The organism is Streptomyces sp. NPDC039609 (genome assembly GCF_055596705.1).
In genome coordinates this window covers 1-56,605 of the sequence record NZ_JBVIUJ010000020.1, presented here as the reverse complement: position 1 = coordinate 56,605, position 56,605 = coordinate 1, and the positions used below count along the sequence as shown (strand labels likewise).

Annotated in this window: 48 protein-coding genes and 3 pseudogenes (1 of these 51 cut by a window edge); 29 read left to right on the top strand and 22 right to left on the bottom strand. The window is 70.7% G+C overall.

All coding sequences use genetic code 11. The features are described from left to right. The 3 genes from ACZ561_RS37820 to ACZ561_RS37810 all read right to left on the bottom strand — a co-directional run. A protein-coding gene (locus ACZ561_RS37820) for a MerR family transcriptional regulator (RefSeq protein ID WP_471004291.1) crosses the window boundary here: on the bottom strand, positions 1-365 show its 5' portion. 640 nt of this gene lie to the left of the window's left edge; 365 of the gene's 1,005 nt are visible here — the first part of the coding sequence; it begins with the start codon at positions 363-365; the stop codon falls past the left edge of the window. Between the two features lie 3 nt (positions 366-368). Then, a complete protein-coding gene (locus ACZ561_RS37815; RefSeq protein WP_471004289.1) occupies positions 369-1,040 on the bottom strand; it encodes a HEAT repeat domain-containing protein in 672 nt (223 codons plus the stop codon). A 165-nt stretch (positions 1,041-1,205) separates the two neighbouring features. Continuing rightward, a complete protein-coding gene (locus ACZ561_RS37810; RefSeq protein ID WP_471004287.1) occupies positions 1,206-2,129 on the bottom strand; it encodes an alpha/beta fold hydrolase in 924 nt (307 codons plus the stop codon). 547 nt (positions 2,130-2,676) lie between these two features. On the opposite strand from ACZ561_RS37810, the gene ACZ561_RS37805 reads away from it, so the two are divergent. The 3 genes from ACZ561_RS37805 (at position 2,677) to ACZ561_RS37795 (ending at position 4,192) form a co-directional block, all read left to right on the top strand. Then, positions 2,677-2,799, top strand: a complete 123-nt coding sequence (locus ACZ561_RS37805) for a hypothetical protein (RefSeq protein ID WP_471004285.1) — start codon at positions 2,677-2,679, stop codon at positions 2,797-2,799. A 29-nt stretch (positions 2,800-2,828) separates the two neighbouring features. Further along, entirely contained in the window at positions 2,829-3,725 is an 897-nt protein-coding gene (locus tag ACZ561_RS37800) for an RNA polymerase sigma-70 factor (RefSeq protein WP_471004283.1), read from the top strand. 62 nt (positions 3,726-3,787) lie between these two features. Beyond that, positions 3,788-4,192 carry a hypothetical protein gene (locus ACZ561_RS37795; protein ID WP_471004281.1) on the top strand — a complete coding sequence of 135 codons (405 nt, stop codon included), beginning with the start codon at positions 3,788-3,790 and terminating at the stop codon, positions 4,190-4,192. A gap of 255 nt (positions 4,193-4,447) precedes the next feature. Here the strand turns inward: ACZ561_RS37795 and ACZ561_RS37790 are convergent, their stop codons facing one another. After that, positions 4,448-4,843, bottom strand: coding sequence for a RidA family protein (locus ACZ561_RS37790; RefSeq protein ID WP_471004368.1), 396 nt, complete (start codon positions 4,841-4,843; stop codon positions 4,448-4,450). 137 nt (positions 4,844-4,980) lie between these two features. Between ACZ561_RS37790 and ACZ561_RS37785 the strand changes: the two genes are divergently transcribed. Continuing rightward, positions 4,981-5,952 carry a helix-turn-helix transcriptional regulator gene (locus ACZ561_RS37785; protein ID WP_471004279.1) on the top strand — a complete coding sequence of 324 codons (972 nt, stop codon included), beginning with the start codon at positions 4,981-4,983 and terminating at the stop codon, positions 5,950-5,952. A 170-nt stretch (positions 5,953-6,122) separates the two neighbouring features. On the opposite strand, the gene ACZ561_RS37780 is transcribed toward ACZ561_RS37785, so the two are convergent. Beyond that, complete coding sequence (locus ACZ561_RS37780; protein WP_471004277.1) at positions 6,123-6,641, bottom strand: GNAT family N-acetyltransferase; 519 nt, start codon at positions 6,639-6,641, stop codon at positions 6,123-6,125. Here ACZ561_RS37780 and ACZ561_RS37775 point away from each other — a divergent pair. Genes ACZ561_RS37775 through ACZ561_RS37765 form a run of 3 tightly spaced genes read left to right on the top strand, consistent with a single transcriptional unit; the run spans position 6,640 to position 12,550 of the window. After that, the gene (locus tag ACZ561_RS37775; RefSeq protein ID WP_471004275.1) at positions 6,640-7,230 is read left to right on the top strand and encodes a helix-turn-helix domain-containing protein; all 591 of its coding nucleotides are present in this window, start codon (positions 6,640-6,642) and stop codon (positions 7,228-7,230) included. The genes ACZ561_RS37780 and ACZ561_RS37775 overlap by 2 nt on opposite strands. Next, a complete protein-coding gene (locus ACZ561_RS37770) occupies positions 7,230-8,528 on the top strand; it encodes an MFS transporter (RefSeq protein ID WP_471004273.1) in 1,299 nt (432 codons plus the stop codon). Before ACZ561_RS37775 ends, ACZ561_RS37770 begins: the two co-directional genes overlap by 1 nt. Next, positions 8,486-12,550, top strand: a complete 4,065-nt coding sequence (locus tag ACZ561_RS37765) for a hypothetical protein (RefSeq protein ID WP_471004271.1) — start codon at positions 8,486-8,488, stop codon at positions 12,548-12,550. Before ACZ561_RS37770 ends, ACZ561_RS37765 begins: the two co-directional genes overlap by 43 nt. 84 nt (positions 12,551-12,634) lie before the next feature. On the opposite strand, the gene ACZ561_RS37760 is transcribed toward ACZ561_RS37765, so the two are convergent. The 3 genes from ACZ561_RS37760 to ACZ561_RS37750 form a co-directional block, all read right to left on the bottom strand. Beyond that, complete coding sequence (locus tag ACZ561_RS37760; protein ID WP_471004269.1) at positions 12,635-12,781, bottom strand: hypothetical protein; 147 nt, start codon at positions 12,779-12,781, stop codon at positions 12,635-12,637. A gap of 265 nt (positions 12,782-13,046) precedes the next feature. Further along, positions 13,047-14,615 carry a glycerol-3-phosphate dehydrogenase/oxidase gene (locus tag ACZ561_RS37755; RefSeq protein ID WP_471004267.1) on the bottom strand — a complete coding sequence of 523 codons (1,569 nt, stop codon included), beginning with the start codon at positions 14,613-14,615 and terminating at the stop codon, positions 13,047-13,049. After that, on the bottom strand, positions 14,612-15,256 hold the full coding sequence (locus ACZ561_RS37750; protein WP_471004265.1) for a TetR/AcrR family transcriptional regulator: 645 nt from the start codon (positions 15,254-15,256) through the stop codon (positions 14,612-14,614). The genes ACZ561_RS37755 and ACZ561_RS37750 overlap by 4 nt, the downstream gene beginning before the upstream one ends. Before the next feature lie 74 nt (positions 15,257-15,330). On the opposite strand from ACZ561_RS37750, the gene ACZ561_RS37745 reads away from it, so the two are divergent. The 8 genes and pseudogenes from ACZ561_RS37745 to ACZ561_RS37710 all read left to right on the top strand — a co-directional run. Then, positions 15,331-16,926 carry an FAD-binding oxidoreductase gene (locus tag ACZ561_RS37745; protein ID WP_471004263.1) on the top strand — a complete coding sequence of 532 codons (1,596 nt, stop codon included), beginning with the start codon at positions 15,331-15,333 and terminating at the stop codon, positions 16,924-16,926. A 60-nt stretch (positions 16,927-16,986) separates the two neighbouring features. Further along, positions 16,987-17,868: a diacylglycerol/lipid kinase family protein gene (locus ACZ561_RS37740; protein WP_471004261.1), complete on the top strand. Its 882-nt coding sequence runs from the start codon at positions 16,987-16,989 to the stop codon at positions 17,866-17,868. A 402-nt stretch (positions 17,869-18,270) separates the two neighbouring features. Next, positions 18,271-18,825, top strand: coding sequence for an HPP family protein (locus ACZ561_RS37735; protein ID WP_471004259.1), 555 nt, complete (start codon positions 18,271-18,273; stop codon positions 18,823-18,825). Positions 18,826-19,038: 213 nt separating this feature from the next. After that, positions 19,039-20,016: a hypothetical protein gene (locus ACZ561_RS37730; protein WP_471004258.1), complete on the top strand. Its 978-nt coding sequence runs from the start codon at positions 19,039-19,041 to the stop codon at positions 20,014-20,016. A 287-nt stretch (positions 20,017-20,303) separates the two neighbouring features. After that, positions 20,304-22,166 carry an HSP90 family protein gene (locus ACZ561_RS37725; protein WP_471004256.1) on the top strand — a complete coding sequence of 621 codons (1,863 nt, stop codon included), beginning with the start codon at positions 20,304-20,306 and terminating at the stop codon, positions 22,164-22,166. After that, positions 22,166-25,186 carry a tetratricopeptide repeat protein gene (locus tag ACZ561_RS37720; RefSeq protein ID WP_471004255.1) on the top strand — a complete coding sequence of 1,007 codons (3,021 nt, stop codon included), beginning with the start codon at positions 22,166-22,168 and terminating at the stop codon, positions 25,184-25,186. Before ACZ561_RS37725 ends, ACZ561_RS37720 begins: the two co-directional genes overlap by 1 nt. 483 nt (positions 25,187-25,669) lie before the next feature. Next, complete coding sequence (locus ACZ561_RS37715) at positions 25,670-27,385, top strand: ABC transporter ATP-binding protein (RefSeq protein ID WP_471004366.1); 1,716 nt, start codon at positions 25,670-25,672, stop codon at positions 27,383-27,385. Positions 27,386-27,489: 104 nt separating this feature from the next. After that, positions 27,490-28,248 (top strand): annotated as a pseudogene (locus ACZ561_RS37710) (DUF817 domain-containing protein); the annotation flags it as partial. Between the two features lie 140 nt (positions 28,249-28,388). On the opposite strand, the gene ACZ561_RS37705 reads toward ACZ561_RS37710, so the two are convergent. Both ACZ561_RS37705 and ACZ561_RS37700 read right to left on the bottom strand, forming a co-directional pair. Further along, positions 28,389-28,874, bottom strand: coding sequence for a hypothetical protein (locus tag ACZ561_RS37705; protein WP_471004253.1), 486 nt, complete (start codon positions 28,872-28,874; stop codon positions 28,389-28,391). Positions 28,875-28,988: 114 nt separating this feature from the next. Beyond that, positions 28,989-29,579, bottom strand: a complete 591-nt coding sequence (locus ACZ561_RS37700) for a hypothetical protein (protein ID WP_471004251.1) — start codon at positions 29,577-29,579, stop codon at positions 28,989-28,991. A 288-nt stretch (positions 29,580-29,867) separates the two neighbouring features. Between ACZ561_RS37700 and ACZ561_RS37695 the strand changes: the two are divergent. Further along, positions 29,868-30,029, top strand: a pseudogene (locus ACZ561_RS37695) (MerR family transcriptional regulator); the annotation flags it as partial. 18 nt (positions 30,030-30,047) lie between these two features. On the opposite strand, the gene ACZ561_RS37690 reads toward ACZ561_RS37695, so the two are convergent. Continuing rightward, positions 30,048-30,875 (bottom strand): MOSC domain-containing protein, encoded by an 828-nt coding sequence (locus ACZ561_RS37690; RefSeq protein WP_471004250.1) that lies wholly within the window; start codon positions 30,873-30,875, stop codon positions 30,048-30,050. Positions 30,876-31,302: 427 nt separating this feature from the next. Here ACZ561_RS37690 and ACZ561_RS37685 point away from each other — a divergent pair, with 427 nt between their 5' ends. Further along, entirely contained in the window at positions 31,303-32,526 is a 1,224-nt protein-coding gene (locus tag ACZ561_RS37685) for a PP2C family protein-serine/threonine phosphatase (protein WP_471004248.1), read from the top strand. Between the two features lie 60 nt (positions 32,527-32,586). Here the strand turns inward: ACZ561_RS37685 and ACZ561_RS37680 are convergent, their stop codons facing one another. Then, positions 32,587-33,096: a hypothetical protein gene (locus ACZ561_RS37680; protein WP_471004246.1), complete on the bottom strand. Its 510-nt coding sequence runs from the start codon at positions 33,094-33,096 to the stop codon at positions 32,587-32,589. A 292-nt stretch (positions 33,097-33,388) separates the two neighbouring features. Here ACZ561_RS37680 and ACZ561_RS37675 point away from each other — a divergent pair, with 292 nt between their 5' ends. Then, on the top strand, positions 33,389-33,691 hold the full coding sequence (locus tag ACZ561_RS37675; RefSeq protein WP_471004244.1) for a hypothetical protein: 303 nt from the start codon (positions 33,389-33,391) through the stop codon (positions 33,689-33,691). 38 nt (positions 33,692-33,729) lie between these two features. On the opposite strand, the gene lysA is transcribed toward ACZ561_RS37675, so the two are convergent. Beyond that, a complete protein-coding gene (gene lysA, locus ACZ561_RS37670; RefSeq protein WP_471004242.1) occupies positions 33,730-35,037 on the bottom strand; it encodes a diaminopimelate decarboxylase in 1,308 nt (435 codons plus the stop codon). A 141-nt stretch (positions 35,038-35,178) separates the two neighbouring features. Between lysA and ACZ561_RS37665 the strand changes: the two genes are divergently transcribed. Beyond that, positions 35,179-36,831: a PucR family transcriptional regulator gene (locus ACZ561_RS37665; RefSeq protein WP_471004240.1), complete on the top strand. Its 1,653-nt coding sequence runs from the start codon at positions 35,179-35,181 to the stop codon at positions 36,829-36,831. Here the strand turns inward: ACZ561_RS37665 and ACZ561_RS37660 are convergent. Then, positions 36,770-38,314 (bottom strand): APC family permease, encoded by a 1,545-nt coding sequence (locus ACZ561_RS37660; RefSeq protein WP_471004238.1) that lies wholly within the window; start codon positions 38,312-38,314, stop codon positions 36,770-36,772. The two genes, ACZ561_RS37665 and ACZ561_RS37660, sit on opposite strands and share 62 nt — an antisense overlap. Positions 38,315-38,640: 326 nt before the next feature. On the opposite strand from ACZ561_RS37660, the gene ACZ561_RS37655 reads away from it, so the two are divergent. Continuing rightward, positions 38,641-39,207, top strand: coding sequence for a GNAT family N-acetyltransferase (locus ACZ561_RS37655; protein ID WP_471004364.1), 567 nt, complete (start codon positions 38,641-38,643; stop codon positions 39,205-39,207). 131 nt (positions 39,208-39,338) lie between these two features. Here ACZ561_RS37655 and ACZ561_RS37650 read toward each other — a convergent pair whose 3' ends face one another. After that, a complete protein-coding gene (locus ACZ561_RS37650; RefSeq protein WP_471004236.1) occupies positions 39,339-40,970 on the bottom strand; it encodes an FAD-binding oxidoreductase in 1,632 nt (543 codons plus the stop codon). A 67-nt stretch (positions 40,971-41,037) separates the two neighbouring features. On the opposite strand from ACZ561_RS37650, the gene ACZ561_RS37645 reads away from it, so the two are divergent. Both ACZ561_RS37645 and ACZ561_RS37640 read left to right on the top strand, forming a co-directional pair. Further along, entirely contained in the window at positions 41,038-41,700 is a 663-nt protein-coding gene (locus tag ACZ561_RS37645) for a TetR/AcrR family transcriptional regulator (RefSeq protein ID WP_471004234.1), read from the top strand. A 131-nt stretch (positions 41,701-41,831) separates the two neighbouring features. Further along, complete coding sequence (locus ACZ561_RS37640) at positions 41,832-42,557, top strand: SMI1/KNR4 family protein (protein WP_471004232.1); 726 nt, start codon at positions 41,832-41,834, stop codon at positions 42,555-42,557. Between the two features lie 598 nt (positions 42,558-43,155). Here ACZ561_RS37640 and ACZ561_RS37635 read toward each other — a convergent pair. Both ACZ561_RS37635 and ACZ561_RS37630 read right to left on the bottom strand, forming a co-directional pair. Continuing rightward, positions 43,156-43,692, bottom strand: a complete 537-nt coding sequence (locus tag ACZ561_RS37635; RefSeq protein WP_471004230.1) for an NUDIX hydrolase family protein — start codon at positions 43,690-43,692, stop codon at positions 43,156-43,158. A gap of 257 nt (positions 43,693-43,949) precedes the next feature. Then, positions 43,950-44,285: a hypothetical protein gene (locus ACZ561_RS37630; protein WP_471004229.1), complete on the bottom strand. Its 336-nt coding sequence runs from the start codon at positions 44,283-44,285 to the stop codon at positions 43,950-43,952. 444 nt (positions 44,286-44,729) lie between these two features. Here ACZ561_RS37630 and ACZ561_RS37625 point away from each other — a divergent pair, with 444 nt between their 5' ends. The 3 genes from ACZ561_RS37625 (at position 44,730) to ACZ561_RS37615 (ending at position 48,080) form a co-directional block, all read left to right on the top strand. Further along, the gene (locus ACZ561_RS37625; RefSeq protein WP_471004227.1) at positions 44,730-45,983 is read left to right on the top strand and encodes a PucR family transcriptional regulator; all 1,254 of its coding nucleotides are present in this window, start codon (positions 44,730-44,732) and stop codon (positions 45,981-45,983) included. A gap of 226 nt (positions 45,984-46,209) precedes the next feature. After that, positions 46,210-46,437, top strand: a complete 228-nt coding sequence (locus ACZ561_RS37620) for a hypothetical protein (protein WP_471004225.1) — start codon at positions 46,210-46,212, stop codon at positions 46,435-46,437. Next, positions 46,437-48,080: a sodium/solute symporter gene (locus ACZ561_RS37615; RefSeq protein ID WP_471004223.1), complete on the top strand. Its 1,644-nt coding sequence runs from the start codon at positions 46,437-46,439 to the stop codon at positions 48,078-48,080. Before ACZ561_RS37620 ends, ACZ561_RS37615 begins: the two co-directional genes overlap by 1 nt. A gap of 49 nt (positions 48,081-48,129) precedes the next feature. Here ACZ561_RS37615 and ACZ561_RS37610 read toward each other — a convergent pair whose 3' ends face one another. Then, a complete protein-coding gene (locus tag ACZ561_RS37610) occupies positions 48,130-48,771 on the bottom strand; it encodes a lysophospholipid acyltransferase family protein (RefSeq protein WP_471004221.1) in 642 nt (213 codons plus the stop codon). Between the two features lie 286 nt (positions 48,772-49,057). Between ACZ561_RS37610 and ACZ561_RS37605 the strand changes: the two genes are divergently transcribed. Further along, complete coding sequence (locus ACZ561_RS37605; RefSeq protein WP_471004219.1) at positions 49,058-50,581, top strand: hypothetical protein; 1,524 nt, start codon at positions 49,058-49,060, stop codon at positions 50,579-50,581. Here ACZ561_RS37605 and ACZ561_RS37600 read toward each other — a convergent pair. The 4 genes from ACZ561_RS37600 to ACZ561_RS37585 all read right to left on the bottom strand — a co-directional run bounded on the left by ACZ561_RS37600 (position 50,572) and on the right by ACZ561_RS37585 (position 53,231). Continuing rightward, positions 50,572-51,069 carry a hypothetical protein gene (locus ACZ561_RS37600; protein ID WP_471004217.1) on the bottom strand — a complete coding sequence of 166 codons (498 nt, stop codon included), beginning with the start codon at positions 51,067-51,069 and terminating at the stop codon, positions 50,572-50,574. The genes ACZ561_RS37605 and ACZ561_RS37600 overlap by 10 nt on opposite strands. Positions 51,070-51,176: 107 nt before the next feature. Next, entirely contained in the window at positions 51,177-51,623 is a 447-nt protein-coding gene (locus tag ACZ561_RS37595; protein ID WP_471004215.1) for a hypothetical protein, read from the bottom strand. 205 nt (positions 51,624-51,828) lie between these two features. After that, a complete protein-coding gene (locus ACZ561_RS37590; protein ID WP_471004213.1) occupies positions 51,829-52,365 on the bottom strand; it encodes a hypothetical protein in 537 nt (178 codons plus the stop codon). Positions 52,366-52,583: 218 nt separating this feature from the next. After that, on the bottom strand, positions 52,584-53,231 hold the full coding sequence (locus ACZ561_RS37585) for a class I SAM-dependent methyltransferase (protein WP_471004211.1): 648 nt from the start codon (positions 53,229-53,231) through the stop codon (positions 52,584-52,586). Positions 53,232-53,591: 360 nt separating this feature from the next. Here ACZ561_RS37585 and ACZ561_RS37580 point away from each other — a divergent pair, with 360 nt between their 5' ends. From ACZ561_RS37580 to ACZ561_RS37570, 3 genes and pseudogenes are all read left to right on the top strand, one after another. After that, the gene (locus ACZ561_RS37580; protein WP_471004209.1) at positions 53,592-54,779 is read left to right on the top strand and encodes an FAD-dependent monooxygenase; all 1,188 of its coding nucleotides are present in this window, start codon (positions 53,592-53,594) and stop codon (positions 54,777-54,779) included. Continuing rightward, on the top strand, positions 54,779-56,353 hold the full coding sequence (locus tag ACZ561_RS37575) for a hypothetical protein (protein WP_471004207.1): 1,575 nt from the start codon (positions 54,779-54,781) through the stop codon (positions 56,351-56,353). Before ACZ561_RS37580 ends, ACZ561_RS37575 begins: the two co-directional genes overlap by 1 nt. A 155-nt stretch (positions 56,354-56,508) precedes the next feature. Then, a pseudogene (locus ACZ561_RS37570) lies at positions 56,509-56,605 on the top strand (DUF4097 family beta strand repeat-containing protein); the annotation flags it as partial.

The following is a 56,605-nucleotide window of genomic DNA, read 5'->3' as shown; positions in this document are numbered from 1 at the left end:
GCATGGAGGAGTGCGACGATCTGGAGCACGTCCTCCCAGCCGGCGGGTTCCGCGGCACCGATCCGACGGAGACGCGTGAGCAGCGCCGTCTCAGCGGCGATGCGTTCGCGCGTCTGGCGGATGAGGTCGTCGACGAGCGCCGAGGGCTTGAAGCCGGGATCATCCAGCGCACTGCCGACCTCACGCAGCGACAGCCCCAAGGAGCGCAGGCTCTCGATGTGGAAGATGCGCCGGATGTCCTCGGTCGAGTACTCGCGATAGCCCGCCTCGGTACGGCCCGTCGGCCGCACGAGGCCGAGCGACTCGTAGTGCCTGAGCATCCGGGCGCTGACCCCGGACCGTCGTGCCACATCACCGATCAACACGTCCTACCGCCCCTCCTGGCCCTTCCCGCCGAGCGCCACGACGCGCTTCGCCTCCTCGATCGCGAACTCGAACCCGGCATCCGGGTCGCGCAGAAGCCGCTCCGTGGCGATCGCGTGCTCACGTACGCGAGGGTCCGGATCCGTGCTCGCAGCCCGCAGAGCCGGCAGGATCACCTCGCCGAGCGCGATCAGCGCCCGGCTCAGGCTCAACCGTGTCTCTCGATCGCCGCGCCCGAACTGAGTCGCCAGCACGCCGGCCAACTCGGGCTCTTCCTCCTCGGGTACGAGCACGACAGCTGCCCGCCAAGCGCTCCGCGCCACCTCGTCGTCGGCGTCGGACAGAAGCGCCCCTGTGATCGCCGGCCACGCCTGCCGATCCCCGATCTTGGACAGCGTGTGCAACGCCTGGCTCCGTGCCTGTGCTCGCTCCGAGCGGACTTCGTGGAGAAGCCCTGGAACCGTCACCGATGACGAGTGGCGGGTGAGTGCCCACGTCAGCATCTCGCGTACATAGAACTCGGGCTCGATCGCGCATCGCTCGATGAGTTTGTCGACGAACCGCGCGTCGGGGGTCGTGCCGACCGCCAGCGCTGCCCGCAGTCGCACCGACGAGCGGCCGTCCTCCAGCCCCTGGAGGGCTCGCGTCGTATCCGTGTCCTGTTGCGCCATGGTCATCGGGACCACCTCCTCGGCCACAGTGAAGACCTTGTCACCGTGTCAAGGTCAAGCCGGCGCGGCGGGGTGCTGTTCAGCCGGGCGGATGTGGCACGGCGGGGCGTTTTGCAGCCGGCGGATGTGCGCGGCACGGCGCCCATACCCACCGGCGGGCCTCCCCATGGATCACACGGCGACCACGGGCGAGATGCGCTCGACGGCGCGGAGATAGTCACGGCCCTCCAGCGGTTCATCCATGAGGAACCGCATGCCGAGGTCCACGAGCTCCACCGGTCGTTCCACGGGCAGCATGTGGTCGGCGTCGGACACGACGGCGAGCCGGCTGTCGGCGCAGGTGGCGGCGAGGTCGCGGCACCGGTCGGGCGTCGTGAAGCTGTCGTGCTCGCCGGACGCGACCAGAACGGGCATCGGCGGTGGCTGGTGCAGGTCGAGCCCCTCGTGCCGGAGCAGGCGCTGCGTGTTCGCGATGAACTGCTCCCTGTCGTGGGGAGTCAGGTTCTGCAGCCGGCGGCGGAGGAACCGCCGTACCCGCGTCCCCGCCACCACGGAATCGACCGTGTCGAGGTTCATGAGCATGCCGAGTGTCACATCGGTGAACTCCTCGATCCGCTCGGCCTTCAGCAGCTCGACACTCCGTCGAATCGGGCCTTGTGCCTGCTCCGGGATGTGCGTCATGGTGCCGATGAGCACCAACTTCGCGACGAGACCGGGACGCTTCTGCGCGAGCCGGTAGGCGACCGCGCTGCCGTAGGACCCGCCGAGGAGATTCACCGAGTTCAGTCCGAGGTCATCGAGCATGTGACCCAAGGCGTCCGCGAGGAAGTCGGATCCATAGTGCTCGGGCAGGACGGGGCTGGCTCCCCAGCCGGGCAGGTCGACGGTCAGTACGTCGGCGAACTCCAACAGCTCGCGCTCCAGGCGGCCCCAACTCTCCTTCGTCTGGAACGCGCCGCCGACCAGGACCAGCGTCCCGATGCGCGCCGAACGGCCGCGGACGAACCGCGACTCACATCGGAAGCCGCCCCATCGATGGCGCGTAACGGTCACCTCGCCGTGCCCCTCGGCCCGGCAGGCTTCCCGAACCCCCATCGTGGAACCTTTTCCCAAAGTCATGAAACCCGCCCAAACTCAATGAACTTTACGAGGTCATGTGAATCCAGCATGAGAACTGCCAATGAGCGTCGCGAGTTGTGTCCTGTGGCGACGCGAGCGACGCCTATTGGCATATGAAATGACGAATAATCGAATAAGGCGCACGCTCGTCACTCATCCGCTTATTACGGATAGATTGCCGATCTTACCGCCCGAGCTACGGCCGAACTCGCCGCCGCCACGGCGGCACGGCGTCCCGTCCGGTCGGTCCCGCCCGGGCGGCCACGCGCACTGCGCAGACCGCACGTACGCTCTTACGCCGTCCGCGTCAGACCTACCCGCTGCTTCGGCGGGTAGCTGGGGCGAGGGCTTCGTCCGGGCGCCGGGATCGTTTCCAGGCCCGGCTCGAACTGCGCGGACGGCCCGGGTTCTGTGCTCCTCCGACGGCGGAGCCGGCCCTAGGGAGTGATCCGCCTCACACGCTGTCACAGCCGTTGATCGCGCGGTGTCTTGATGTCGCAGCCGATGAGACGGAGGAGATGCCATGACCGAGACCACCGATCGTGTCGTGCGCGGCAGTGGAAATGCCAGGGTCAGGTGGGCCGAGCGCCCGGCGCAGCGCGACGACGTGGCCGTGACGTCGGGCACCGCGGAACTGGCAGCCTGACCAGTCATTCGACAGGAAGAGAACGAGACATGACCGACCACGCCACCGACCCCGCGACCGACACGTTCGTGGCCCACCGCAACCTGCTCTTCACCGTCGCCTACGAGATGCTCGGGTCGGCGGCCGACGCCGAGGACGTCCTCCAGGAGACCTGGCTTCGGTGGGTCAAGGCCGACCTGAGGCCGGTGCGCGACCAGCGGGCGTACCTGGTCCGGATCACGACGCGGCAGGCGCTCAACCGCCTGCGCACCATGCAGCGTCGCAGGGAGGCATACGTCGGCCAGTGGCTGCCCGAGCCGCTGCTGACCGCGCCGGACGTGGCCGAGGACGTCGAGCTCGCCGAGAGCATGTCGATGGCGATGCTGCTCGTCCTCGAGACGCTCTCGCCGACCGAGCGGGCGGTGTTCGTGCTGCGCGAGGTCTTCGACGTCGGCTACGACGAGATAGCCGAGGCCGTCGACAAGACCCCCGCCGCCGTCCGTCAGATCGCCCACCGTGCCCGCAGGCACGTCGACGCCCGCCGCCCCCGCAAGGCGGCGTCCGCAAGCCTGACCAGGGCCGCCGTGGAGTCGTTCCAGCGAGCCATCGAAACCGGGAACCCGCAGGAACTCCTCGACGTGCTCGCGCCCGAGATCGTCCTGCTCAGCGACGGTGGCGGCGTCAAGCGGGCCGCGCTCAGGCCCATCATCGGCGCCGAGACGGTGGTCCGCTTCTACTTCGGCGGCACCGCCAAGCCCCGAGGCGCCATCACCTGCGAACGCACCGTGCTCAACGGCAGCCCCGCACTCGTCGTACGCCTCGACGGCGAACTCGACGGCGTCATGGCCCTCCACGTGGAGGACACCCGCATCACCGGCCTCTACTACGTCCGGAACCCCGAGAAGCTCACCCGCGTCGGGACCGAGACCCCGCTGACGCTGCGATGAACACACCGGATTGCCGAGACGCCACCCATCCCTGCCACATGCCGAACGAGAGGGACCACACCATGGCCAGACAGGCGACGACCAAGCCGCGCGGCGTCACCTTCCTCAATGTCGCGATCGCCCTGCAGACCTTGACGCTCTTCTTTCAAGCAGCCACCGCCGGCATGCTGCTGACCTCGTCCCACGGCGCGCTGCTGCACGACGTCGGATCGCGCGTGATGTACGGCGCGTCCATGCTCTACGTGCTTGCCGCGGTCCTCGCCTGGCGGCCGGGCGGCGGCCCGCCCCGCCCCATCCTGTACGCGACCGGCTTCCTCGTCCTCGCCTCGGTGCAGGTCGTCCTGGGCATCGCGCACATGCCCTCGCTCCATGTCCCCCTGGGTGTCCTGATGTTCGGCCTCAGCACCCTGGCGCTCGGCCAGATGCTGACCACCCATGTGTGGGGCCGCTCGCGCTACGCCTCGTAGCCGCTGCCGACCCCAGGTTTTCCCGCACCAGCCCGGCGCCCGCGGTGGCTGCCGTCGCCGCCACCTGGCTGCTCGCGCACACGTACTCGGCTCCGCGGATTCCGAGGGCGCTGGTGTACGTCGAGCAGCAGGCGGACGTCTGCGTGTCACAGCCGTTGCGGGAACGGCTCGCCGTCGATGGCACGGACGACGGTCGTCACCACCCTGAGCGGCGGATATCACTCACCCGCCTGCTGCGAAGGGGGTGCCGTCACATCATGCGACGGCGGTCCCCTCGAGCTCGACCATCTGGCCGGGGATCGCCAGTCGGGTCACCCCGAGCATCGTGGTGGCCGGCGCCACCCCGGCGGCGCCCAACCGCGCAGCCAGCCCGCCGTAGTGCTGGAAGAGCAGATCGACGTCGGTCGTGTAGACGTTGAGCCGGACGAGGCTCGCGAGAGACATGCCGGCCTCGCCGAGCACGGCCTCCAGGTTGTCGATGCTCAACGCCAGCTGCGCCTCCATGTCACCGTCATGCTGAGGCTTGCCGTCGCCGCTCATCGCCGTCTGGCCCGAGATGTACAGGGTCCGTGTGTGGCCGGAGACGACCTCACCCTGGTTGAACCCCATCTCCACCGACCACGCCACCGGGTTGATCGCCGTTCGCTCCATCGCCACATCAGCTCCATTCGGTTCATTGGGGAGTACGGACGTCCATCGGCTCGGCAACCGCCGGCTTCGACGTCGTGTGAGCGAGCCTCCCAACAAATCACGACACCCTTGGTCATGTATTTCGTTAGAGTCCTCGCATGCGCGCCGACCGCCTGGTTTCACTGGTGCTACTGCTGCGCCGGCACGGTCGGATGACCGCGGACACATTGGCCCGCGAGCTGGAGGTGTCCACCCGCACCGTGCTGCGCGACATCGAGGCGCTGTCCGCGGCCGGCGTTCCGGTCTACGCCGAACGCGGGCGGCACGGCGGCTTCGGCTTGTTGCCCGGATTCAGGACCGAGCTCACCGGACTGAACCACGACGAGGCCCTTGCCTTGCTGACCGCAGGTGCGGCGCGCGGCGAGCAGGTGTTCGGCCTCAGCTCGGCGCTCGCTTCGGCGATGCGGAAGGTGGTCGACGCGCTGCCCGAAAGTCACCGGGCCGTCGCGAGCGACGGGGTCCAGCGATTTCTCGTCGAGCCGGAGACCGACCTGCTCTCACGCCGGCTGGTTGCCGACGAGGTGCCCGACACGACGATGATCGAGGTCCGGCGCGCGGTGCTCGCGGGACACAAACTGCGCATCCACTACGCGGCCACGGGCCAGACGCCACAGTGGCGCACGGTCGACCCGATCGGCCTGGTCACCGTACGAGACCGGGGCTACCTGCTGGCCACGAGATCCGGCGCGGACCGCACCTACCGGCTGTCACGGGTATTGGCCGCCGAGGAACTCCCCGAAGCGGCACAGCGACCGAACCGGGTCGATCTGGACCGGATCTGGCGGGAACGTTCCGCGCGGTTTCTCTCCGATGGCCACCTCACCGTGCTGGTACGGGTGAACCCGGCGTGCCGGGAGGACCTGCTGGACACCGCGCTGGCCGTCCGCGCCGAAGAACCCGAAGAGGGCGGATGGCTGCGGCTGGAGGTGACCTTCCAGGATTCACGACACGCCGAATGGGCGCTGTGGCAGCTCGGCACGGACGCGGAAGCCCTGGCCCCGACGTCGTTGAGGAGCTCCCTGCACGACCGCGCCTCCGCGATGGCGACTCACTACAGAGAATCGTCCTGAGAGCGGGAAGCCATCTCCTTCGGCCGACCGGATCGACGTCGGTGCCTTCGACATCAGCCATCGGACGGCGGAACAGCAGTTGCTCTGCGCCCTCATGAGCGGAGAGTGGTCGCCGTGTCCTGACCGAAGGGGCCGCGGCCAGTCGATGCGGTCTTTCACGTCGCGGCGGCTCAGGTCAGGGGGAGCCGCATGATGGTGAGGTCGAGCCATCGGCCGAACTTGGTGCCGACCTCCGGAACCGTACAGACGTGGTCGAAGCCGAACCGTTCGTGCAGTCGGATCGACGCGGTGTTCTCGGCCTCGATGTCGGCGATCACCACATGGTGGCCCGCATGGCGCGCCGAGGCGATGAGGGCAGCCAGCAACGCGGAGCCGACGCCGAGCCCGTGCCGGTCCTCGCGGACGTAGACCGAGTCCTCCACCGTGTGGCGGAACCCGTCGAGATCCCGCCACGGTCCGTAGACCGCGAAGCCGGCCACCTCGCCCTCCACCTCGGCGGCGAACGCAGAGCCGCGCTCCATGTGGGTGTGCAGCCAGGCGGCACCCTCGCTGGGGGACTGCGGGGTGTGGGTCCACAGGGCCGTCGAGTGCTCGATCGCGTGGTTACGTATCGCCCGGATGGCCTCCGCGTCGTCGGGGCGTGCCCGGCGCACCGCCACGACCTCGGTTCTCTCGTATATTGGATTCATGTCCAACATAGTAGACCCCCTGGTGGCGCAGATCGCGGACCGCGTCCGTACCGAGCGGGAGCGCCGCCGGTGGACCCTGGCCCAGCTCGCGGAGGCCTCCGGGGTCTCCCAGGCGATGATCAGCAGGATCGAGCGCGGCGAGAGCAGCCCCACCGCCGTCGTGCTGGGCAAGCTGTCCGCCGCCTTCCAGCTCAGCGTCTCCTCCTTGCTCGCCCTCGCCGAGGGAACGCAGGACGACATGGGCGAAGTCGTCGGACTGCGCCGACGGGACGAGGCGGCCGAGTGGCGCGACCCGGCCACCGGATACCGGCGCCGCCAGGTCACCAGCCCCCACTTCCCGGCGGAGATCGCCGAGATCCACCTGCCTCCCGGAGCCCGCGTGCCCTACCCGGCCGCAGCCTTCGCCTTCGTACGACAGGTGGTCTGGGTCCTCGACGGCCACCTGACCTTCCACGACGGCGACTCGGTCCACGAACTCGAAGCGGGCGACACCATCGAACTCGGCGAACCCACCCCGCGCGTCTTCGCCAACACCACCGGCACCGAATGCCGCTACGCCGTCGTCCTCACCCGCGGCCCACAGCCGTGATGCGCCCCCTTCCCCGAGGCGGCACATTCCTCCTGGCCGCCATAGCCGGAACGGCGATCGCCAACAACTACGCCCTCCAGCCCGCGCTCGCCACCGTCGCCGCCGACCTGGACGTCCCCCTCACCGTGATCGGTCTCGTACCGACCGCCGCACTCGCCGGCTGCATGGCCGGCTTCGCCCTCCTCCTCCCACTCACCGATCACCTCGCCCCCAACCGGCTCGTCGCCGCGCAGCTCACCGCCCTGGCCGCCGCCCTCGCCCTCGCCGCAACCGCGCCCGGCGCCACCGTGCTCCTGGCCGCCTACCTGGTCATCGGCGTGGCGGCCGGCGTCGCGGCCCAGGCCGGCAGCATCGCCGGCCGCCACGCCCCGCCCGGGCGCAGCGGAAGGAGCGTCGCCACCGTGGCCGCCGGCATGTCGGCCGGCATCCTGCTCAGCCGCATGGTGGGCGGCACGCTCACCGACCTCCTCGGGTGGCGGCGGATGCTGCTCGTCTTCGCCGCCCTCGCTCTGCTCGGGGCGATCGTTGCCGCCGCACTTCTGCCCGGGCAGCGCCCGCACTCCCGCCTCGGCTACCGCGCCACCCTCGTTTCGCTTCCCCCGCTCCTGCGCCAACACCCGCAGCTGCGCTCCGCGGTGGCCACCGGCGGGCTCTGGTACTTCGCCTTCAACCTCACCTGGGTCGCCCTCGGCCTCGCGCTGGCTCAGCCGCCCCACTCCCTCGCCCCGACCGCCATCGGCCTGTACAGCCTCGCCGGACTCCTCGGCTTCGCCGTACTCCCCGTGACCGGACGCCTCGTCGACCGGTACGGCGCCCACGCCGTGATCACCACCGCGGTGCTCGCTGCCGCGGCCGGTGCCGCCCTGCTGGCCACAGGCCTGAACTCCCCGCCGGTCGTGGCGGCCGGACTCGCACTCTTCGACGCCGGCTGCTTCGCCGCCCAGGCCGCGAACCAGAGCCGCATCATCGCCCTCGACCCCCAACGCTCCGGCAGCCTCAGCAGCGTCTATCTCGTCCTCTACTTCACGATCGGCGCCATCGGCACCGGCCTCGCCGCTCCCGTGCTCGACACCTTCGGCTGGCGGGGCACCACCGGCACCGCCTTGGTCGCGCTGCTCCTCGCCGCCGTTCTCGGCCTGAAGGGGCGGGGGAGCGGAGCGGACGGAGGTCCGGAAGCGCGTGAGGTGCGAGCGGCGATGTCAGTGACGCCCCGTAACGTAGTAGCCATCGATCAGCACCACGGGGAGACCGACGCATGGGCACGCGTGTCGAAAAGAACGGCTACACCGCAGAACTGACGGACGATCTGGAGATCGTCTACCGCAATCCGCAGGGGCGGAGACTGAAGAGCTTCCCCGCCCCCATCGCGGGCGCACCAGGGCTGGATGCGCAGTTCGAGGCACGGAGGCATCTGAGGAAGCAGCGTGAGGTGTGCCGCCGGCAGGCTCGTGAGTGGGCGCTGGCCGGGGCCGCCGTGCCACGTGCACTGGCCGATGCCGATCCGCTGTGGCGGGAGGCGCTGGAGACGGAGGATGTCGACCTCGGCGACGAGCTGGGCGACGGCGGCCTGTGGGCCCGTACGTATGTCGGGTTCGACGGGCTCACACTGACGCAACTGCTTCCCGAGCAACTCATTCCGCACCGCGACCGTTTGATGCGCGAGGAGCACTGGGAGCCGGAAGGATGCTTCTCCACCGGCATTCCGGACCTCTCCGGCGGCGAGCTCCCCTTCCCCGAGCGGATCATCGCCGCCCACCCAGGCCTCGAGGAGCTGGTGACCCACAAGCTCCTCAGCCTGCAGGGACGCACTCACCAGTGGAGTCTCGTCTACAAGTTTGATGTCGACAGTGAACTCCAGGGGCTCGAGGAATCGGCTCCCGCGCTGTTCATCACCCTTCTCGACGAGATGGCCGACCTGGCCCTGCGGCTGCGCGAGAAGCCGGCAGCCGCCGCCTGGTTCGGGCGGGCCCGCACCGCCGAGCGCGTGCAGGCCCGCAAGGTCGACAAGGAATGGCTGCTGGGCCGCTACCTCGCGTACGCCGACGGCCAGACCCTCTCCGCCACGGTCCTGCGTGCCTGGGCCCGCGAGCTGGCCGTCAAGGGAGTGGCGACCGAGGCGGACCTCGCCCGCTTCCGCCTGGTGGCGATCCGCCGCATCCAGGCGTCGTCGGAGGTGTATCCGCAACTGGCCGCCGACGTACGCAAGATCGCCAAGGCCGCCGGCCTCGACCCCGAGCGTGAACTGGCCACACTGCTCGGCGAGATACTCGACGCAGACGGTGTGTCGCTGCGCGACGACAAGTTCTGGACCGACTGCCTCAAGGGCACGGCCATGGACCTCCTGGGCGACCATGCCCCCACAGCGGTCGACCGGGTGCTGAAGCTGCGTCCGCGTCACTTCGGAGAAGACCCCACCCTGTGGCGGGCGCTGCTGGAGCGCACCGGCGCGCTGGCGCAGCTGGCCGGTGAGGCCGAGGGTCTCCCCGCGGGTGCGGCCGCGGTCTGGTTCTCCGAGTGTGTCCGGGGGAACAGCCACCACCACGGCCCCTCGCCCGTCATGTACGAGATCGCCGAGATGATCGCGCCGCGGCTGGCGGCCGATGGTGTTCCCGTGAAGTTCCGTTACCGGCACTTCGGTGACCGAAGCGACGCAAAGACGCCTCTTGACCTGATCGACCTCCTGCTGGAGCACGGCGCGCCTGTCGCAGACCCACCGGAACTCCTCGGCCCGTCGCAGCTGTACACCCTCCTGCTCGGCCGCCGGCCGAAGCTGGAGCATCTGCAGGCGGACGAGCGCTTCGCCCGCGAGCTGCGGGCACGGGTGCGCGCCGATCTGGAGATGACCACCAAGGACCTGGGGCCCAACAGCTGGTATCAGCCTCATGAGACAAAGGGCTGGCAGCACATCCCCGAGCTGTTCGACAACCCGATCGGGCACGAGGAGATCCGTGCCTGGTGCGACCGCGAGCGGGCGAAGCTGCGCGCGGGGGTCGACTTCGAGGAGCTGGTCCTGCTGCTCGGCCGCTTCGTACACGTGGGCGTGGCAGTGGACCTGCTCCTCAAGAACGCGGACGCTGCCGCGGAGTTCGCGGCCGTGGATGTCATGACGCTGCTGATGGCCGAGCTCCCCGACACCGTCTCGCGGGCGCAGGTGGAGGAGGCGCTGGGCAGACTCCAGCCCTACGGCGTCGAGCGGGAGGGCGTCCGGGGCCCCAATCGCGGACCGATCCTGGAAACGCTGCCGCAGCTGGGCGAACCGATGAACAGTCTGGCCGCACGCTCCGTGGTGATGGCCGTCAACTGCCGTGCCGGCCTTGAGCGGCTCGTCCGCCGCCTCACCCCCGATGGGGACGACGCGAAGCCGACCCCCGAGGCGGGGAGGGAAGCGCCCTACATCCAGATGGCCCGCCAGATGATGCGGTTCGCGGAGCGGGACACCGCCGTCTGGGAGGGTGACCTCGCGCAGCCCAGCACCAGGTTCGACATCTCAGTCCGCCACGACGTGTTCCACCGGGCGCACGCCAACGCCGCGCCACTCGCCCTGTGCGCCGTCTCCTCCAGGCCGGGCGGCCGGGCGGGCCAGTCGCTGATGACGTACACGACCCATCCCGTCGCCGCCGGCGAACCGGGTCGCTGGCGGATCGTTTACTGCGAGGCGCCCGAGGACCGCACCGGCGCCTATGCCCCAACCCAGGGGCAGGTCTTCCGGACGGCGACGTCCGTCGCCGTCGTACTGGTCAGCCGAGGGACCGAGCCCCACCGGATGCTGTGGGAGTACGCCCCCGACGGCTCCTTCGCCGAGGACGGCCCCCTGGCAGCCGCAGGAGTGAAGCTCACGAGTGCCCACGTTCTCGAGCCGGCGCGCCCGGCCGACTGGTTCGCGCGTTTCGTCGCGCTGTACCGCGAGCGCGGCCCGGCACCGGCTCGTCCGGAGCTCGCCGCAGCCCTCGCCGAGCGGTTGGGCCTCTCGCCGGTGGAAGCCACCGTGCTGCTGATGGCACACGTCTCCTGCGCGCCGCACCAGTTGGAACAGGAGGACGACTACCTCTCCCATCACCCCTCCGCCGACCTGGAGGCATGGAAGATCCGACGCAGCGAGGCGGACGAGGCTGCCGCCGCCCTCACGTCCGTGCTCGGCTCCCGGTTCTTCACGACGTTCTACGACAAGCTCCTCCCCGACGATCCCGAGCAGCTGTGGAGTACGGGCCCCGACGTGGACCGCGCCGCCGAGTGGTGGCTGCAGGAGCTGGGCAGCCCCCTGCCCGTTCCCACCGCACTGCTGCCTCTCGCAACCAAGGAGATGCACCCTCCCAAGGGCGAGGCGGCCCTCGCCCCGTCGGAGGGCTCGGGCGAGCGCTCGTGGCCCCACCTGCGGCTTCCCTCTCTCCTGGGGACCCTCGCCACCGGGGCGCACTGTCTCGACCACCACCGGGCAGGCCTGGTAGGTGAACCGCAGCCGCTGGCCCTGCCGAGGATCGCCGCCTGGACCGCCTACCGCACCCCGGCCGGCGATCCGCTGCGCTCCGCGGTCGCCGCGGCGATCTCCAGGATTCGCGAGGACCTGGCCGCGGATCCCGGCCCGCTCACCCTCTTCTCACTGCAGAGCAACTACCTGATGGGAGAGCCTCCTTCCACCGAGGCGCTCACCGCTCATCCGGCGGTCACGGAGGTGGCTGACACGACGTTCGCCATGCGTCATCTGCGCGTGGACCCCGCCGCGCTGAAGGGGCCGGACGATCCGCTGCTGGACACCCTGGACGCCTACCTCGACTCCGTACGGCCCTCCCAGTGGCTGCCCAGCCCCTCCGGGCTGCCCGCCCTCGCCGACCTGAGGCTGCTGCTGAGCGACGACTTCGTCGCGCTCGGCAAGCACCTTGCCTCCGACGGCGAGCGGCCCTCGGGCTGGGAGCAGGACCCCACGCGCTCCGTACCGCATCTCGTCGAGGAGTGCGCCAAGGCCTTCGGACTGAGCGAGGACGCCGCCGCGCTCTATCTGATGCTGCTCGCCCTGCCGGACCCGACGGACCGCAACGTCAAGGCGTGGACAGGGTGGAAGCCCGCCCGATTCAAGGAGGCCGAGGCCGAACTGGGCGCGTCGGGCCGGGTGCTGCGCGCCGCCAGGCCGCGAGCGGGTCGCTCCCTCTTCCTGCCGGGCGCCTGGCAGGAACGCAAGCCGCCCCGCCTCCCGATCGAGGTGGCTAAGCTCGGTCTGCTGCCGCTGGCGAGGGACCACCGATCGACGTCACACATGGCGGCTGTGCCGTCGGCCCCCTTGCCCACGCTGTTCGCGCGGGCATGGGAAAGGCGCCTACGTGGGTGACGGAGTGGGGTTGGGGGAGTGGTCGCGCGTCCCGCCACGCGAGGCTTCCCTGTCAGTTCACGCCTGACCGTGCCGGCCGCCTCGTCATCGGCGCCCACGCAACCGATCGAGCAGCGAGCGCACCTGGGCGCGCTTGCGGGGGTCGGTGGCGGCGCGCCGGGCCGAGGTGATGACCCGCTGTCCCTGCGGGGTACGGGTGAACTGCTTGATACGCGTGATGAATCCGGACATGGTTCCTCCTTCGGGCTGTGCGTACCGCCCGCCTACCCCATAGGGGCGCGACGATGCCGGGGCGGGGCGTGCCCCCAGGTACGGGACAGTCCGGGAGGGTGCGGCCGGCGACACCTTCGGGTCAGACGGCGCTGCCTGGCCGCGGGGCCTCCCACGCGGTCCGATCACGGGCCAGGCAGCCGGTGCCCGATCTCGGAGCCGGACCGCCCGGCCGGGCACCCGGACCGGCTCCACCGGTCCGGGCCCCGAGACCGGCTCCGCCGGGTCAGGCCGTCTGCGTGAGCACGCCCAGGGCCGCCCGCTCGGCCGTGTCGCGGTCCTTCGCGACGAGGCCGATGCGGGTGCGGCGGTCGAGGAGGTCGGACGTGTCCAGTGCGCCTTCATGGCGGACGGCCCAGAGCAGTTCGGCGCAGGTGACTGGGTGGCCGGGGACGACGGGCTCGGCGAGGTCCGGGTTCCTGACGCCGAGGTCGTGCACGGCCGGTGCTTCGGTGCCGTAGCGGCGCACGAGGCGAGCCGGGACGTCGAGGTTGGCGAGGGCCTGTGGCCGGGCGGCGCCGACGAGGGGCACGGAGGCGGTGCGGCACGGGCCGGCGATGAGGGTCCGGGCTGCCACGGCGGCGTCGACGGCGTCCTGGGCCATGCGCCGGTAGGTGGTGAGTTTGCCTCCGACGACGGTGATGATGCCGTCGGAGGAGGCGAGGACGGCGTGCTTGCGCGAGATGTCGGCGGTGCGGCCTCCCGACCCGCTGGTGTCGAGGAGGGGCCGCAGGCCTGCGAAGGCCCCGACCACGTCCGCGCGGCGGAGGGTGACGTCGAGGGCCGAGCCGAGGACGTCGAGGAGGAAGCCGATGTCGGTCTCGGGGACTTCCGGCACGTCGGGGATGTCGCCCTCGACAGGTTCGTCGGTGAGTCCGACGTACACCCGGCCGTCGCCCTGCGGGAGGACGAGGACGAAGCGGTTGGTCTCGCCCGGGATCGGGATGTGCAAGCCGGCGGAGAGGCGGCCGAGGTCGACGTCGCGCAGGACGAGGTGAGTGCCGCGGGAGGGCCGCAGCCGTACGTCGTCGACGAGGCCGCCCGCCCACACCCCGGCCGCGTTGACGACGGCCCGGGCGCGGATGCGCAGCTCCTGTCCGGTCGTCTCGTCGCGGACCAGTGCGCCGTCGCCGGTGAGTTCGAGGGCGCGGGTACGGGTGAGGATGCGGGCGCCGTGCGCGGCCGCGGTACGGGCGATCGCGGTGACCAGCCGGGCGTCGTCGGTGAGTTGGCCGTCCCAGGAGAGCAGCCCGCCGCGCAGCCCCGTGGTGCGCAGGGCCGGGGCGAGGTGACGCGTCTCGACGGCGGACAGGGTGCGTGGGGCGGGGAGGGTGACGCGTGACGTACGGGCGGAGGCCCGCAGCAGGTCGCCGGCGATGAAGCCGGCGCGGGCGAGGGCGGCCTGGCCGCGGCTGACGAGCGGGGTGAGGGGCAGGACGAAGGGCTGGGCGCGGACCAGGTGGGGAGCGGTCCGTTCCATCAGGATGCCGCGTTCGACGGCGCTCTCGTGGGCGACGTCGAGCTGTCCGGTGGCGAGGTAGCGCAGTCCGCCGTGGATCAGCTTGGAGCTCCAGCGAGATGTGCCGAACGCGAGGTCGTGGGCGTCGATCGCGGCGACGGTGAGCCCTCGCGTGGCCGCGTCGAGCGCGGCTCCGGCTCCCGTGGCACCGAGGCCGACGACCAGGACGTCGACCTCGGTGCCTTCGGCGAGTTCGGCGAGTTCGCGGCTCCGGCGCTCGGCGTTGAGCGAGGAGCCGGGCGGGGTGGGGCTGCTCTGGGGGTTCACGGGGCTCATGGGGTGAGGGTCCTCTCCAGCAGGGTGCGCAGCTCGTCGAGGAAGGCGTCTGCGCTCAGTTCGGGATCGGTCTCGTCGGTCATGGTGCGCAGCGAGAGGGTGAAGGACTGCACGACGAGCAGCAGGGACCGGGCCTGCAGGTCCGCGTGGCCGCGCCGCACGGATCCGTCCTCGTGGCCTTCGCCGAGCGCGGTTACGAGGAGGCGGAGGAACGCCTCCTGGCTGGCGCCCCGGCGGTCGAGGATGTAGGGCAGCAGCAGTTCGGGGTCCACGTCGAGGATCTTGTGGAAGAGCGGGTGGTCTCGGAACGCGGCGGCGCCCGCGACGAGCCCGTCCACGATCCGCGACCGGACGGGTCTGCTGTCGTCGGCGGCGGGCATGGCGTCGGCGGCGACGGCGATCCACTCACGGGTCATCAGGTCGCCGACGAGGCTGCGGACGTCGGGCCATCGCCGGTACAGCGTCATCCGGGACACGCCCGCGCGCCGGGCGACGTCCGTGAGGGTGGTGCGCCGTACGCCGACGGCGAGCACGCAGTCGCGTACCGCGTCCAGCACAGGATCTGCCTCGGTGCGGCTGCGGTCGGAGTGGCCGCGGTCCGAGTTGCTGCGGTCCGCATGGTTGTGACGAATGGGCGTCATCTGTCACAGTGTAATGCCAGTACGGGCCGAGCGGCAGCACCGTCCGTGAATCAGACCGAGAGGAACTTCTCGAAGTGGACATGTTGTGGAGCGGCTGGGGCGACCCGGCCAAGGCGGCCCCCCTTCCCGACGCGGTGACCGGCCTGCTGCGTGACCTGCTCGGCGTCACCCCCCGCGCAAGCGGCCCGTCGACCCTCGACGACATCGAGCTCCCCGCCCCGGCGCTGACCGGCGAGGCGCGCGCCGCGCTCACGTCGGCGCTCGCGGCTCAGGACGCGCTGCGCGACGACGCCGAGAGCCGAATCCGGCACACCCGCGGCAAGTCGACCCCCGACCTGTTGCGTATCCGGGCCGGCGAGGTCGACGACATTCCGGCCGCCGTCGTACTGCCGGCCGACCACGACGAGGTGCTGGCCGTGCTGCGTGCCTGTGCCGCCCACGGTCTGTCCGCCGTCCCGTTCGGCGGCGGTACGTCCGTCGTCGGCGGCCTCGCGCCCGAGACGAAGCGGCCGTTCGTCGCCCTCGACCTGCGCCGCCTCGACCAGCTGCTCGCCGTCGACGAGGTGTCCCGCACCGCGACAGTGCAGCCCGGCCTGCGCGGCCCCCAGGTCGAGGCACTGCTGAACGAGAAGGGCTGGACCCTCGGCCACTTCCCGCAGTCGTTCGAGTGGGCAACTGTCGGCGGCTTCGCCGCGGCCCGTTCCAGCGGCCAGGCCTCCGCCGGATACGGCCGCTTCGACGAGATGGTCCTCGCCCTCACCGTCGCCACCCCGGAGGGCACGCTCGAGACCGGACGTGCCCCCCGCTCGGCGGCCGGTCCCGACCTGCGCCAGCTGATCCTCGGCTCCGAGGGCGCCCTCGGAGTCATCACGGCGGTGACCGTCCGCATCCGCCCCCTGCCGCAGAAGCGCGTCTACGAGGGCTGGCGCTTCGCCTCCTTCGAGGCCGGGGCCGCCGCCCTGCGCCGACTCGCCCAGGACGGCCCGCGCCCCACCGTGCTGCGCCTGTCGGACGAGACCGAGACCTTCATCGGACTCGCGCAGCCGGACGCCATCGGCGCCGCCGACACCCCGCCGACCTCCGGCTGCATGGCGATCACCGGCTACGAGGGCACCGAGGCCGATACCGAGTCCCGCCGCGCCGCCGCGCGCGAGATCCTGCTCGACGCCGGCGGAGAGTACGTCGGCGAGGAGCCGGGTGACCGGTGGGAGCACGGGCGCTACAACGCCCCCTACCTGCGCGACGCTCTGCTCGACGCCGGCGCCTTCGCGGAGACGCTCGAGACCGCCGGGTTCTGGTCCACGCTGCCCGAGTTGTACGCGGGGGTGCGCAACGCGCTGACCAGCGCGCTCACCGAGGCCGGCACCCCGCCGCTCGTCATGTGCCACATCTCCCACACGTACGAGAACGGTGCCTCGCTGTACTTCACCGTCGTCTCGGCGCAGGGCGAGGACGCGGTCGCCCACTGGGACCCCGTGAAGCGGGCCGCCAACGACGCGATCCTGACGGCCGGCGGCACCATCAGCCACCACCACGGCGTCGGCACCGACCACCGTGACTGGTACGCCCGCGAGATCGGACCCCTGGGAGTCCGCATGCTGCAGGCGGTCAAGGCCGAGGTCGACCCGTCCGGCGTCCTCAGCCCCGGCGTCCTCATCCCCGTCCGCTGAACGCACCAGCCGACCCCGACCGTCCGCCGACTCTCCATCTCCCCTCCGGAGGCCTGATCCATGCGACAGTTCACCGCCGTCGTCAACCCCACTGCAGGGGGATCCAGCGGCACGGCGGCCCTGCTCCCGCTGGCCCGGCTGCTGCGGGAAGCGGGCGCGCGCCTCGACACCGTGTACAGCCGCAACCTGGAACACGCGCAGGAACTCGCCCGCCGGGCGGGAGCACAGGGTCACGTCGTGCTCGCGGTCGGCGGTGACGGCATGGCCGGCTGCGTCGGTGGCGCGCTCAGCGGCACGGACACGGTGTTCGGCCTTGTTCCCGCAGGCCGCGGCAACGACTTCGCCCGCGCGCTGGAACTGCCCACCGACGCCCCTGGGCTCGCGCGGGTGCTGCTCGACGGCGTACCGCGCGCGGTCGACACGATCGAGGTGGAGTCCGCGTTCCACGCACGCGTCTCCGTCCTCGGAAGCGTGTACGCGGGCGTCGACGCGGTCGCCAATCGCCACGCCAACGCCTCGCGTCTGCTGCGGGGCGCGGCGTCGTACTACGCGGGCGGCCTGCGGGCCGTCCTCGCCTGGCGGTCGGCCGCGTACCGGATCACGGTCGACGGGGTGCTGCACGAGCGCGACGGCTACACGGTCGTCGCGGCGAACTCCGGCTTCTACGGCTTCGGCCGGAACGTCGCACCCGGCGCGCGACTCGACGACGGGATGCTGGACGTCGTGGTGATCGGTGACGCCCCCAAGCGCCACTTCTTCGCGACGATGAACGAGCTGAAGACCGGAGCGCACGTGAACCGCCCCCAGGTGGAGATCCTGCGCGGCAAGGAGATCCGCATCGAGGCGGACCGCCCGCTCCCGTACGGCGCCGACGGCGAGGTCGACGCGACCCTGCCGGTGACGGTGCGGGTGCAACCGGGGGCGCTCAACGTACTGGGCTGATCGTGCCGGGAGCCGATGCGGTGCGTCCGCCGGGACATCCACGGCGAGCACGGTGCCGCTCAGCGATGGGCCGCCCGCACTCAAGGCGGGCGGCCCATCGTGACGTCGGGTGCCTGAACGCCGAGCTCCTGTCACCGGTTCGAGGACCCGGGGAGTTTCTCCGGGATCCGCAGCTCCGGGATCCGCAGACAGTGCTCGGCCGCACCGTTCCGCCGACGCGACGGAGTCGCGGACCCCGAGTCATACCGCCGCAAACCCGCAGGTTAGAGTCGTGAGAGGTTGCGCCGCCGACACCAGGGCGATGCGCAGAGCCGGGCCGGCTGTCGATCACAGAGCCCCTATGTCGTCCCCACCGCTCCTGCTCCATCCGGCCCTCGGCCGCCTGCCACGGAAACAGCACACATGAGTACCGACGCCCCTTCGCGTCCCGAACACGCCCACGCCACCCTCGACCGTCCTCGCCCGCCGCGGTTCGGCGGCCGTGCTCCGGCCAGACCCTCGCCGGTGGCCGCGTTCCACAGCGTGAGTGCCGCGACGGCCGTCCTGCTGGCGCTGGTCGCGATCGGCGCGGTGATCCACGAACCGGTGCTGATACCCCCGCTGGCCGCCAGCGCCGCTCTGGTGCACGCCGCCCCCACGCTGCCCCTGGCCCAACCCCGCAGCGTCATCGTGGGCCACCTGCTCGGCGCCGCCGTGGGCTACGCCGCCCTCGCAGCCGCGGGCAGCAACGCGTGGACCGCGGCCGTCGCCGCGGGACTCACTCTCGCGCTGACCACCTTCGCCCGCACGCCGCACTCCGCCGCCTGCGCCACCGCCGTCGTCATCGTGCTCCAGACACCCGCACCCGCCCGGTTCGTCCCCCTCCTCTTCGGCTCCACGGTCCTCCTCGTGCTGACGGGCTACGCCGGCTCCCGCATCCGCCGCACCTCACCGAGGTACCCCGCCTACTGGTGGTGACCCGCCAGGCACCCCCGCAGGGATGCCGCCCTGAGCCCCGGCCCGCGCGTCGCGACCCAGCTGCCCCAGGCGAACGCGGCGACGTACGCCCGAGCAGCCGCCGGACTCCGGACGGGAAAGAGTGTGCGATTGTCGGTCGCGCGTGATAGTCACTACCTCCACGAGGGGGTTGATCATCGGCCTCCCCGTTCGGACACAGCAAGGGGTGGGGACATGGCGTTGCTCCGTGAATGGGGGCTCACGCTGGGGAAATGGGCAGGTCGGCCCGTTGCGCGCGTACAGGAGGACTCCGGCGATCCTGACGTACGGCGCGTGCGGGAGGCCGCCGCGGCAGCGGACTGGGACACCGTGCGGAACGTGCTCGAAGCACGTCCCGAGAGCGAGGACCGGACCGAGCTGCTGTGGGCCGTCGGCGACATCGCGGGAGTGGAGCGCTGGATCGCCGGCGTGCTCGAAGCAGAACCCGACGCGGCGCTGCCCCGGCTCGTGGCGGGCATCCGCCACATCAGCTGGGGGTGGGAGGCCCGGACCGCGGCGCGGGCACAGCACGTGTCGCGCGAGCAGTTCGAGATCTTCCACGACCGGCTGCGTACGGCCGAGACGTACCTGTACGAGGTGGCCGAGCGCGAACCGCAATGGACTTCGCCCTGGTACGGCCTCCAGACCACCGGCCGCGGCCTCCAGGTCGGCCAGGACGTCGCGCGCCGCCGCTTCGAGGCGACGGTTCGACGCGACCCCCACCATCTCGGAGCGCATCAGCAACAGTTGCAGCAGGTCTGCGAGAAGTGGGGCGGCTCGCACGAGGAGATGCACGCCTTCGCGGGGAAGGCCGCGTTCGGCGCTCCTGGCGGCACACACCTGGGCCAGCTCATCGCGGACGCGCACATCGAGGAGTGGCTCTCCCTCGACCAGGGACCGGACGACGCGTACATGCGCCGGCCCGAGGTGACCGTGTCCCTGCGGAAGGCCGCCGATCACTCCTTCCGGCACCCGGACTTCGTCCGCCGCGGAGCCTGGCTCCAGGTCCTCAACACCTTCGCCATGGCCTTCTCACTGGCCGGAGACCGTGTCTCGGCGCGGGAGTGCTTCCAGGCCCTCGAGGGCCGCGTCACAGAGTCCCCCTGGAACTACCTCGACGGAACCGACCCCGCCGCGGCCTACCGGAAGCAGTGTTCGTCGGCCGGGCGCTGAGCCGGAGGTGCCACGCACCCCGTGACCGCCAGGCGCGGCACGGGTAGCCCCGCGCCGCCGGCGCATCGGGGCATCCGGTCGTCCTGCCGTTCCGCCCGGTTCCCGTACCGACGGCCGTCCTGACGTTCCGTGACGCGAACGGCCTCCGTCTCGACGGCCCGGCGCTCCGGCCCGGCGCTTCGAGCCGATGCGTCGAACGGGCACTCCGGCCCCGCCCCGCCTTCCATCCGTAACCCGCCCACGTCGCCGAACGGCGGCAGGCGTGCCCTACCGAAAGACTCCGCAAGGTGCCCCAATCCGAGACCGCTCACACCTTCCAGGTCGACTTGCGTGGACTGGTCGACCTGCTCTCCCACCACCTCTACTCGAGTCCCCGTGTCTACCTGCGCGAGCTGCTCCAGAACGCCGTGGACGCCATCACCGCCCGGCAGGCGCTCGCGCCCGACGCCCCCGGCACCATCACCGTGCGCACAGGTGACACCCTCACCGTCACGGACACCGGCGTCGGGTTGACCGAGGCCGATGTCCACCGGTTCCTCGCCACCATCGGGCGCAGCTCCAAGCGGACCGCCGAAGGCGCCCTCGACGGCGCCGGACTCGACGCCGCGCGCGGCGAGTTCATCGGCCAGTTCGGCATCGGCCTGCTCGCCTGCTTCGTCGTGGCGGACGAGATCACCGTGCTCAGCCGTTCCGCCGCCGACCCGGCCGCCCCCGCCGTCGAATGGCGTGGCCACTCCGACGGCGGCTACACCATCCGTACCCTGCCCGCCTCGGCCGTGCCCGAGCCGGGCACCACCGTCCGGCTCACGCCGCGCGCAGACAACGCGGAGTGGACGAGCCCGGAGCAGGTCGTCGCCCTGGCCCGGCACTACGGCGGTCTTCTGCGGCACGAGGTCACCGTCGTCGGACCGCGGGGCGAGACCCACCGGGTCAACGAGCAGCCCCCGTGGGAGCGGAGCCATCGCTCCCCGCTTGCCCGCCGCGAGGCGATGACCGCGTACTGCCGCGACCTCTTCGACTTCACACCGCTCGACACCATCGAGCTCGACCTTCCCGCGGCCGGCCTGCGCGGCGTCGCGTACGTCCTTCCCACGGCCGTGAGCCCGGCCCAGCGCGCGGGCCACCGCGTGCACCTCAAGGGCATGCTCCTCACGGACCAGGCGCCCGAACTCCTGCCGGAGTGGGCGTTCTTCGTACGGTGCGTGGTCGACACCACCAGCCTGCGGCCCACCGCCTCCCGCGAGGCGCTGTACGAGGACGGCACCCTGTCCGCTGTACGGGACGCCCTCGGCGACCGGATCCGCGACTGGCTCACCGGACTCGCCGCCAGCGACCCCTCCCTGCTCCACCGCTTCATCGACACGCACCACCTCGCGGTCAAGGCGCTCGCCCGCTACGACGACGAGCTGCTGCGCATCGTGTTGCCCTGGCTGCCGTTCGAGACCACCGACGGCAACGTCACCCTCGAGGAGTTCGCGCGGACGCACCCGACCCTCCTGGTCACCCGCAGCGTCGAGGAGTTCCGCCAGGTCGCCCCGATCGCCTCGGCCGCCGGCCTGGGCGTCGTCAACGGCGGCTACACCTACGACCGTGACCTCGTGCACAGGCTGCCCGAGATCCGCCCCGGAGCGGCCGTCACCGACCTCGACCCCGCCACCGTCACCGCCCATCTCGACGCCGTGGACCCGACCGCCGAACTGCGCGCGGCGGCCTTCCTCGCCGTCGCCCGGGAGACGATCGGCGTCCACGACTGCGACGTCGTCCTGCGTGACTTCCAGCCCGTCACCGCACCCGCGCTCCTCCTCGACAACCGAGAGGCACGCCACGAGCGGACCCGGTCGAGCCTCGCCGCCGACAGCGACGGACTGTGGGCCGACATCCTCGGCTCCCTGCGCCACGAGACCCCGCGCGCACAGCTCGTCCTGAACCACCTCAACCCGCTGGTCCGCCAGGCCATCACGATCACCGAGCGCGGGCTGGCCGTCACGACCGCCGAGGCCCTCTACGGCCAGGCCCTGCTGCTCAGCCGCCGCCCGCTCCGCGCGAGCGAGAGCGCCCTGCTCAACCGGGCCTTCATCGGCCTGCTCACCCACGCCATGCACCACCCCGGCACGGCGGCACCCGGCTCCGAGCCCCGGAAGGACATCTGATGCTGGACACCCCCGAGGCCGTGGTCGAGGCGTTGCGCGAGAACAACGACCGCCCCCACGGCATTCAGCGCACCATCACCGCCGAAGAACTCGTCGAGGCGGCCGAGGCCTTCGAGAAGCCCGACGTCCTCGTCACCGCCCTGCTGGAGCTGATGTCGGCGTACGAGTTCACCGGCGAACACCGCAAGTCGCCCGTCGCCTTCGCCCGGGTGCTCAAACTGTGGGACACCGCTCCCGAATCCTTCAGCCAATGGGAGGCCCACCAGGTCTTCTGGCGCTTCAAGTGGGTGACGACGTCCCTGCTCCAGGTACCGGAGATGCCGCTGGCCACCGTCCACGGCTGGATCGACCAGATGCGCAGCCGCTACGAGACGGCCGAGCACGGTATGCAGCCGGTGGCGGCGATGCGCTACCACGTGGCGTCCCACACGGGCACCGGCGTCGCCGACGCCTACGACCTCTGGGCCACCCGGCCCCGCACCGAACTCAGCGACTGCGAGGCGTGCGAGACCCGGCATCTCGCCTGGCACCAGGTGATGTCCGGCGACCACACCGGAGCGCTCGACACGTGGCGGCCGGTCCTCGCAGGGGAGCAGGGGTGCAGCGAGGAGCCCCAGATGAGCCAGGCGCGCGCCCTGCCGGCGCTGCTGCGCCTCGGCCGCACGGACGAGGCCCGTTCCCACCACCTCACCGGATACCGGCGGGTCCGGGGCAACACCGGTATGCAGGACGAGGTCGGTCACCACCTCGAGTTCTGCGCCCTCTCGCGCAACGAGGGCCGCGGGCTGGAGATCCTCGCCGAGAACCGCCCGCTGTTCGAGGCGACCGGCGCTCCGCTGGCCCGCCTGGGCTTCCTCACCGGTGTGGAGGTGCTGCTCGCCCGTCTCGTCGAGGACGGGCACGCCGACACCGCCGTCGCCGGCCCGCCCGGACGGAACTGGACCGCCGGCGAACTCCTCGCCCATGTCCGTTCCGACGCGGACGCGCTCGCCGCAGCGTTCGACGCGCGCAACGGCACCACGGCCGTCGGCGACCACCGGCGGCTCCGGCTCGAACAGCGCCCGCTGCTCGACGAGCCGCTGCCCCTCGGACTGCGGACGTCCGTCGCCCGCTCCTCCGGAGCGAAGAGCACACCGGCGACGGTCTCCGCACCCACCGCCGTCGTCGACGTTCCCGAGGACTTCGTCTCCCTGGTGCGCGAGGCGCGGCGCCTGGAGACCGTGGGGAACCCCGCGGGCGCAAGGCTCTGGACCCGCATCGCCGAACGCCTCGCGGACGGCACCGCGACCCACGACGACCGGCTCGGCCCGGAGGGCCTCCTGCGGGCGGAACTCGCCGAGCAGAACGCGTTCCGGCTCTCGCACGAGGACCGCGCCGCCGAGAGCATCACCGAGCTGAAGGAGGCCGCCGAGCTGTTCGAGGGGCTCGGCATGCCGTGGCACGCCCTGTCCGCACGGGCGCGCGCCTTCGCCTGGCAGTTCGTCGCCGACCAGGAAGCGGACGGCGCGTCGACGGCGCAGGAGGACGGGGGAGCGGACCAGGCCCACGAGCCGCTGGACGCGGATCGGGCCACGGCCGCCATGGACGAGGCCCTGAGCGAGGCGGAGCGACTCAAGACCGATGCCCCGTTGACGGGCGAGGCCCTCGGGGAGGGCGAGGCCGCGTTCGAGGGCGACGCGGGACTGGAGCGCGTGCTGTCGTATCTCACGGTGCTGTACTCCTGCACCTTCGTCGCCTACCAGGAGGTGGTGCGGGGGCCGGAGGCCTCCGACTCCGCCCGGGAGCGGTTCGAGGAGTTCGCCCGTACGCTGCACTCCGAGGCTGAGCGCCTGTCCGTCCCGCACCATGTGGCCAACGCACGGCAGTTCGTCGCAGACATCGCCGTCCGCCGCGGTGACATCGCAGGCGCCGAGACGGAGCTCCGCGCCTCGCTCAAGGAGGTGGAGGCCTCCGGGAGGCCCTGGCGCGGTTCGCGTCCGCGCGCCCTGCTCGCCCAGATCCTGATGTCCAAGGAGGAGCCGGCGGAGGCGGTGGAGCTGCTGCACCAGGCGATCTCCGACGCGGTCCGGCACGACGACACGGAGTTCCCGCTGGCGCCGACGTACGCACTGCTCGGCCACGCCACCACACATCTCGGGGACTTCGGCGCGGCCGTCCGCCACCTCTCGGAGGCTGCGGCGCGGTTCGACCAGGGCGGGGAGCACAACGAGGCCACCGACACCCGGATCCAGCTCGCCGACGTCCTCGCGCGCAGCGGCCGGCAGGCCGACGCCGTAGCCGTACTGGAATCGGTCCTCTCCGATGAGGCGGCCTCTTCGCTCGACGAGCGAGTGCTCGCCCAGGCTCGGCTGTCTCTGGCGCGCGGACTGCGGGAGCTGGAGGAGTACTTGGCCGCGGCCGAGGAGTTCCTGCGTCTCGCGGACATCGTGGCCGCGTGGGAGGAGGAGCGAGCGGTGCACACCCTGGTGGCGGCGGACGCGGCCACCGCGCTGGCGTTGGCCGACCGCTGGGACGCGGCGCGCACGGCGTACGAGCGCGCCGTCGCGGCGCACGCCGAGGCACCGAACCCGTCCTTGATCGTGCACATGATGTGCGAGTTCGCGCGTCTCACCATGCTGTCCCAGGGGACCGACGGTCTGGACACCGCCCTGGACCACCTGGCGCAGGCCGACGCGATCCGTGGCGCTGTGCCGGAGGGCGACGAGAACTTCGTTCCCTGGTACGAGATCGGCACCGTGCACTACCGCCGTGCCCTCGTCCTGGCGGAGGCCGAACGCCATCCGGAGGCCCTGGTCGAGGCGGAGGCCGCCATCGCCGCCAACGAACAGGGCGGAGAACACGGCGAGGTGCCGCGCGCCGAAGCGGTCCGGATCGCCGCCCTGATCGAGGGGAAGGGCCTCGGCCGGTTCAAGGAGGCCATCGCCCGCCTGACGACCGCAGCGGCGCGCTGCCGGAAGGCGGACCTCCCCGAGGCGGCCCAGATCCTCGACGCCCTGCGACAGGACTACCTGACGCGATAGGGGTGCTGACGGCCCTCGGCCCCTGCGGCAGAAACCGCAGGGGCCGACGCCGGCTCCGTACCGGCCGGGGTCCGTCGACGAACGGGCGGTGCCTCCCTGCCGCGCCGGAGACCGTCGGGGCGCCTCTTTCCCGCTCTCCCCGAGCGCGAGGGCGACCATCACCGGCGAGTCGGGCTGTCTCGGACCGAAACCCCGATGACACAACGGCACGGCGGCTTGATACTGAGCCGGACCGGCCTCCGCCCTCAACCGCCGTGCCCGCGCACGCGTCTGCTGTCCAGGAGCCTCACCCCTCGTCCCCGCCCCGGGCTCGGACGTACATGGATGCCGCCTCCCCGCCCATGCGGACCCGGCCCACCCGACACAGCACGACGAGGAGCATGCGTGGCCACCACCACAGAGTCCGCCCCACCCACCGCACCCGCCCCGCAGGACCGCTCCGCGAACGGTGAGCCCGCCGAACCCGTCACGCCCGCCTGGCGCATGCTCCTCGAATACGTACGGCCGCACCGCTGGACGCTGCTCCTCGGCGCCGTGCTGTCGCTGGTCACCGGAGCCACCGGGCTCGCGCTGCCGCTGGTGGCCAAGTACCTCATCGACGCGCTCTCCGACGACCGTTCGATCGCAGGCGCCCTGCTGCTGATGTCTGCCCTGGTCGTCGCCAACGCGGGGATCGGCGCGCTCGGTGGCTACGTTCTGCGGCGCACCGCCGAGTCGGTCGTCCTCGGCGCGCGACGCACCTTGACGTCATATCTGCTGAGGCTTCGTATCGCCGCCGTCGACCGGAGCGAACCCGGCGACCTGATGGCCCGTGTGACCTCCGACACGACCCTGCTGCGCGAGGTCACCACCGACTCCCTGGTGGGCCTCGGCACCGGCGGGCTGACGCTCGTCGCGACGCTGGCGATGATGGGCCTGGTCGACCCTGTCCTGCTGGCCGTCACGCTCGGCGTGGTGCTGGGCGCGGGTACGGTGATCGGCGTGATCGTGCCCCGGATCAACAAGGCCAGCCGCCAGGCGCAGGACGCCGTCGGCGCCATGGGCGCGTCGCTGGAACGCATCCTCGGCGCACTGCGCACGGTCAAGGCGTCCGGCGCCGAGCACCGTGAGGAGCAGGCCGTGCACGCGGCGGCCGAGGAGTCCTGGCGGCAGAGCGTACGGGCCGCCAAGTGGTCGGCGCTGGCCGGGAACACGGCCGGCCTGTCCATGCAGATCGCGTTCATCACCGTGCTCGCGGTCGGCGGCGCCCGGGTCGCCACCGACGCGATCGATGTCGGCACCCTCGTCGCGTTCCTGCTGTACGTCTTCTATCTGATGTCCCCGATCCAGCAGGTCGTCGGCGCCGTCACCCAGTACCAGGCGGGGTCCGCCGCCCTCGCCCGGATCCGCGAGGCACTGCGTCTGCCGGCCGAGCCGCCGGCCGCGCCCGCACCGCTGCCCGAGCCCGGAGCCGAACCCGCCGCGCTCGCCTTCGAGGACGTCCGGTTCCGGTACGCGGACGATCTCCCGTACATCCACCACGGCGTGACCTTCTCCGTACCGCCGCGTGGCATGACAGCCTTCGTCGGCCCGTCCGGAGCGGGCAAGACCACGGTCTTCTCCCTCATCGAGCGGTTCTACGACCCGGGCGCCGGAACGATCACCTTCGACGGCCGCGACCTGGACGAGTGGGAGATTCCCCGACTCCGTTCCGCGATCGGATACGTCGAGCAGGACGCGCCCGTGCTCTCCGGAACCCTCCGCGACAACCTGCTGCTCGGCAACCCCGACGCCGGCGAGGACGACCTGCTGCGGGTTCTGGGGACCACCCGGCTCGACGGTCTGGTCGAGCGGCTCCCCAAGGGCCTCGACACGCTGGTGGGCCACCGCGGAACCAAGCTCTCCGGTGGCGAGCGTCAGCGCGTCGCGATCGCCCGGGCGCTGCTGCGCCGCCCGCGTCTGCTCCTCCTCGACGAGGCCACGAGCCAACTCGACGCCGTCAACGAGGCCGCACTGCGCGACACCGTGGCCGACGTCGCCCGCACCACGACCGTGATGGTGGTCGCCCACCGGCTGTCCACGGTCACCATGGCCGACCGCATCGTCGTCATGGACGCGGGCCGGGTCCGCGCCGTGGGCACCCACCGTGAACTCGTCACCGCCGATCCGCTGTACGCGGAACTCGCGGCCACCCAGTTCCTGGCCACGGCCGGGGGCTGACGGGGCCGCCGCCCCCGCCGGCGAAGGACCCGGCGAAGGACCTGGGCAGGCGGGTTCCTCGCCATCGGGGAACCAATGGCGCCAGGACGCATGTCTGCTCGGGCATGATGTTTCAGCAGATCACCCACGGCTGCGCCCAGTTCTGGCGCTTCGGGCTCGACCAGGTGCGGGCCGTCGCCTTTGCCGTCGCTCTCGTCGGCGGCATCGGCGCCTCGCGGCTGCTGCCCGCCGATCTGCCGGTCGCACGCTACGACCTGCTCCTGATCTTCGGCGTGGCACTGACCGTCCTGGCGCGCAAGGTCGGCTGGGACGGGCCCCGGGACACGGCCGTGATCCTGTGCTGCCACCTCGTGGGACTGCTCTTCGAGCTCGTGAAGGTGCGGATGGGCTCGTGGAGCTATCCGGAGGAAGCCGTCCTGAAGGTCGCGGGGGTCCCGCTCTACGGCGGGTTCCTCTACAGCGCCGTCGGCAGTTACTGCTGCCGCGCCTGGAAGATCATGGATCTGTCGCTGTCGGGGTACCGGCCGCGGGCCATGGCGGTGCTCGCGGCAGCCGTGTACGTGAACTTCTTCACCCACCACTGGCTCCCGGACGTCAGGCTCCTGCTCGCGGTGCTGCTGCTCGCCGCGATGGCGGGCACCTGGGTCCACTTCACGGTGGGCAGCTCCCGCTACCGCCTTCCGCTGGCCCTGGCCTTCGCGCTGATCGGCTTCTTCCTCTGGGTCGCGGAGAACGCGGCCACGTACGCCGGCGCCTGGAGCTACCCCCACCAGCTCGACGGCTGGCAGCCGGTCCCGCTGGCCAAGTTCGGAGCGTGGGCGCTGCTGATCAGCGTCACGTTCGTACTGGTCGCTCGTACTCGAGTAAGTGCGGGTACGAGCGACCGGGCGACGCCGGATCGTGCAATGCCGTCCGGCAAGCTCCGGCTGCCGGGGAGGGCAATGCCTGTCGTGACACGATTCCGCCGGGTGCGGACCGGCCTCGTCCGGAGTGAGGGCGGGCGTCAATCCGCGCGCGGTGCGCGGAAGTCCACGGAGGTGACGAGGGCGTAGTCGAAGTAGATGGGGTCCCCTTCCTCGTCCATCGGGTAGTCGAAGCTGCTCTCGTTCGACAGGATCACGTTGAGGTCGGGAAGGGTGTCCACGCCGTCATCGTTCAGCTCGACCGTGTGGCCTCGTTCCTCAAGGCGCTCCAGCAGCTCATCGCTTGGTGTGCGGAAGACATCGAGGCCGTCCAGTACGACCGTCACCTCCGCGCCCTCGATTCGGAACCGGTGCACGTGGATATCGGTCAGCACTCCCTTGGTGAAGCCGAGGGTGAACTCCGCCCGGGACTCACCGTGCTCGCAGAGCACCTGTCCGGGCGCGTCGCCGCAGTCCGGTACGGACCCGGTGAAGCCCACTTCGCGGGCGGCCTCGACCGCCTCGTCGGCCGACATGCCGAACCTGACCGTGGCCACGCCCACCCCCGGCTGCAGATGCAGAATCATTGCCGTCCCTTCCAGCCTTCCGATCGTCGCCCCTCTCATCCACTTCCCGCGTGGCTCTGTCCCCAAGAGACAACAGCCCAGCAAGCCAAGTCGAGGCATGGTGCCAACCAGTGGTCAGGTGTAGACGACTGGGCTGCTGCGCCGGATCGAATGCTGGGCAGCGCGCAGATACAGGGCGACGTAGAAGGCCGCATCCAGATCGTCGCTCCATGCTCCCGGCCGGGCAGCGGCCAGTTTCTTCGCTTCTCCGTCCATGAACCACATGGTCAGATCGAGGTTGTCGCACATCTCCGGTGTCTCCGCCGGCAGGCCGATGACCGCCGCCAGCCGCTCGGCGATCGCCAGCACCTGAGGAGCGCCGGCGACCATGGTCGAGGACTCCGTGTAGCGGGAGTCGACGGGCAGCCAGACGTCCTCGTCGAGCGACAGCGGCACCAGCACCGTCCAGCCGCAGAGAGTCTCCACGTCCTCGCGTGACAGGTGTGCCTGGCACAACGCCACAAATCCGTCCATGGAGGGGATCAGCTTCTCCTCGAAGGCCTGCCCCGAGCCACGAGCGAAGTCGCCCTCATCCGGTATGGACGTGTACGGCGGCAGCCCCCGTCGCCCCAGTTCCTGGTTCAGCGCCGAGGCGACCTCCCCCCATCCACCCTCATCCTCACCGAACCAATCCTCTGCTGCGACACTGACCAGGTATATGCCCATGGCCACAACGTACGGCCCACCGCTGACACTCCATGGGTCTCGACCTGACGCACGGATCCGAAAGAGCCGCCTGGTCACTCACCGTCCACGTGTGGTCCGGGTTGAGGATTGCCTGCATCGCCAAGGTGCCGTCGAAGGAAATGGCGGCTCGCTCGGTGACCTCGTCGGGGTCGAGCACATCTCCGCCCGCGATCGATGCGCCGGCCGCGATCACGTACCGGCCGCCCGGCGGGGTGAACCGCGTGGTCTTGCCGGGATTCGCCTGCACCGCGAAGACCGGGTATCACCGGCGCTGCGCCCGACGCCGAACCCGTACAGGCCGAGATCGACGCCCAGAGCCGGGCGCTGACGGAGCTGCGCGCCGTGTCCGCCGAGGAGTACCGCGCGATCGGGCGCTCCTGCGTGGACAACGAGGTCTGGCGCGCCGCGTACGAGGCGATCGCCGTCGGCACCTTCCGCACAACCTCCTTAAAGCTCGGATTCGCCCCACTCCGTGACGGTCACGTCGTCTCCGACGGACACCTTCCCGGGGAGGAGGACGGCGAATTTCGCGCCGAATGCGATGCCGCCTTCGGTGGCTCGCCGGTAGGTCGCCAAGGTGCGAAGAGGTTCCGGGCCGGCTCGTGCGCCTGTTTCCTGGTCGACCAAGGTCACGGCGCAGCGGATCGCGAGCTTGGCGTAGCCCAGTTCGGCCTCACCGATGGAGAGGCGGTGGGTGCGGTCCTCGGTGTGGGCGTCGTTCCAGCCGTCGACGACCACGTTCGCGCGGAAGCGGTTCGCGGCGACGGGCGGGGCGCCGCGGGCGGCCAGTCTCCGGTCGAGCAGTTCCAGGGTGGCTCGCGAGACGACATGCAGCGGGCAGCTGTCGGCGTAGCCGGACGTGCCGGGCGTCCTGCCGTCCGTGACACGGTGGTGTTCCGGCGGTACGCGCACCAGACGGCTCGGGGTGCGGAGCACGTCCGAGAGCCATGAGGCCGCCGGATCGCCCTGGTCGATGCCCCGGTACGGGGCTCCGAACAGGTCCACCGCCCGTCGTGCACCCGAAGTGTCGACGTCGATGGTGAGCGGTTCGATGCCGGGGGAGTGCAGGGTGAGCCGTCCGCCCTCCGGGTCCACGCTGGGCCGGATCAGGGCCAGGCGGGGATCACGGCGTTGGGTACGGAACACGCCCTGCTCGCTGACGACCATGAAGCTGCGGTCGTGGGCGAGGCCGGCGGGCGTCAGCAGAGCCTCGGTGACCGACGTACCGGCGCAACTCTTGATGGGGTAGTACGACAACTCGACGACGTGGGCCATCAGGCGACTCCCCGCGTCAGTCGGTGACATGGGCGAGCGGGAAGCCGCGCACACCCTGGACGGCCGCGAGCGGCGGACCATGCTCCTCCGCGAGGAGGTCGTCGTCGGCCGCTGCCCAAATGGGTAAGTGCACCGCGGGTTTCCTTTCGATACTCACCGGGTTCCGACGCGGAACCTACTATGCCCCTCAGGCGGTCGGCCAACGGCTTTCCGGAGCGGACCGACAGGATGACGTGGGCCTGAACGGAGCACACCATGCCGCCCAGGCTCCGAACCACCGCCCGGTCCGGACGCACGCCCATCGGGGCCGGTGTGCGCCGCTCTCCCGAACCGCGCCGCCACCCCGATCCGGCGAAGGCGCGAGGGCTCACCTTGACTCTTATCGTGGGAATCACCGGACCGTACCGAACGCAGAGGCAGGCCGACCATGGCGGAGGCGGGTATCGACCACGCGGCCGTGTTCCAGGCATTGCCCGCCATGGTCGCGCTGCTGACTCCCGGGCTGGTGTACGTGGACGTGAACGAGGAGTTCGTTCGGATGTCGGGCCGGACGCGCGAGCAGCTGATCGGCCGGTACCTGTTCGACGTCTTCCCCGACAACCCCGGTGACCCCGCCGCCACCGGCGCGCGGAACCTGCAGGCGTCACTCCAACGGGTGCTGGCCACCGGCGAACGGGACACGATGGCGCTGCAGCGTTACGACGTGGAGTCCCTCGAACGGCCGGGCGAGTGGGAAGAGCGGTACTGGAGCCCCGTCAACGCACCGGTGCTCGGACCGGACGGCGAGGTCGTGCTGCTGCTGCACCGTGTCGAGGAGGTCACCGAGCTCATCAAGGCCCGCGGCGCACGGGGCAGCCGCACCCGGGTGCTGGAGGCCGAGCTGTACACCCGGGCCAAGGAGTTGCAGGAACTCAACGAACGGCTCCGTGAAGCCCACGCCCGGGAGCGCGAGGTCGCCCTCGCCCTGCAGGACGCGATGCTGCCCGCCCCCGGCCCGTTCGGCCACCACCGGGCCGCCGTGCGCTACCGGCCCGCCATCGGAACGCTCAACGTCTGCGGCGACTGGTACGACCTCGTCGGCCTGCCCGGCGACCGCATCGGCGTCGCCGTCGGTGACGTCGTCGGCCACGGACTCCGGGCCGCAGGCGTCATGGGCCTGCTCCGCAGCGCCCTCAGCGCCGCCTCCCACGTCGCCGACGGCCCCGCCCAGGCGCTGGAAGTCCTCGGCCTGTACGCGCGCTCCGTCGAAGGCGCCGAGAACGCCACCGCCGTCGAGACCTTCATCGACTGGGACACCCACACCATCACGTACAGCAGCGCCGGTCACCCACCACCCGCCCTGCTCCGCACCGACGGCGCCGTCGAATTCCTCGACCAGGCCACGGACCCCCCGCTCGGCGCCCGCCCCGACCACGTTCCCCGCCCACAGGCCGTAAGCACCTTCACCGAAGGCGACACCCTCGTCCTCTACACCGACGGCCTGATCGAACGCCGCCACGAGGACATCGACGCCGGCCTCACCCGCCTCGCCGACTCCCTCATCCGCCACCGAGGAGCCGAACCCGAGCCGCTCGCCGACGCGCTTCTTCTCGACCTGCTCCCGGCCGTGGGCGCCACCGACGACACCGCTCTCGTCATCGTCCGGCTCTGACAGCGCCTTGCGTCTCGGAGCACCACCGGGGTATGCGCAGCTCTTGAGGCGACGCGTTTCTCAACCACCCCACGGGTAGGCGGGATCTTCGGTGATCCTGACTCGCTGCGGTGCGTTGCGAGGGAAGGTCCAGATACGGCCTGCCGTACTGACAGCGGTCACCGTGGTCTCGTCCAAGGTCACCTTGGAGAACGGATTGGACGAGAGGGAGATCGCGACCCACTCCAAGGTGCCTTCGTCGTCGTCCCGTGTCAGGGCGACCCAGCCGATACTCCCGTGAGCAGCCGACTCTCCTGCCAAGGCACGGCTTCCGGCATGCGTGTGGGAGGAGAGCACGCAGTCGACATCCACCCAGTTGTCGACGCTCCACTCAGTCGCTCGCAGCTGCTCGATCCACTGCCATCGCTCAGCCCGTGCGTTGTCGTGCTCATCAGGTGGGCAGAGGCGTACGAGGCTCATCACCGACAGAGAGCCGTCAGCGAACGTGATGAAGTCTCCGTCAGGTGCCTCCCATGCATGCCATCGCCGGTGCACCTGGTGGGCCATGCCTGTCGCGGGAGGAGCATCCATGCCCGCATGGTGGCACGGAGCGGAGGATCGCGGACATCGATATACGTAACTCCGCGGTGACCCGCACGATCAGCCGGAGGACGCCGGCCGGCCCGCCGGCGGGCCGTCGCCGAGGTGCCGCCGCGGCAGCTCGCGCGGCAGCGCAACTTTGGGTCGGGCAGCCCCGCCGCCCCGGCGGCGACGGGGCAGGACCGCTTCGTCGCCCCGACCGGCTCGTGCGGGACACAGCCGCGTCCTCAGCCTGACCCTGTCGTTAGTCTGTCCACAAGAACGAGCGCACCCAGGGAGCCTTGTGACCGACCACCTCGACTACGACGCGTTGCAGCGGATCTTCGCGCGCGGAGGCTCCGACGCCGTGAAGCGCGCTCTGGAGGACTTCGCCCGTACCGCCGACGACGCGCAGCTGAACGCCGCTGTCGATCACGCCTGTGCCGTGATCGCCGCAGACACCGCGCGGATCACAGCGGTGGCCGACCAACGGGAAGCCGGGATCGCGGAGCTCGAGGCGCAGGCCCGGGCGCTTCAGCAGGAGATCGACGAGTTGGCTGCCGAGACGGCCGGACGGCTTGTCGACAACGCTCCTGCCGGCGACTGAGCGCGTCCGAACCACCGGCGTCTACGCTCCCACCCGTCTCACTCGTCGCAGCGGTCAACGTCGATGTCGCGCCGCAGCAGATCGTCGTACGTCTCCCTCCGGACCACTTCACGGGCCTCCCCGGCGCGGCAGAACACGACGGGCGGTCGCCTGGCGCCGTTGTAGTTGTTGGCGAGCGAGAAGCAGTACGCGCCGGTCACCGGCACCGCGATGACGTCGTCGACCCGCGGGTCCCGCAGGCGTACGTCACGGATCAGCGTGTCCCCCGACTCGCAGTGACGTCCGACGAGATCGCAACGCTCGCCGCCGCCGACGCGGGAGGCGACGGTCGCCTCGAAACGCTGGCCGTACAGCATCGGCTCCAGGTTGTCGGCCATTCCGCCGTCCACGGCCACCAGGGTGCGCGGTCCGGGCTTGACGGTGACCACGCGGTAGAGGGTCATGGCCGCCTCGGCCACGAGTGAGCGGCCGGGCTCGATGATCAGGCGGGCCGTGGACGGAAGGTGCTTGCGCGCCGTGTCGGTCAGGGTCCGTACGTACTCCTCGACCGTCGGCGGGCGGTCGTCATAGGTGTAGCGGACGCCGAGTCCTCCGCCGAGGTCGTAGACGGCGTGTTCGCCCAGCTCCCCGATGCCGGCCAGAGCCTCGACCGCCCTGCGGAACGGCTCGGTGTCGAGCAGCTGCGAGCCCACATGCACGTGCAGGCCCTCGAGGAGAAGCCGGTCGCTCGACCGGAGGCGCTCGGCAGCGCGGACCGCGTCCGGGACGGACAGCCCGAACTTCGAGCCTCGCTGCCCGGTGACCATCGCCTCATGAGTGTCGGCGGACACCTCCGGGATGACCCGGAGCAGCACCCGCTGCCGCCGGTCACCCACCACACGCTCCAGGCGGTCGATGTCGTCGAAGTTGTCCACGACGATCGTGCCCGCGCCCGCGTCCACCGCCATCACCAGTTCCGCCTCGGTCTTGGCGTTTCCGTGGACGACGAGCCGCGCCGGGTCGACACCCGCTGCGAGGGCGGTGACGAGTTCGCCGCCACCGGCCACGTCCACCCCCAGGCCTTCCTCGACCAGAGTGCGGACGACCGCGGTGCAGGGGAACGACTTCGACGCGAAGACCACTTGGCTGTTCGGCCAATGCTCCGCCAAGGCACTGACGTACCGCCGGGCCCGGCGGCGCAGAGCGTTCTCGTCGACCACGACCGCAGGGGTCCCGAAGCGCTCGGCCAGGTCGGCCACGCGGCACCCGCCGACGATGAGCTCACCGTATTCATCCAGGTGAGAGCCGTCAGGGAAGAGTCCGACAAGTGCGGTGGCGGGCGGGGCGGGCTGCTCGGCGACGGTCATGCGCGAGGTCTCCCTCTTCGGTTCGACTGCGGATACGTGGCTATCCTGGCAGCCCGCACCCCACGTCACCGTGGTCGATCTCCCCACGAAACGAGGTACCCATTGTCCGATCCGACAACGTCCACGACGCTGCAGGAGAGCATGGATCCGGTCACCTTGAGGGTCCTGGCACGGGACGTCGATGTGTCCCCGGTGCGTGTGCTGGTGGCGCCCGAGGGCCTGGACGTGCGGGTGAGCGGCACGGTCATCCACGACCCCGAGGAGCCGATGCCGCATTCCCCCGCGGCCGTCCTCCTGCTCGTCGGCATCGGCCTCGCCGACAGCCGGGCGCGCGAGGTGCTGCGCCAGGCCGCGGAACGGGAGTTCGCGGCCGTGGTGGTCAAACGACGAGGCCACGACCCGGAGCCGTTCGTCGAAGAGGCACGGGCGTGCGGCATCGCCGTGCTCACCGCCGACGACGCGATGCCCTGGCGGAACGTCGATGCCGGGGTGAGCTGTGCGCTCGCCGCCCACGGCAGTGGGGAGCCGACCGGCTCCGCACCGGCCGGCGGTGAGGAACTCTTCGCGCTCGCGGACGCGTTGGCCGCCGCCGTGGGCGGTTCGGTGGCGATCGAGGATCTGGACCAGAACGTGGTCGCGTACTCCAAGGTGGCCGGGGTTCGCATCGACTCCGTACGAGAGTGGGGCATCCTGCACCGCCGCGTCCCGGACGTACCGGAACAGCGCCGCCAGTACCGCCAGGTCCTCGCCGCGACCGGCGCCGTGCGCTTCCCCGCCATGGGGGACGAACTGCCACGAGCGGCCGTCGCCATCCGCGCCGGGGCGCTCCCGCTGGGCACGCTGTGGGCGATCGAACCGGAGGAGGGGCTCAGCGGCGATGCCGAGCTCCAACTGCTGGACGCGGCACGGTTCGCAGCTCCCCATCTCCTGCGCGCGCTCAACCTGCCGGAGGCCGAGCGACGCATGCGGCGGGACACGCTGCGCGCGGTCCTCCACCGTTCGGGACCGCCCGCCGACGAGGCCGCGGACCTGCTCGGGCTGCGCCCCGGGGTGGAGTTCTGCCTGACCGCCTTCGCGCTTGCCGCCCCAGGACCCGGCCCGGCCTCCGCACGTGAGGCCGCGACGGCGGGCGCCGATTCGGCGCTGCTCACCCATGTCGAGTGGGTGCTGATGCGGCACTGCGCGGCGCACCGGGCGACGGCGACCGTGGCTGCCGACGGGAACGCCGTGTACGTCCTGCTGCCCGCGACGGGTCATATGGCGGGCCGGCGATTCGCGGACAGCGCGCTCGCGGCCGTACAGCGATCGGTGGGTGACGGCGCACGGGCCGCGGTGTCCAGGCCGTACACCGATCTCGCCCAGTCCGCCGCCCTGCGTCGCGAAGCGGACGGGATCCTACGGGCCACGGCCCACGAGGCACCTGGACAGCCGGCCGCCGCGACGTCGGATGTGCGGCACCGGATCCTGCTGGACCGCCTGGGCGACGAACTCGAGCGGGACGCCTGGCTGCGTCTGTCGGAGGTCGACGCGCTGCTGGCCCACGACCGCGCCCAGGGGACCGACTACGGGACCACGGCAATCGCCTGGCTCGATGCGACCGGCGACGTCGCATCCGCCGCAGCACGGCTGAAGGTGCATCCCAACACCTTGCGCCACCGGCTGCGGCGGATCCATGAACTGTTCCGGATCGATCTCGACGACCCGGACATGCGGCTCGCCGCCTGGCTGGAACTCAGGCGCGCGGCACCGTCGGACCGCTCCCCCCGGCGGGCGGCGGGACCCGGCCGTCCGTGACCGCGTCGTCGCCCGTGCCCACCTGACCCGCAACCCCATGCGCGGCGTCCGGTGCCGCCCCGCTGCGCCGCAGCCGCGAATGACGCCGCCCGAACACGAGATACAGAACGGCCGCCAGAAGCAGCCAGACCCCGAACAGCGTCCACGTGATGCCCGGCAGCAGATACGCCAGGTACAGGCAGGACAGCGCGGACAGCACAGGCACCACGGGGTAGAAGGGGACGCGGAACGGACGTGGCGCGTCCGGCGCGATGCGGCGGAGCACGACCACCGCCGCCGCGACGGCGACGAACGCGATCAGCGTGCCCAGGCTGGTCAGATCGGCGAGGTGCTGCAGGGGCACGAAGGCGGCGAGGAGACCCACGCCCGCACCGACGATCCAGGTGTTGTGGACGGGGGTGTGCCGCTTGCGGTCGACGCGCCGGAAGATCTCCGGAACGAGGCCGTCACGGGCCATCGAGAACAGGATGCGGGTCTGTCCGAACAAGGTGACCAGGACGACGCTGACTATGGACACGACCGCGCCCGCCGAGAGCAGCAGCGCCGGCCAGCCCAGGCCGGTCACGTTCCGGAGGATCTCGGCCAGGACGGCCTCACCCGCGTCCGCCTGCTCCCCGAACCGGCGCGCCGGCTGGGCGCCCACTGCCGCGACCGCGACGGTCACGTACAGCGTGGTGACCGTGAGCAGGGTGAACAGGAGCGCCAGGGGAATGGTGCGCCGGGGATTGCGCACCTCCTCGCCGGCCGTGGAGACGGTGTCGAACCCGACGTAGGAGAAGAAGACACCCGAGGCGGCGACCGTCACCCCGCCGATGCCGTGCGGTGCGAAGTCGGAGAAGTTGTCGGCGGTGAAGGCGGTCAGTGCCACGACGACGAAGAACACGAGCACGCCGATCTTGACGCACACCATGGCCGCGTTCACCCGCGCGGACTCCCTCGTCCCACGAGCCAGAAGCAGGGAGCAGAGCAGCACCACGACCAGCGCCGGCACGTTCACCAGGCCACCCGCGCCCGGCGGTTGACTGATGACGTCCGGCAGCGTGACGCCGAAGAGCGCGTCGCCGACCTCGTTGAGGTACTGACCCCAGCTGACGGCCACGGTGGAGACCGCGACTCCGTACTCGAGGATCAGGCACCACGCGACGAGGTACGCGGCCCCCTCCCCGAGCGACGCGTAGGCGTAGGAGTACGTGCTGCCCGACACCGGGACGGCGCCCGCCAGTTCCACGTAACACAGCGCCCCGAGCCCGGCGACGGCCGCGGCGACGGCGAACGAGAGCACAACGCTGGGACCGGCCTTGGGCACGGTGGTGCCGAGCACGAAGAAGATCCCGGTTCCCACGACCGAGCTGATGCCCAGCAGAGTCAGCTGCCACAGCCCCATGGTGCGTCGCAGCGGAGGTCCCGAGTAGTCGCCGTCCGCCTCCGCGATCATCTCGTTCAGGGGTTTACGTCGGCGCAACTCGTCGGCCATCGAGCCCATGGCTCCTCCTTGGGATCCTGCGTGACCCGCGGTTCTGCGGGGCACCGTGGATCCTGTGGCCGGGCCACGGGCGAAACAACGGAATCGCCGTGCGTCCCTCGGCCACAACGTTGGCCGATCTCACAAAGACACAGCCGGCCGCGGGGGCGATGATCGCGCGCCCTCATCCGACGACCTCAGTGCTCCCCGCGCCAGGGTTGGTAGTTGGTGCCCAGCTCACGCAAGATCTCGCGAAGGATCTACGTAACGAGCCAGGCATGGTGGAGAAACCAGCGGCACGACAAATCCGATCGACACCCTGCTCCCGATCGGGTTGGCTGGGCGATATGCCAAAACTGCGAACGGATCGGCTTCTGCTCCGCCGGTGGCGGGAGTCCGACCTCGAGCCATGGGCGGCGATGAACGCCGATCCCGAAGTCCGCGAACATCTCGGGGAGTTGTTGACACGGGAGCAGAGCGACGCCGTGGTGGCATCGATGCAGGCCGCCTTCGACGAGCGGGGTTTCGGCTGGTGGGCGCTGGAATCACGGCAGACCGGCGACTTCATCGGCCGCGTCGGCCTGGACGAGGTGGGCGCGGACATGCCGTTCGCCGGAGTGGACATCGGTTGGCGTCTGACACGTTCGGCGTGGGGCCACGGTTACGTCACCGAAGCTGCCCTGGCCTGCCTGGCCTTCGGGTTGGAGACCCTCGGACTGCCGGAAGTGGTCGCGTCGACAACCGTCACCAACGTACGTTCCCAGGCGGTGATGCGCCGGATCGGCATGACACGCGACCCGGCTGACGACTTCGAGGACCCGAGCGTGCCCGAAGGGCCGCTTCGCCGGTGTGTGCTGTACCGGACACGCTCAGAGATGCTGACGGCCTACACGGCGCGGCGGGATACGAAGTAAAGCCTCGCCGAGGTCGAAGCCGAGGTCGAAGCCGAGGTCGAAGGCCGCCTGAGACGCACAGCTTGCGGTGGCCACCGCACGAATCCTGCGCCGGACTCCGCCAGGGCAGGACCCGGCGGCGGACGCGCTGCTCAGGGCCTCCGCAGAGGGTCGATCACGGCGCCGGGGTTGAGGATGCCCGCCGGGTCGAGCGTCGCCTTGCCGGCCTGGAGTGCGGCGGCGAAGAGGTCGGGGCGCTGCTGGTCGTACCACGGCCGGTGGTCGCGGCCCACAGCGTGGTGGTGGGTGATGGTGGCTCCGGAGGCGATCAGCGCGTCGGATACCGCTGCCTTGATCTCGTCCCACTGCTCCACCGTCTTCCCCCACACCCCACCGGCGTAGATCCCGAAGTACGGTGCAGGGCCGTCGGGGTAGACGTGGGTGAACCGGCAGGTCACCACGCCTGTAGCCCCGACCTGGCGCATGGCGTCCTGGGCCGCCTCGTTGACGGCTGCGCGGAGGCTGTCGAATCGGTCCCAGGTGCACGCGGTCTCGAACGTCTCCACGATCATGCTCTGAGCCGCGAGCGCGTCCCGCTGGTACGGCATCCGCACGAACGAGGAGCGCCAGGTGTCGGCGGCTCCGCTGTGCGCGGACCGGTCAGCGGTCTCGGTCATGTCGGCCGTGTCGGTTTGGCGCGCCGGCTCGGCGAGGGTGCCGCCGTGGTCACGGCAGAGCTCCAGAGCGCGTTCCATCCAGGCGGTGACGGGGTGATCCGCGGATTCGAAGCCGAGCACCAGGACGGCCGTGGGGGAGCCGGCGTTGATGAACGCCTCGACGGGGTCCAGGAGGCGGCAGTTGGAAGGATGCAGTCCGGATTGCGACAGAGCGCGGACCGCATTCACGCCCGCGTCGTAGTCGGCGAACCCCACCGACGCGCCTGCCCGCCACCGGGGGCGCTCCTGGAGCCGTACCCATGCCTGGGTGATGACGCCGAGGGACCCCTCGGAACCGAGGAACATCCGGTCCGGGGAGGGGCCCGCACCCGAAGCGGGAAGCCGGCGGGACTCGACGGTGCCGGCGGGGGTGACGACCCGGAGCGACTCGGTGAGGTCGTCGATGTGGGTGAGGACCGTGGCGAAGTGGCCTCCGGCCCGGGTGGCCAGCCAGCCGCCGAGGGTGGAGAACTCGAAGGACTGAGGGAAGAACCGCAGTGTGTACCCCTGGGGCCTCAGCTGGTCTTCCAGGTGAGGGCCGAACACTCCGGCCTGGACGAGCGCGGCCCGGCTGGTGCGGTCGACTTCGAGAACCTGGTCCATGGAGGTGAGGTCCAGGCTGACCGCCCCTGCGTAGTCGCCGCCGACGCGCGGTTCGACACCTCCCACGACCGAGGAGCCTCCGCCGAAGGGGATGGCCGCGATGCCGGCGTCGCTGCACCAATCGAGCACCTGCCCGACCTCGGCCTCCGAGGTCGGGCGCACGACCAAGTCGGGCACGTGCGGCAGCTTGCCCAGCAGGGCCCGAACCACGTCGCGGAACGCCTGCCCGTGGCTGTGCGCCAGCCGGTCCCGTACGTCCTCGGAAACGATCGACGCCAGAGCCGACGGCGCCTGGACCCTGCTCGCTCCCACGGCGAACGACTCGACCGGCGGTGCCGTGTGCGGGGTCAGGTCCGCTCCCGGCAGCAGTTCGGAAACTCTGCGGGTCAGCGCGTCACGCTCCGGGCCGACCACCGCATCCTCGAGGTTTCCCCATCCCCACCACGAACGCGTCTTGCCTTGCATTGCCCGACACCACCGATCTGAACGCTGGGTAAGTTAACGCGCGGTAAGATTGACATAGGATGCAGCCATGAGCAAGCAGGAGAAGAACGCGCGCGGCGTGGGGACCAAGGGCATGCCCCGCAAGGACCGCGAACTGCTGATCCTGGACGCGGCGGCGGAGGAGTTCGGCACCAAGGGCTACGTACGTGGGTCGACCGCGGTCGTGGCGGCGCGGGCAGGGATCAGCAAGCCCATGATCTACGAGTACTTCGGGTCCAAGGACGGCCTCTACCTGGCCTGCCTGGACCGCGCAGGCTCCCGTCTCGTCGCAGCGGTCGAATCGGCGCAGGACGGGTCACCGGACCTCGCGCGCGCCGCACGCACCATGGAGGCCATCTTCCGAGCGCTCGAAGCACGTCCGCACGACTGGGAACTCGTCTACGACACCACCGTGGCGGCCAGTATCGACCTCCATGCCGCAGCCTCGGTGTACCGGCGGGAACTGAACCGCATGGGAGCAGCCGGCGTGGCCGACGTTCTCAGCGCTTCCCAGGCCACCGACCCGCTCGATGCGGACCTCGTCACGCACCTTTGGTACGGGACGGTGAGCTCGGTGGTCGGCTGGTGGCGGCACCACCCCGAGCAGACCGCCGACGAGATGACCGCGCGATTCCACAGGGTCTTCGCGGCCCTTTTCGTGCAAGGCCGATCGAGCCGCCTCGAGGCCGATGCCCGACCGCGACAGGGGTAGCCCGGGGCAGTCTCGTGTGACTCCGCGCTCCGAGGCGGCGACGCCGGGATCGGAGCGAAGAAGTGGAGGATCGTATGGCCGCGGTCGGTCGTGTGGAGAGGGCTGACACGTCGGACGGATATCGTCCTGGCATGACACAAGAGTTCGATCTTGCTGCGTCTCTCGCCGGAGGCGTCGAAGGCCGGAGTGGTGCGTGGAGCTTCATCAAGGGCTTCGCCGCCCATTGGGCCGGCGCCCTCGAGAGCGGTGACGGATGGGCGGAGGCCGATCTGGTCGCCGCCGAGGAGAGGCTGGGTGTCCGGCTGCCGGCGGCGTTGCGCGATGCGTATCTGCTGTTCGGTCGCCGCCGGGACCTCACCAGCAACCACGATGTGCTGCTCGGCCCGGCCGAGCTCTATGTGGACGACGCCAAGGAGGCCCTGGTCTTCCGTCACGAGAACCAGGGAGCCGCGTCCTGGGGCGTCCTCCTCGACAGCCTCCAGGACGAAGATCCTGCGGTGTTCATCCGGCTCGACCTCGCCGACAAGAGCGCCGAGCGATGGGAGGGTTGGCTGGAGCGGCTGTCCCTCTGTTTCGTCGAGATCGTTCTGTCCGAGTCCGTTCAGGTCCATGGCGAGCTCTGCGACTTCCTCGAGCCCGATGACGACAGTGGGGAGCTGCTGGAGGCGAACACCGTCCGGTTGCCGTTCCCTGCGTATCCCATCGGGGAGGACGAGCATGCAATCCGGTGGTTCCTCGGCCAGAACGTGCTGCTGCGTGACGACGGCATGGCCATCCTGGTCCGTGGCCGGACGGCGGAGGACCTCGACCGCGTTCGTGGCCTGATCCCGGGCGACTGGCTCGACGACTGTCGCTGACCACGTCCCGGACTGCTGTCGACCGAGCCGCCCCACGGCGGATACGTCCAAGCGCTGCGGTTCGGCCCGGGCGTCTGCCGGTCGGTCGTGGTTCTGATGAATTCCTTGGCGAATTGAGCCTTTCGGGCCTCCGGGAAGCGGTCCTCGGTCTCCAGGCAACCCGCCAGGCAAACGTCGACATACGACTGGACGATGGGGAATTGGTCGCTCGGGTAGTGGCGGGTGGCATTCGCGAAATACCAAACGGTACCGACCGGAGGGCTATTGCTGCGACGTGAGTCTCCAGCTGCACGGCGGGAGAGGAATCTTGCCAGAGTCCGCCTGGTCGGCCCGGGCGATGCGACACGCGTCGCGTGCGACTTGGAGATCGTCTCGTGTGGCGCTGGATGCCATGGCCGCGCATGGCACGGAGGACAGGCGACTCGCCGCCAGATGCGAGCGCCGGAGCCAGGTCGTCCCTGCCCCACGATGCGCCCCGCCGTCCGCGCCGTCGTGGATCCGCTGGCGGATCGGTCCTTCGTGCGGCACATCCGCCAGGCCGTGACTCAGCTGACTCGCTGGACGACGGCTGATTGCCCGGCGGTCACGCAGGGAGGCCTCAGTACGCGTGTCCCACATGGGCAAGGGCCTGCTTCAGCAGCACCCCGTGGCCGCCCGTCATCTCGCCCTGCACAGCTGGGGAGGCAGCTTCCTGCGGGCTGAACCACACCAGGTCCAGTGCGTCCTGCCGGGGGCGGCAGTCTCCGGTCACCGGCACGATGTACGCGAGAGAAACAGCGTGCTGGCGTGGGTCGTGGTAGGCGGTGATGCCCGCCGTGGGGAAGTACTCGGCGACCGTGAAGGGCTGCAAGGAAGCGGGGACACGAGGCAGCGCAACAGGGCCGAGGTCCTTCTCCAAATGGCGGAGCAGCGCGTCTCGGACCCGCTCGTGGTGCATGACTCGGCCGGATACCAGGGTGCGGTTGATCGTTCCGTCCTCGCGGATCCGCAGCAGCACTCCGATGCTGGTGACTTCGCCGCTGTCGTCCACGCGCACGGGCACGGCCTCGACGTACAGGATGGGCATCCGGGCCCTGGCGCTGTCCAGTTCGTCCGTGGTCAGCCAGCCGGGCGTGGTCTCGGTCATGTCAGACATCGCTTGATCATACTTTCCAGCACGGGTCTTGGGACCAGGTGAGTGTCTGCCAGCCGGGTGGGAGTTGGGTAGGCAATGAGGGCGTCGATGCCGCATGTCCTTACCTGGGGCCCTGAAGCGTGGACGATCGATGTGGCCTCAGGGGTAGGTCCACGCGATTCCCCTGGCGCGGCACTTTCTGCGGAGGCGGTCGGCCGGTCCTCGGCTCGGGTGACGATCGGTCGTCGTCGAGGGCCGATCGGCTCAGGTTCGCCTTCTCAACTGCGGAAGGGCGAGAGTCGTCGCCGGGCCTCGTCGCGAACCTCCGGGTCTGCATCGAAGGAGAGTTCACGGAGTTGCTGAATGAGCTCGGGGGCGACACCCTCGCCGGACGTCCAGCGTGGATCGCAGTCGAGTTCCGCGCTGAGCTGGTCGGCGGTGGCAGCCTCGGTCGCCTGGGCGCGGGCTGCGAGAACGGCACGGAGACCCGGCAGGTCCCCGCGCCCCAGGAGGGCGACCGCCGTGTCCGAGGTCACGCCTGTGTCCTTTCCGTCGAGGAGGAGACGGTGGAGGACGTCGGCGACGACGGCCTCGATCCGAGGCTCTGCCGCCAATCGCCGCCCTGCCGCGGCCCTGGCGGACCACGAAGGAGAGCTTGCCTGCGCGATGGCATCATTCGGCTCTTGAGAGCCGGATCGTTCCATGGCATCAGAGTGCCATCTGCCGACTGGCGCGTTCCCCTCGTCCACCGCCCGTCGACGCGCTCGGGGGTGAGCTGGTCCGGCCCCGGGGCGACTGGCTTGTCGCCTCATTCGGATGCGGAAACATCACGATCCGGCTGAGACCCCACCACTCCCTGACCGACCGCTTAGCATGATGCTCGCCGGGAAGGACGCCGCCGGCTTTCGCCTACGGCGACCGGCCAGGCGGAGGACTCCCCGCGCTCCGCGCAGCTCACGTCGGCAGCTCACGTAGCCACCGGACGTCGGCAGCTCACGCCGGCGCCGCACGTCGGCCCCTCGCGTGGTGCTCTTGCACCCCGTCCACCAGGAGCGTCCATGTACCGCAGTTCCGCCCCCGGCAGCGCCACGGACCCGTCTTCCGTCGAGCTCTTCGACCGCGCATGCCGGCGGCTTCTCGGGTACGGCACGGATTTCACGGACGCCGTCCTGGAGACGATCCGCGCCGAGGTGCCGTACTACGCCGACCCGGTGCTCGCACCGCCCGACGTGCGCGAGACCGTGGGAACCGGCATCCGCCACGGGTTGGAGACCGGGGTGGATCCGAGCAGGATCGTGGACGTCGAGCGGTTCACCAGAGAGCTGGGCATGCGGCGCGCGGAACAGGGCCGTCCCCTCGACGAAGTCCTGCACGCCTTCCGTGTCGCCGGATCCGAAGTCTGGAGCGGGATGATCGGCGTCGTGGAACGGGAAAGCCTGGGGGACATGCACCGGCTCGTACACGTCGCCGAGCTGGTGTGGAAGAGCAACGACCGCGACGCCGTCCTGGTCGCCGACGCATACCGGCAGGTCATCGAGGGGGTGGCCGGCCGACACGCCGAACGCGTCCGCCTGATCCTCGCCGCCCTGCTGGAGAAGCGCCCCGAACCCGAGTTCACCCGGAGCGCGGCCGACACCCTCGATCTGCCGCTCGGTGGCCGGTACGCGGTGGCGGTCGCGGAGGCGACACCGCCGTACGGCCGCGTTCCCCGGGCCGCTCCAGAACTGAGGGGCATACGGGTCCTGCGTCATGCCTGGGGTCAACGGGCCGTATTCGTAGCCCACTTGGGCGACCGCCCCTTGGAAGCGTTCGCCTCCGGCCTCGACGCAGGCCCGGGGCTCCGCATCGGCATCAGCCTGGTGGTACCCGGCCTGGAGAGTCTGGCCCGCGCGCGCGACATGGCAGGGCTCGCTCTTCGCACCTGCCGGGGCGACGGGGAGGTCGCCCGGCTCGACACCCGCCTGCCCGACGGACTCCTGGTCTCGCGGCCCGACCTGTCCAACGAACTCGTCCGCCAGGTGCTCCGTCCCCTGTACGACCTGGACCCCGCCGACCGCGACCTGCTGTTCGACACCATCGGCGTCTGGATCGAATGCGGTGGCTCCACCGGCCAGGCAGCTCGGCACATGTTCTGCCATCGCAACACCGTGCTGAACCGGCTGCGCCGTGTCGAGCAGATCACCGGCCTCGCGCTGTCCCGCCCACGCGACCTGGTGCAACTCACCCTCGCGCTCGACGCACACCTCCTGCTGGGACCGGCCGTGGCCCCTGCGCGCTCTGCCGACGACGAACAGCGGCGTCGCCCGGCCTGATCCTCCTTCGCCCTCATCTCTCTGGGCCTCGGCACAGTCACGCCCTACGGGCGTTGGGAACGGACACCGGTGCCGGCGAAGCGCATGGACGGGCCTGGGGGGCCGGTGCTCTGGTGAGCCTCGTTCAGAGGCGATCCACCCGCACCCAGGCCCGCCAGGAGAGACCGCTATGACCCACCCGCACGTTCCTCGTTCCCCTCATCGCTCCCGGCCTTGCCGTCCAGGCATGTCCTTCGCCGTGGTCAACGCAACAGTCTTCGCCGTGCATCTGCTGCTCGTCTGCTCCGCCGCCGACTTCATGGCCGACTCCGTCCTGGGCGAAACCGGCATCGGTGTGCCCGCACTCCTGCTCCAGGCCGTGCTGCTGGTGTGGACGGCGGCGCGCTACGACCGCCGCGCGGACGACTCCCGGACCGGTCGCCGCCACATCGCGCACGAGCGTGGGGAGTACTGATGAGACCCGAGATCCCGCTCGCCGCGCCGGGCACGCTCGACACGGAGACCCAGGCACTGATCCTCGGCTGCTTCGTGGCCTTCATCGTCCCCATCCTGTTCCTGTGTGTCCTCAGCGGGGCGCCGAGGGACCGTGTCAACGACTTCTACACGGCGGGCCGCACACTGCGGCCCCTGCGAGGGGCCCTCGTCCTCTCCGGCGTCTACCTCTCCTCGGCCACGGTGCTCGGCACCACGGGAAGCGTCGCCGTCTTCGGGTACGACGGCCTGTTCATCGCGCTCTGCACCGTGCTCTCCCTCGGTGTACTGCTCCTCCTCGCCGCGCCCCTGCGCGAGCGTGCCGGCTACACCCTGGGTGACACGTTCGGGCTGCGGGCCCCTGGGCGCGCGGTGAGGATCGCGGTCGCCGCCGTCACCCTCTGCATCTGCGTCCCCTATCTGGTCGTGCAGCTCTCCGGTGCGGGAGTGACCACCGCGGCGCTGCTGGGGCTCTCCGGTCCAGGCATCGAGAAGACGGCGATCGTCATGATCGGTGCTCTTGTCGTCTGCACCACGGCGTTCGGCGGCATGCGCGGTACGGTCGTGATCCAGGTGATCAAGACGGTGGTGCTGCTCTGCGTGGCCCTGGGAGTGTCCGTCGTACTGCTGCACCGCTTCCACTGGAGCGCCGACTCCCTGATCTCCGCGGCCGAACAGGGAAGCGGTCGTCCCGCCGACTACCTGCGCCCTGGCCTCCGCTTCGGCGGCAGCGCCGAGCCCGCGGCCACCCTGGACTTCATCGGTCTCGTGGTCACCATCGTCCTGGGCGCGGCCTGTCTGCCGCACGTCGCCCTGCAATTGGGCACGGCTCCCGACGCCGCCACCGCCCGCCGTACCGTGCGCCACACCCTCACGATCGTCGGCGCGTTCTGCTTCACCACGGCTCTCATGGGCTTCGCGGCCTCGGCGTTGATCGGCGCACCGGCGATCCTGGCCGCCGATCCGGGCGGAAGCAGTGCGCTGGTGATGCTCGCCGGCGAACTGGCGGGGGGTTCGAACGCCGATGCCGGCGGAGCGCTGCTCGTCGTCCTGGTCGCCTCCGGCGTCTTCCTCACCACGCTGGCCGTCGTCGCCAGTGTCACCCTGGCGGCAGCGGGGACGATCGCCCACGACCTCTACACCCACGTCCTGCGCCGTGGGCGCACCACCGAGGGCCGGGAAGTGGCCGCCGCACGCCTGGCGTCCGCCGGTGTCGGCGTACTCAGCATCGCCCTGGCGGTCTGGGTCCAGGGGTGGAACGTCCAGTTCCTGACGGCTCTCTCCCTGGCAGTGGCCGCCTCCTCCCTGCTTCCGGCAGTGGTGTACACCCTCTTCTGGAAGGGCTACACCCGGACCGGCCTGCTCTGGACGTTGTACGGAGGCCTGGGCTGCGCCGTCGGGCTGCAACTGTCCGGCCCGGTCTTCTCCGGCAACCCGTTGGCGCTCTTCCCCGACTGGCACGTCGACTGGTTCCCGCTCCAGACAGTCGTCCTCGTGTCGATACCCTTCGCCTTCCTCATGGGCCGACTGGGCAGTTCCGGCGCATGGCGACGCGTCACCCCTCCAAGTCGGCGCCCGGGCCCGGGTCCTGGCTCTGGTGACCGTACGCACGCGGAGGCGTTCTAGGGGAGGAGCGACCCTCTCCGCGCGACCGACCTCCTGCCGGGGGAGGAGATCACCCGAGGTGGTCGGCCGCGGTCCTCCACGCCGCGGTCACCGCCCTATGGGCCTGGGCCGTGCGCGCCGCGCTGTCCCCGGTCAACGTGAGCGGCGCGCCCACGTGAACATGCAGCCCCGGCCGGCGCAGCGGTGCGGTGGCCACTCCCGCGAGCTGTTTCGCCGTGCTGCCCGAGGTGACACGGCGGGCACCGGCCTGGCCCACCGGAACGACAGGCGCGCCGGTGCGGTGGGCGAGACGCGAGAGGCCGCTGCGGAAGGCCCCGGGAGGTGCTTCGGCGGCGTCGGCCCGGTGCGGGAGGCCGCCCTCGGCGTAGATGAGGACGAGGCGCCCCTGTTCGAGGGCCTTCGCGGCGAGGTCGAGAGCGTCCGAGGCACGACGATCGTTGCGGATCACTGGGATGTGGCCTTCGTGGGCCAGCGCCCGGCCGAGCACGGGGATGCGCCACAGACCCGCGGCGGCCAGGACGACGGGCGAGACGCCGAGCCGACGGAGTGCGGCGAGCACGATGGCGGGGTCGGCGAGCGAGGTGTGGTTCGCGGCGATGATGCTGCCCGGCGCCAGTTCGGCTCGGGCGTTCACGGTCACGGCGAGGCGGCCCACCGCGGGTACCAGGATGTCGGCGATGCGGCTGAGCATCTGGCGCCTCCTTCGTGTTCGACGACGTTTCCCATCCTCGATGCGGTGGGGGACCGCCGGTTGAGCGCTCGTACTCAACTCGCGTGACTGCCGTACCCAGAACGTCGGCAGATGCGGCCCTCACACCACGGCAGGACCTGGACACGAGAACGCTGCGAGATCCTTTCCGACCGATCACGCGACGATTGCTCCCCGCTTCGGGCAGGGGAGGACTGCGGCCACGGTGCTGCCACTGCTACGTCCGACGCCGGATCACGCGAGAGCGACGAGGTGGCAGGATGACGCGGTGTCCGACTCTCCGCATGAACTGTGGCTGCGCGGCATCGCCTTGAATCCGGCGACGCCTTCCGACGTACTGATACGCCTGATGGATCAAGCGGCCGGTGACGCCGGCCTGCTGATGTGCGAGGGCCGTGACCTGCCCGACGCCGTCTTCGACGCAGCCCTCCGCCACCCGGCCGGCGGGATCCGCCGCGCCCTCGCCCGCAACCGGCACGTCGACCCCTCGCGACTCGCCCCCTTGGCAACCGACCCGTCGGGGATCGTCCGCGCGGGGCTCGCCGGCGGCCCCCGCCCCCGCCCCCGATGGGTCCGGCCGCTGCCGGACGACATCCTCGTCGCCTTCCTGACCGCCCAGGACGGCGGCGAGGACGGCATGCTCACCGAAGGCGAGATCGTCCAGGACCTCGAATTCTCTCGGCAGATCCCTCTGTCCTTCCGCCGTTCCATGGCCGAGCACGAGCATCCCCGGATCCGCATCCACGCCACCGCCTGGCAGGTGCTCACCCCCGCACAGCGCGAAGCCCTGCTCGACGACCCCGACCCCGCGGTACGAGAAGCGGCGCAGAAGCGCAGCTGGGAGCTGGACCCGGAAGCGGTGGAGGCCAAGTTGCCGTTCATCGGCTCGCACAGCAAGTCGTTCGTGCTCGGCACGTGCGCCCTGTCCCCCGCGCTCATCGAGCAGTGCTTCGCGGACGACACGGTCCACCCCCTGACCTGGAACCGCCACACCCCGGCCGACACCGTCGCCCGGCTCGCCCGCCACCCCGAGGCACAGGTCCGCGAGAGGGTCGCCGCCCGGCCCGACCTGGCACCGGACCTTGTCACCGAGCTGAGGGAGGACCCGGACGACGGCGTTCGGATGCGCGCACGCCTCCACCCCTTCCCCCGCACCTGGGCCGAGTACTGGGCTATCGACCGGGTCATCGGGCACGGTCCGGACTGCCTCTGCCCGATCACCGAGCCGGCCCCCGAGCCGTCGCCCCACTGGTTCGCCACCTGCGCGACGTCCGAAGAACCGGTGCTCCGCCGGGTTGCGGCGAGCTGGCCCGGCCTGCCCGCGGACATCGTCGAGACACTCGCGCAGGACGACGACGAGGAGGTACGGATCCGGCTGGCCTGCCACCACCCCCTCGCTCCGCCACACCTCCTTCTGGACGTCTTCGTCACGCGCCCGGCCCACCGTCCGCACCTGTTGACGCTGCACGCGTTCCCCCGCGCCGGCCTCACCCACCTCGTCGGCCACCCGGACCCCGAGGTACGCGCCCTGGCCGCAGCCGATCCCACCCTGCCCGTACCCCCGGTGGACGACCCCGACGAGTCGGTGTGCCGGGCAGCCGCCGCCAACCCGAGCCTGACACCGGGGGACTTGGAGGGCCTGCTCACCGACCCCCGTACCGCAGAGGGCGCCGCGGCCAACCCGTCCCTCCCCGTCCCCCGCATGCACGCGCTCCTCGACCGCTGCCTGAACGGCGCCGCAACCCCACCGACGGCGACCGAACGCCCCTCCGCCGCTGCCGGTCAGAGCTGACGGCTGATCCTTCGAACCAGCTCTTCGAGGAACTCTTGGAGGCTGGAAGCGGCAAGGTCGAACTGACCGAACCACGAGGCGGTGGTGGACCTCCAGACGCGGCCGGACCCTGCCAGCGCGAAGAGGTGGCCGCCGCCTTCGCGGGCGAATACCAGCGCAGGCTCTTCCCCGTCGATCCGGATGGCTCCGTACTCGCGGAAGTGCTGTGCGACCTCTGACGCCGGGTGAACGAAGTAGCCGCTGTCCACGTCGGGGAGGGAGACCTCGCAGAGCACCCAGTACATCGTGGTCAGGTCCGAAGGGATCGGCGTCAGTTCCACGAGCGCGTCCGTCGCCTTATGGCTCTCGTCCGTCGCGCGCGCGACCACGTTGCCGCCGGGCGGGAAGCCGCGCCGGGCCTGGATCGACTGAACCAGTTCCGTGAGTGCCGCGTCCGCCCGCTCGCACCAGCCGCGGACCCACTCGGCGTCAAGCCGTTCATCAGCCACGATCGACCTCTTCGGCACCTGAGGGAATCGCTCTCCGCGATCCGCAAGACCGTACAGGAGTGGGCACGCAGATCAGTGAGAGTCGCCGGCGTTTCCGTATGTACGCCTTACGCCCCGCCGCCCCATCGCGCGTAGCCGCGCTCGATCTCGGCCAGGTACTGGGTCAAGTCGAAGCGAACTTCCTCGATGACACGGTCATCAGCACCCGGGTACATCAGATTGCCCCAGATCACGGTCCGACCCCGGAGCCGGATCCGGATACAGACCGCCGGGGCGGCGTCGGTGCCCTGCCCGTGGGTCGCAACATCCACGTTCCGGGCTTGATCAGTCGGATAGAGGGGGCCTCCAGGCCTGAGCAGCTGATGCGGACGATCGCCGGTTGCGCCGTCGAAACTGCGCGCGATCAGGTCGAGGCCATCGACATAGAAGTATGTGTGTACGGCGCTGCACATGGGTGGCCCAGGGCAGGCAGTGATCAGCAGCGTGCTGACTCCGTCGTGCCCCTGGCGATCAGGGAGGCGGGCGCGCACCAGGCGCGGGGACTTACGCGGCATCAGACCTTCGCGACATCACGGAGCCGATGATAGGTGCCCAGTAGACCGCTGGGCGGTCCTCACTCCCAAGCCAGTCGTTCACCGATCCTGGGGCGCCCTTCCGGCGATCGCGAGCCGTTCCGAATCCGGCTTCTGATCAGCAACGAAGACCGTGGCAATGAGTCCGCTACTGCCGTCGGGCGGCAGCGCGTACGACGCGTCGGGTTCAGTCGGTGATGTACCAGTTGTTCTTGAGGTACTCCAGGGTGTAGCTGCCGAGGTCGCTCTCGGAGAAGGTGGCGGAGGACCTGACGGCCTCGACCGGCATCTCGATCTTGTCGGGAGTGCGCACCACGATGCGCTGCGGGTCGACCGTCGCGGTTTGCAGGGCCTTCTTCTGCGCGGGCGAGATCATCTGGAAGACGACGGCGTACGTCGACGTGCACGGGCCGAATCCCTGGTCCTGTGCCTTCTTCGCGGCGGGCGCGGCCACTTCGCAGACCGTGTCGATGTCCTCACGGCCCAGGGCGTGGAGGTACTGCTCGTACCGCTGGATCGCGCCTTCCTTGGTCCTGGGCCTGCGCTGGTCGCTGCCCGGAGTGGCCGACGGCTTCTCGGTCCGGGCGGACGCGGACGGCGTGGCCGACGGTTCCGTTGTCCGCGTGGACGCGGACGACTGCGAAGGCCTCGCGTCGGTGCCCTCCTTCGCCTTGTCCGGGCCGCACGCGCATGCCATCAGCGCCACACAGGCCGATACCGCCACGCTCACCAACGTCCGCGCCCTCATCCGCTTCCCTCCCGTCGCCTCACCGCCAGCCGACAACACATCAAGAGGTCACGCAGGACCCGGGGGAACGGTTCCCGAGCCGGTCCTGGAGCTGTGATCGGCGCACCACTCGCCGTTTCTTGCCGACAACATCGTCGCGTCCTACGAGCAGTCGTGGACGGTCGGGCCCGGAGGGCAGTCGGTCAGACAGTCGCCTACGCCTTACACGCGAGCAGGTGAACCGCCTGGAACTGGCGCCGTTCGGTGGGCTGGGGCCGGCGGACCATGCGGGCTACCTCGGCCAACCCGGACTCGCGCAGCATCGCCGCGAGGTGATCGGGCGACCACCGATAGGCCGGTGCGACTGCGTGATCAAAGATCTGCGTCGGGTGAGACGGATCATCGCCGGCCCAGAAGCCGACCAGAAGGTGGCCGCCAGGTGCCAGCACGCGGTGGAACTCCGCCAAGATGTCGGGAAGTTCTTCCGGCGGAGTGTGGATGATGGACCAACGGGAGAGTACGCCGCCCAGCACGCCGTCAGGGATGGTCAGCGCGGCCATTGAGCCCACGTCGAACCGCAGGCCTGGATGTGCCTGTCGTGCCAACTCGATCATCGCGGAGGAGGCATCGACGCCGAACGCCGCCAGCCCCAGGCTGTCCAGATGAGCCGTGATATGGCCAGGTCCACAACCCAGATCCGCGACCCGACCGTCCCCGCTCGCACTCACGACCTCGGCAAAGGCACCCAAGATCGCACGGTCCAAAGGCATGCCCAGCAGCTCGTCGCGGAACAGCTGTGCATACTGGGCGGCAGCCGCGTCGTAGGCCTGGCGGGTGGCGCTCAAGGCATCGTGTTCGACCATGCTCGCGACTGTAGTCCCCGGCCGGAGGCGCGGCCGAGGGAATCACGATCTTGGATTGCCGGATCAGCCACCAGCGAGCAACACCACGCGCGCTCATGCCTGCGGTGGCGGTCTGATCAACAAGCTCACCGCAGAACAGCACCCCACGTTTGCCGACCTCGGTGCGGAACGGTCGTGACACCGGCAGCCGCAGCGTCCTTGAGTCGGCCCGTCCGCTCCGGGGCCGCGTTGACAGGTATCTGTCGACATGTTGCTATGAGGCGCTGCTCAGCCGGACCTGCGCCTTTGCCGTGTGCCGCTCGGGCACCGGATCGATGGCCGCCTGACCAGGGGGCGTCCCCGTACCCCGAGTGAGGACTCATGCCGCAGCGCGTCGCGACCATCGTCGGCGGTGGGATCGGCGGCCTCGCGGCGGCCGTCGCCCTGCACCGCCGTGGCTGGCGTGTCGAGGTGTTGGAACGGGCCCCGGAGTTCACTGAGATCGGGGCCGGTATCTCCCTGTGGCCGAACGCGCTGCACGCGCTCGAGGCGCTCGGCCTGGCCGGCGCCGTTCGGGCACTGGGGGCGATCGAGGCCGGCGGGGGCGTACGGGACCGTCGGGGCCGCTGGCTGTCACGAACGGACAATGCGGAGCTGACGCGCCGTTTCGGCCATCCCCTGGTGGTCCTGCAGCGCGCGGACCTGTTGCGGGTGCTGGCCGAGGCGCTGCCGGCTGACAGCCTGCGCCCGGGGAGTGAGGTGTCCGCGGTCCGCGAGGACGGGCAGAGTCTGGTCGTGGATCACCGCGGGGGTCGGTCGACGCCCGATGTCGTCATTGGCGCGGACGGGCTGCGCAGTGTGGTCCGCCGCGCATTGTGGCCGGAGGCGGCGAGTCCCCGGTATGCCGGCTACACGGCCTGGCGCATGGTGACCGAACCCTTCGCCGTGCCGCCTTTGGAGGGCGCTGCGACCTGGGGCCGCGGGGAGCGGTTCGGATACACGGCGCTGCCGGGCGGGCGGATGTACTGCTTCGCAACCGCGTCGCTGCCCGAGGGAAGGGCCTTCGGCTCGTCCGAGTCCGAGTATGCGGAGCTGGTGCGCCGGTTTGGGACCTGGCCGGATCCCGTGCCCCGTCTGCTGGCCGCCGTCCCCGTGGACGCGGTGCTGCGGCACGATCTGTACGACCTCCCGCCGCTGTCCTCCTTCACCTGTGGCCGGGTCGCGCTGCTGGGGGATGCCGCCCATGCCATGACCCCGAATCTGGGACAGGGCGCGTGCCAGGCGTTGGAGGACGCGGTCACCCTCGCCCACTGCCTTGACGGCACGCCGGACGTGGCGGCCGCGCTCCGTTCGTACGATCAGCTGCGCCGCCCGAGGACCCGCGCCATCGCGCGCCGTTCCGCCCGGCTCGGCGTTGTCGGTCAGCTGTCGTGGCCGCCTGCGGTGCTGCTGCGGGACACGGCCGCCCGGTTGATGCCGACGCGGGCGACGCTGCGTTCCATGACGCCGGTGCTCGGCTGGACGCCACCCGATGCCCCGCCGGCCGCGACGAAGAGTGAGAGGCACTGATGCCGGACTGGACGTATCACCCGCTGCGCGGCGCGGCCGCTGCCGTCCTTGGCCGCCGCCGCTCGCAGCGATCGGCGCTGCGCCTGCTGGCCTGGATCGGCTCCCGCCCCGCCGGCGCGCGGCTGATCGCCAGGGGATTCGGTCACCGCCATCCACCCAAGAGCCTTGCCGGTGAGATCGCGGGCGTGCCGGTTGCTGTCCGCCTCGGCATATCCGTCCCGCCCTCGCTGGCCCAAGAGGCGGTACGCGCCATGGCCCCGCTCGGTGCCGGTTTCGTAGAGGTGTCGCCCGTCTCGGCGGCCGAAGCGGAAACCGTACGCGAGGCTGCTGCCGGACGCTCGATCCCGCTGGTCGTCCGCGCTTGCGATCCGCAGGCCGAGGCAGCCCTCAGACCCCATGTCGACGGGTTCATCGACGGCGACGACCCGCACGTGGTCCATGTGTCCGACCCGTCGGTCGCCGCCGCGGCCGCCGCGGTCGTGGAAGCGGGCGCTGTCGTGCTCGCCCGGCCCAGGGTGCTCGTCGAGGCCGGACCCGGCTGGTTCGCACGGGTCACCGAGGCAGCCACACCCACCGAGCCCGCTCCGGGGATACGTGATGTCGGCCGAGACCCCCGACGCTGGCCGGCCTGGTGGTGGGCGCTGCTCGTCGGGCTCGGTATGACGGGCGCCGGACTCGGCGCCGCGGCGATCACGCTGGGGCCGGTACTGCTCTGGTACGACCGTGACTATCTCGGCATGACGCTGCATGAACTGCATGCCGCCAACCACCACCTGGTGCACTTCATTCAGCACGACCGGACCACCATGGCCGGCACGATGGTGGCGATCGGCGCCCTCTACACCGGCCTTGCCGTGGGCGGGATCAGACGTGGCTGGCCGTGGGCTCGCGAGGTGTATCTGCTTTCGGGGGCGATCGGCTTTCCCACCTTGTTCTACTTCCTGGCCAACGGCTTCGTGGAACCCCTGCACACAGCCACCACCATCGTGCTGTTCCCGATGTTCGTGGCCGCGGTCCGCCGTCCGACCGGGCACGCACCGCGGTGGCGCCTGGCACCCGAGGGCCCGGAACGTGAGCGCCGACGTGCGCTGGCGGGCCAGCTGCTGCTGATCGTCACGGGAGCGGGGCTGTTCGTCGGCGGGGCCGTGATTTCACTGGTCGGACTGACCGGTGTTTTCGTGCCGACGGATCTGACCTTCCTGGGCACCAGCACGGAGATGCTGGAAGCCGTCAATCCCCGGCTCGTGCCGTTCGTCGCTCACGACCGTGCGGGGTTCGGAGGCGCCCTGATGTCCGCCGCGGTGGCGATCCTTCTGCTGAGCGCGTGGGGCTGGCGGCGGGGTGAAGCCTGGGTGTTCTGGACCCTGGCCGTGGCGGGAGCGGCCGGCTTCCTGCCTGCTGTCGTGGTGCACGGCGCGATCCATTACACGGACTTCATCCACCTCGCGCCGGTCTACCTCGGCATCGCCATGACCGGCACGGGCCTGTTGCTCGCGCGCCCATACCTGTGCGCCAAGCGCGTCGCCGAGGCCGAAGGACTGACGGGGCGCCTGACGGAGTGCTCCACCTCGTAGGTGGAGCTCAGGCCATCGAGCCGGGGCGAGATGCGGTCGGGCCAGGCACCAGCCATGACGGTCGCCTCTCACGGCCCAGTCGAGGACACCTGCGGAGCCGACGTTCTCACCCCTGCGACGGCAAGCTGCCCGGCGGCTCGGCCCGCCGGACGCACATGCCCACCAACGCCTCGAAGAGCCGCGACGTGAAGGCCGCGGAGCAGACCACGGTCGAATACACCGACGGAGCCCTGCGGATCGCCGTCCCGGCCA

What these genes read in the sequence shown, in the direction of transcription:
- ACZ561_RS37625 (WP_471004227.1), top strand. Translation starts at nt 44,730, where the DNA reads ATGTACCGCAGTTCCGCCCCCGGCAGCGCCACGGACCCGTCTTCCGTC.
- ACZ561_RS37665 (WP_471004240.1), top strand. Translation starts at nt 35,179, where the DNA reads ATGGATCCGGTCACCTTGAGGGTCCTGGCACGGGACGTCGATGTGTCC.
- ACZ561_RS37720 (WP_471004255.1), top strand. Translation starts at nt 22,166, where the DNA reads ATGCTGGACACCCCCGAGGCCGTGGTCGAGGCGTTGCGCGAGAACAAC.
- ACZ561_RS37700 (WP_471004251.1), bottom strand. Translation starts at nt 29,579, where the DNA reads ATGGGCATATACCTGGTCAGTGTCGCAGCAGAGGATTGGTTCGGTGAG.
- ACZ561_RS37795 (WP_471004281.1), top strand. Translation starts at nt 3,788, where the DNA reads ATGGCCAGACAGGCGACGACCAAGCCGCGCGGCGTCACCTTCCTCAAT.
- ACZ561_RS37815 (WP_471004289.1), bottom strand. Translation starts at nt 1,040, where the DNA reads ATGACCATGGCGCAACAGGACACGGATACGACGCGAGCCCTCCAGGGG.
- ACZ561_RS37735 (WP_471004259.1), top strand. Translation starts at nt 18,271, where the DNA reads ATGAGTACCGACGCCCCTTCGCGTCCCGAACACGCCCACGCCACCCTC.
- ACZ561_RS37595 (WP_471004215.1), bottom strand. Translation starts at nt 51,623, where the DNA reads ATGCCGCGTAAGTCCCCGCGCCTGGTGCGCGCCCGCCTCCCTGATCGC.
- ACZ561_RS37810 (WP_471004287.1), bottom strand. Translation starts at nt 2,129, where the DNA reads ATGGGGGTTCGGGAAGCCTGCCGGGCCGAGGGGCACGGCGAGGTGACC.
- ACZ561_RS37580 (WP_471004209.1), top strand. Translation starts at nt 53,592, where the DNA reads ATGCCGCAGCGCGTCGCGACCATCGTCGGCGGTGGGATCGGCGGCCTC.
- ACZ561_RS37685 (WP_471004248.1), top strand. Translation starts at nt 31,303, where the DNA reads ATGGCGGAGGCGGGTATCGACCACGCGGCCGTGTTCCAGGCATTGCCC.
- ACZ561_RS37765 (WP_471004271.1), top strand. Translation starts at nt 8,486, where the DNA reads ATGGGCACGCGTGTCGAAAAGAACGGCTACACCGCAGAACTGACGGAC.
- ACZ561_RS37585 (WP_471004211.1), bottom strand. Translation starts at nt 53,231, where the DNA reads ATGGTCGAACACGATGCCTTGAGCGCCACCCGCCAGGCCTACGACGCG.
- ACZ561_RS37705 (WP_471004253.1), bottom strand. Translation starts at nt 28,874, where the DNA reads ATGATTCTGCATCTGCAGCCGGGGGTGGGCGTGGCCACGGTCAGGTTC.
- ACZ561_RS37680 (WP_471004246.1), bottom strand. Translation starts at nt 33,096, where the DNA reads ATGGATGCTCCTCCCGCGACAGGCATGGCCCACCAGGTGCACCGGCGA.
- ACZ561_RS37800 (WP_471004283.1), top strand. Translation starts at nt 2,829, where the DNA reads ATGACCGACCACGCCACCGACCCCGCGACCGACACGTTCGTGGCCCAC.
- ACZ561_RS37785 (WP_471004279.1), top strand. Translation starts at nt 4,981, where the DNA reads ATGCGCGCCGACCGCCTGGTTTCACTGGTGCTACTGCTGCGCCGGCAC.
- ACZ561_RS37690 (WP_471004250.1), bottom strand. Translation starts at nt 30,875, where the DNA reads ATGGCCCACGTCGTCGAGTTGTCGTACTACCCCATCAAGAGTTGCGCC.
- ACZ561_RS37640 (WP_471004232.1), top strand. Translation starts at nt 41,832, where the DNA reads ATGACACAAGAGTTCGATCTTGCTGCGTCTCTCGCCGGAGGCGTCGAA.
- ACZ561_RS37610 (WP_471004221.1), bottom strand. Translation starts at nt 48,771, where the DNA reads ATGCTCAGCCGCATCGCCGACATCCTGGTACCCGCGGTGGGCCGCCTC.
- ACZ561_RS37650 (WP_471004236.1), bottom strand. Translation starts at nt 40,970, where the DNA reads ATGCAAGGCAAGACGCGTTCGTGGTGGGGATGGGGAAACCTCGAGGAT.
- ACZ561_RS37660 (WP_471004238.1), bottom strand. Translation starts at nt 38,314, where the DNA reads ATGGGCTCGATGGCCGACGAGTTGCGCCGACGTAAACCCCTGAACGAG.
- ACZ561_RS37770 (WP_471004273.1), top strand. Translation starts at nt 7,230, where the DNA reads ATGCGCCCCCTTCCCCGAGGCGGCACATTCCTCCTGGCCGCCATAGCC.
- ACZ561_RS37750 (WP_471004265.1), bottom strand. Translation starts at nt 15,256, where the DNA reads ATGACGCCCATTCGTCACAACCATGCGGACCGCAGCAACTCGGACCGC.
- ACZ561_RS37730 (WP_471004258.1), top strand. Translation starts at nt 19,039, where the DNA reads ATGGCGTTGCTCCGTGAATGGGGGCTCACGCTGGGGAAATGGGCAGGT.
- ACZ561_RS37790 (WP_471004368.1), bottom strand. Translation starts at nt 4,843, where the DNA reads ATGGAGCGAACGGCGATCAACCCGGTGGCGTGGTCGGTGGAGATGGGG.
- ACZ561_RS37755 (WP_471004267.1), bottom strand. Translation starts at nt 14,615, where the DNA reads ATGAGCCCCGTGAACCCCCAGAGCAGCCCCACCCCGCCCGGCTCCTCG.
- ACZ561_RS37775 (WP_471004275.1), top strand. Translation starts at nt 6,640, where the DNA reads ATGTCCAACATAGTAGACCCCCTGGTGGCGCAGATCGCGGACCGCGTC.
- ACZ561_RS37780 (WP_471004277.1), bottom strand. Translation starts at nt 6,641, where the DNA reads ATGAATCCAATATACGAGAGAACCGAGGTCGTGGCGGTGCGCCGGGCA.
- ACZ561_RS37615 (WP_471004223.1), top strand. Translation starts at nt 46,437, where the DNA reads ATGAGACCCGAGATCCCGCTCGCCGCGCCGGGCACGCTCGACACGGAG.
- ACZ561_RS37575 (WP_471004207.1), top strand. Translation starts at nt 54,779, where the DNA reads ATGCCGGACTGGACGTATCACCCGCTGCGCGGCGCGGCCGCTGCCGTC.
- ACZ561_RS37805 (WP_471004285.1), top strand. Translation starts at nt 2,677, where the DNA reads ATGACCGAGACCACCGATCGTGTCGTGCGCGGCAGTGGAAATGCCAGG.
- ACZ561_RS37655 (WP_471004364.1), top strand. Translation starts at nt 38,641, where the DNA reads ATGCCAAAACTGCGAACGGATCGGCTTCTGCTCCGCCGGTGGCGGGAG.
- ACZ561_RS37635 (WP_471004230.1), bottom strand. Translation starts at nt 43,692, where the DNA reads ATGTCTGACATGACCGAGACCACGCCCGGCTGGCTGACCACGGACGAA.
- ACZ561_RS37760 (WP_471004269.1), bottom strand. Translation starts at nt 12,781, where the DNA reads ATGTCCGGATTCATCACGCGTATCAAGCAGTTCACCCGTACCCCGCAG.
- ACZ561_RS37645 (WP_471004234.1), top strand. Translation starts at nt 41,038, where the DNA reads ATGAGCAAGCAGGAGAAGAACGCGCGCGGCGTGGGGACCAAGGGCATG.
- ACZ561_RS37620 (WP_471004225.1), top strand. Translation starts at nt 46,210, where the DNA reads ATGTCCTTCGCCGTGGTCAACGCAACAGTCTTCGCCGTGCATCTGCTG.
- lysA (WP_471004242.1), bottom strand. Translation starts at nt 35,037, where the DNA reads ATGACCGTCGCCGAGCAGCCCGCCCCGCCCGCCACCGCACTTGTCGGA.
- ACZ561_RS37740 (WP_471004261.1), top strand. Translation starts at nt 16,987, where the DNA reads ATGCGACAGTTCACCGCCGTCGTCAACCCCACTGCAGGGGGATCCAGC.
- ACZ561_RS37715 (WP_471004366.1), top strand. Translation starts at nt 25,670, where the DNA reads ATGCTCCTCGAATACGTACGGCCGCACCGCTGGACGCTGCTCCTCGGC.